The organism is Janthinobacterium sp. GW822-FHT07A03 (assembly GCF_058798815.1).
Window position 1 is genome coordinate 660,294 of the sequence record NZ_JBXAKW010000002.1, and the last position, 57,671, is coordinate 717,964.

General features: G+C 64.3%; 45 protein-coding genes (1 of these 45 only partly in view). 22 read left to right on the forward strand and 23 right to left on the reverse strand.

Annotated features, from left to right (window positions below; genetic code table 11):
- The coding region (locus tag AC1RJW_RS09090) for a CcdC protein domain-containing protein (RefSeq protein ID WP_493044631.1) at positions 1 to 531 on the reverse strand (531 nt) is incomplete at its 3' end.
- 189 nt (positions 532 to 720) lie between these two features.
- On the opposite strand from AC1RJW_RS09090, the gene AC1RJW_RS09095 reads away from it, so the two are divergent.
- The 3 genes from AC1RJW_RS09095 to AC1RJW_RS09105 are packed head-to-tail and all read left to right on the forward strand — an operon-like array spanning position 721 to position 3,689.
- Positions 721 to 3,216 carry an alpha/beta hydrolase family protein gene (locus AC1RJW_RS09095; protein WP_493044632.1) on the forward strand — a complete coding sequence of 832 codons (2,496 nt, stop codon included), beginning with the start codon at positions 721 to 723 and terminating at the stop codon, positions 3,214 to 3,216.
- Between the two features lie 56 nt (positions 3,217 to 3,272).
- Positions 3,273 to 3,425, forward strand: a complete 153-nt coding sequence (locus tag AC1RJW_RS09100; RefSeq protein WP_162995534.1) for a hypothetical protein — start codon at positions 3,273 to 3,275, stop codon at positions 3,423 to 3,425.
- A 24-nt stretch (positions 3,426 to 3,449) separates the two neighbouring features.
- Entirely contained in the window at positions 3,450 to 3,689 is a 240-nt protein-coding gene (locus tag AC1RJW_RS09105) for a hypothetical protein (RefSeq protein WP_034753464.1), read from the forward strand.
- A gap of 177 nt (positions 3,690 to 3,866) precedes the next feature.
- On the opposite strand, the gene AC1RJW_RS09110 is transcribed toward AC1RJW_RS09105, so the two are convergent.
- Both AC1RJW_RS09110 and AC1RJW_RS09115 read right to left on the reverse strand, forming a co-directional pair.
- Entirely contained in the window at positions 3,867 to 8,294 is a 4,428-nt protein-coding gene (locus tag AC1RJW_RS09110; RefSeq protein WP_493044633.1) for a translocation/assembly module TamB domain-containing protein, read from the reverse strand.
- Positions 8,294 to 10,201 (reverse strand): autotransporter assembly complex protein TamA, encoded by a 1,908-nt coding sequence (locus AC1RJW_RS09115; RefSeq protein WP_493044634.1) that lies wholly within the window; start codon positions 10,199 to 10,201, stop codon positions 8,294 to 8,296. The genes AC1RJW_RS09110 and AC1RJW_RS09115 overlap by 1 nt, the downstream gene beginning before the upstream one ends.
- A 223-nt stretch (positions 10,202 to 10,424) precedes the next feature.
- Here AC1RJW_RS09115 and queC point away from each other — a divergent pair, with 223 nt between their 5' ends.
- Both queC and AC1RJW_RS09125 read left to right on the forward strand, forming a co-directional pair.
- Complete coding sequence (gene queC / locus AC1RJW_RS09120) at positions 10,425 to 11,150, forward strand: 7-cyano-7-deazaguanine synthase QueC (RefSeq protein WP_492404128.1); 726 nt, start codon at positions 10,425 to 10,427, stop codon at positions 11,148 to 11,150.
- Between the two features lie 78 nt (positions 11,151 to 11,228).
- On the forward strand, positions 11,229 to 12,134 hold the full coding sequence (locus AC1RJW_RS09125) for a sterol desaturase family protein (protein ID WP_493044635.1): 906 nt from the start codon (positions 11,229 to 11,231) through the stop codon (positions 12,132 to 12,134).
- Here AC1RJW_RS09125 and AC1RJW_RS09130 read toward each other — a convergent pair.
- Positions 12,118 to 12,801: a helix-turn-helix domain-containing protein gene (locus AC1RJW_RS09130; protein ID WP_493044636.1), complete on the reverse strand. Its 684-nt coding sequence runs from the start codon at positions 12,799 to 12,801 to the stop codon at positions 12,118 to 12,120. The genes AC1RJW_RS09125 and AC1RJW_RS09130 overlap by 17 nt on opposite strands.
- 260 nt (positions 12,802 to 13,061) lie before the next feature.
- Here AC1RJW_RS09130 and AC1RJW_RS09135 point away from each other — a divergent pair, with 260 nt between their 5' ends.
- On the forward strand, positions 13,062 to 16,100 hold the full coding sequence (locus tag AC1RJW_RS09135; RefSeq protein WP_493044637.1) for a sensor domain-containing diguanylate cyclase: 3,039 nt from the start codon (positions 13,062 to 13,064) through the stop codon (positions 16,098 to 16,100).
- On the opposite strand, the gene AC1RJW_RS09140 is transcribed toward AC1RJW_RS09135, so the two are convergent.
- Positions 16,101 to 16,475, reverse strand: a complete 375-nt coding sequence (locus AC1RJW_RS09140) for a hypothetical protein (RefSeq protein ID WP_493044638.1) — start codon at positions 16,473 to 16,475, stop codon at positions 16,101 to 16,103.
- 211 nt (positions 16,476 to 16,686) lie between these two features.
- On the opposite strand from AC1RJW_RS09140, the gene AC1RJW_RS09145 reads away from it, so the two are divergent.
- On the forward strand, positions 16,687 to 16,923 hold the full coding sequence (locus AC1RJW_RS09145) for a hypothetical protein (protein WP_139842471.1): 237 nt from the start codon (positions 16,687 to 16,689) through the stop codon (positions 16,921 to 16,923).
- A 78-nt stretch (positions 16,924 to 17,001) separates the two neighbouring features.
- On the opposite strand, the gene AC1RJW_RS09150 is transcribed toward AC1RJW_RS09145, so the two are convergent.
- Complete coding sequence (locus tag AC1RJW_RS09150; RefSeq protein WP_493044639.1) at positions 17,002 to 17,640, reverse strand: Npun_F0296 family exosortase-dependent surface protein; 639 nt, start codon at positions 17,638 to 17,640, stop codon at positions 17,002 to 17,004.
- A gap of 364 nt (positions 17,641 to 18,004) precedes the next feature.
- Between AC1RJW_RS09150 and AC1RJW_RS09155 the strand changes: the two genes are divergently transcribed.
- Positions 18,005 to 18,514: a hypothetical protein gene (locus AC1RJW_RS09155; RefSeq protein ID WP_070217754.1), complete on the forward strand. Its 510-nt coding sequence runs from the start codon at positions 18,005 to 18,007 to the stop codon at positions 18,512 to 18,514.
- Between the two features lie 32 nt (positions 18,515 to 18,546).
- Here the strand turns inward: AC1RJW_RS09155 and AC1RJW_RS09160 are convergent, their stop codons facing one another.
- The 5 genes from AC1RJW_RS09160 to AC1RJW_RS09180 form a co-directional block, all read right to left on the reverse strand.
- Positions 18,547 to 21,729 (reverse strand): efflux RND transporter permease subunit, encoded by a 3,183-nt coding sequence (locus AC1RJW_RS09160; protein WP_493044640.1) that lies wholly within the window; start codon positions 21,727 to 21,729, stop codon positions 18,547 to 18,549.
- 25 nt (positions 21,730 to 21,754) lie between these two features.
- Positions 21,755 to 22,960, reverse strand: coding sequence for an efflux RND transporter periplasmic adaptor subunit (locus AC1RJW_RS09165; protein WP_493044641.1), 1,206 nt, complete (start codon positions 22,958 to 22,960; stop codon positions 21,755 to 21,757).
- Positions 22,961 to 22,972: 12 nt separating this feature from the next.
- Positions 22,973 to 24,205 (reverse strand): TolC family protein, encoded by a 1,233-nt coding sequence (locus AC1RJW_RS09170; protein ID WP_493044642.1) that lies wholly within the window; start codon positions 24,203 to 24,205, stop codon positions 22,973 to 22,975.
- Between the two features lie 105 nt (positions 24,206 to 24,310).
- On the reverse strand, positions 24,311 to 24,679 hold the full coding sequence (czcI, locus tag AC1RJW_RS09175) for a cation efflux protein, CzcI family (RefSeq protein ID WP_493044643.1): 369 nt from the start codon (positions 24,677 to 24,679) through the stop codon (positions 24,311 to 24,313).
- A gap of 29 nt (positions 24,680 to 24,708) precedes the next feature.
- Positions 24,709 to 26,256, reverse strand: coding sequence for a C13 family peptidase (locus AC1RJW_RS09180; RefSeq protein ID WP_493044644.1), 1,548 nt, complete (start codon positions 26,254 to 26,256; stop codon positions 24,709 to 24,711).
- A gap of 185 nt (positions 26,257 to 26,441) precedes the next feature.
- Here AC1RJW_RS09180 and AC1RJW_RS09185 point away from each other — a divergent pair, with 185 nt between their 5' ends.
- A complete protein-coding gene (locus AC1RJW_RS09185; protein WP_493044645.1) occupies positions 26,442 to 28,385 on the forward strand; it encodes a GAF domain-containing sensor histidine kinase in 1,944 nt (647 codons plus the stop codon).
- A 242-nt stretch (positions 28,386 to 28,627) separates the two neighbouring features.
- On the opposite strand, the gene AC1RJW_RS09190 is transcribed toward AC1RJW_RS09185, so the two are convergent.
- Positions 28,628 to 30,133 (reverse strand): DUF3369 domain-containing protein, encoded by a 1,506-nt coding sequence (locus tag AC1RJW_RS09190; protein ID WP_493044646.1) that lies wholly within the window; start codon positions 30,131 to 30,133, stop codon positions 28,628 to 28,630.
- Between the two features lie 434 nt (positions 30,134 to 30,567).
- Between AC1RJW_RS09190 and AC1RJW_RS09195 the strand changes: the two genes are divergently transcribed.
- A complete protein-coding gene (locus tag AC1RJW_RS09195) occupies positions 30,568 to 31,071 on the forward strand; it encodes a DUF3016 domain-containing protein (protein WP_493044647.1) in 504 nt (167 codons plus the stop codon).
- A gap of 192 nt (positions 31,072 to 31,263) precedes the next feature.
- Entirely contained in the window at positions 31,264 to 31,806 is a 543-nt protein-coding gene (locus AC1RJW_RS09200) for a DUF3016 domain-containing protein (protein WP_493044648.1), read from the forward strand.
- On the opposite strand, the gene AC1RJW_RS09205 is transcribed toward AC1RJW_RS09200, so the two are convergent.
- From AC1RJW_RS09205 to AC1RJW_RS09215, 3 genes are all read right to left on the reverse strand, one after another.
- Positions 31,807 to 32,592 (reverse strand): substrate-binding periplasmic protein, encoded by a 786-nt coding sequence (locus AC1RJW_RS09205; protein ID WP_493044649.1) that lies wholly within the window; start codon positions 32,590 to 32,592, stop codon positions 31,807 to 31,809.
- Between the two features lie 74 nt (positions 32,593 to 32,666).
- Positions 32,667 to 33,110 (reverse strand): thioesterase family protein, encoded by a 444-nt coding sequence (locus tag AC1RJW_RS09210; protein WP_034753479.1) that lies wholly within the window; start codon positions 33,108 to 33,110, stop codon positions 32,667 to 32,669.
- Positions 33,111 to 33,254: 144 nt separating this feature from the next.
- Positions 33,255 to 34,718 (reverse strand): PQQ-dependent sugar dehydrogenase, encoded by a 1,464-nt coding sequence (locus AC1RJW_RS09215; RefSeq protein WP_493044650.1) that lies wholly within the window; start codon positions 34,716 to 34,718, stop codon positions 33,255 to 33,257.
- Between the two features lie 277 nt (positions 34,719 to 34,995).
- Here AC1RJW_RS09215 and AC1RJW_RS09220 point away from each other — a divergent pair, with 277 nt between their 5' ends.
- Complete coding sequence (locus AC1RJW_RS09220; RefSeq protein ID WP_493044651.1) at positions 34,996 to 36,102, forward strand: S-(hydroxymethyl)glutathione dehydrogenase/class III alcohol dehydrogenase; 1,107 nt, start codon at positions 34,996 to 34,998, stop codon at positions 36,100 to 36,102.
- A 116-nt stretch (positions 36,103 to 36,218) separates the two neighbouring features.
- Complete coding sequence (locus AC1RJW_RS09225; protein WP_493044652.1) at positions 36,219 to 36,452, forward strand: hypothetical protein; 234 nt, start codon at positions 36,219 to 36,221, stop codon at positions 36,450 to 36,452.
- Positions 36,453 to 36,464: 12 nt separating this feature from the next.
- Here the strand turns inward: AC1RJW_RS09225 and AC1RJW_RS09230 are convergent, their stop codons facing one another.
- Positions 36,465 to 37,469 (reverse strand): GlxA family transcriptional regulator, encoded by a 1,005-nt coding sequence (locus tag AC1RJW_RS09230; protein ID WP_493044653.1) that lies wholly within the window; start codon positions 37,467 to 37,469, stop codon positions 36,465 to 36,467.
- A gap of 115 nt (positions 37,470 to 37,584) precedes the next feature.
- On the opposite strand from AC1RJW_RS09230, the gene AC1RJW_RS09235 reads away from it, so the two are divergent.
- The 3 genes from AC1RJW_RS09235 (at position 37,585) to AC1RJW_RS09245 (ending at position 41,843) form a co-directional block, all read left to right on the forward strand.
- Positions 37,585 to 40,497, forward strand: a complete 2,913-nt coding sequence (locus tag AC1RJW_RS09235; protein ID WP_493044655.1) for a DUF6701 domain-containing protein — start codon at positions 37,585 to 37,587, stop codon at positions 40,495 to 40,497.
- Between the two features lie 90 nt (positions 40,498 to 40,587).
- On the forward strand, positions 40,588 to 41,286 hold the full coding sequence (locus AC1RJW_RS09240) for a dienelactone hydrolase family protein (RefSeq protein ID WP_493044657.1): 699 nt from the start codon (positions 40,588 to 40,590) through the stop codon (positions 41,284 to 41,286).
- Positions 41,287 to 41,426: 140 nt separating this feature from the next.
- Positions 41,427 to 41,843, forward strand: a complete 417-nt coding sequence (locus AC1RJW_RS09245) for an SRPBCC family protein (RefSeq protein WP_326458387.1) — start codon at positions 41,427 to 41,429, stop codon at positions 41,841 to 41,843.
- Between the two features lie 149 nt (positions 41,844 to 41,992).
- On the opposite strand, the gene AC1RJW_RS09250 is transcribed toward AC1RJW_RS09245, so the two are convergent.
- Positions 41,993 to 43,609 carry a M28 family peptidase gene (locus AC1RJW_RS09250; protein WP_493044658.1) on the reverse strand — a complete coding sequence of 539 codons (1,617 nt, stop codon included), beginning with the start codon at positions 43,607 to 43,609 and terminating at the stop codon, positions 41,993 to 41,995.
- Positions 43,610 to 43,744: 135 nt separating this feature from the next.
- Here AC1RJW_RS09250 and AC1RJW_RS09255 point away from each other — a divergent pair, with 135 nt between their 5' ends.
- From AC1RJW_RS09255 to AC1RJW_RS09265, 3 genes are all read left to right on the forward strand, one after another.
- The gene (locus AC1RJW_RS09255) at positions 43,745 to 44,626 is read left to right on the forward strand and encodes an alpha/beta fold hydrolase (protein WP_493044659.1); all 882 of its coding nucleotides are present in this window, start codon (positions 43,745 to 43,747) and stop codon (positions 44,624 to 44,626) included.
- Between the two features lie 200 nt (positions 44,627 to 44,826).
- Positions 44,827 to 46,962: a DEAD/DEAH box helicase gene (locus AC1RJW_RS09260; protein WP_493044660.1), complete on the forward strand. Its 2,136-nt coding sequence runs from the start codon at positions 44,827 to 44,829 to the stop codon at positions 46,960 to 46,962.
- A gap of 442 nt (positions 46,963 to 47,404) precedes the next feature.
- Positions 47,405 to 49,060 carry a methyl-accepting chemotaxis protein gene (locus AC1RJW_RS09265; protein WP_493044661.1) on the forward strand — a complete coding sequence of 552 codons (1,656 nt, stop codon included), beginning with the start codon at positions 47,405 to 47,407 and terminating at the stop codon, positions 49,058 to 49,060.
- Between the two features lie 34 nt (positions 49,061 to 49,094).
- On the opposite strand, the gene AC1RJW_RS09270 is transcribed toward AC1RJW_RS09265, so the two are convergent.
- Genes AC1RJW_RS09270 through AC1RJW_RS09290 form a run of 5 tightly spaced genes read right to left on the reverse strand, consistent with a single transcriptional unit; the run spans position 49,095 to position 52,546 of the window.
- Positions 49,095 to 49,403, reverse strand: coding sequence for a hypothetical protein (locus AC1RJW_RS09270; RefSeq protein ID WP_493044662.1), 309 nt, complete (start codon positions 49,401 to 49,403; stop codon positions 49,095 to 49,097).
- The gene (locus AC1RJW_RS09275) at positions 49,400 to 50,200 is read right to left on the reverse strand and encodes a hypothetical protein (RefSeq protein ID WP_493044663.1); all 801 of its coding nucleotides are present in this window, start codon (positions 50,198 to 50,200) and stop codon (positions 49,400 to 49,402) included. The genes AC1RJW_RS09270 and AC1RJW_RS09275 overlap by 4 nt, the downstream gene beginning before the upstream one ends.
- A 49-nt stretch (positions 50,201 to 50,249) precedes the next feature.
- The gene (locus AC1RJW_RS09280) at positions 50,250 to 50,609 is read right to left on the reverse strand and encodes a nucleotide pyrophosphohydrolase (protein WP_493044664.1); all 360 of its coding nucleotides are present in this window, start codon (positions 50,607 to 50,609) and stop codon (positions 50,250 to 50,252) included.
- A complete protein-coding gene (locus tag AC1RJW_RS09285) occupies positions 50,606 to 51,067 on the reverse strand; it encodes a GNAT family N-acetyltransferase (protein ID WP_493044665.1) in 462 nt (153 codons plus the stop codon). Before AC1RJW_RS09285 ends, AC1RJW_RS09280 begins: the two co-directional genes overlap by 4 nt.
- A 36-nt stretch (positions 51,068 to 51,103) precedes the next feature.
- On the reverse strand, positions 51,104 to 52,546 hold the full coding sequence (locus AC1RJW_RS09290) for a cytochrome P450 (protein WP_493044666.1): 1,443 nt from the start codon (positions 52,544 to 52,546) through the stop codon (positions 51,104 to 51,106).
- Between the two features lie 113 nt (positions 52,547 to 52,659).
- Here AC1RJW_RS09290 and AC1RJW_RS09295 point away from each other — a divergent pair, with 113 nt between their 5' ends.
- The gene (locus AC1RJW_RS09295) at positions 52,660 to 53,517 is read left to right on the forward strand and encodes a helix-turn-helix domain-containing protein (protein ID WP_493044667.1); all 858 of its coding nucleotides are present in this window, start codon (positions 52,660 to 52,662) and stop codon (positions 53,515 to 53,517) included.
- 10 nt (positions 53,518 to 53,527) lie between these two features.
- Here AC1RJW_RS09295 and ilvB read toward each other — a convergent pair whose 3' ends face one another.
- Positions 53,528 to 55,273, reverse strand: coding sequence for a biosynthetic-type acetolactate synthase large subunit (ilvB, locus tag AC1RJW_RS09300; RefSeq protein WP_493044668.1), 1,746 nt, complete (start codon positions 55,271 to 55,273; stop codon positions 53,528 to 53,530).
- Between the two features lie 99 nt (positions 55,274 to 55,372).
- Here ilvB and AC1RJW_RS09305 point away from each other — a divergent pair, with 99 nt between their 5' ends.
- On the forward strand, positions 55,373 to 55,834 hold the full coding sequence (locus AC1RJW_RS09305) for an Lrp/AsnC family transcriptional regulator (RefSeq protein WP_070217690.1): 462 nt from the start codon (positions 55,373 to 55,375) through the stop codon (positions 55,832 to 55,834).
- A gap of 105 nt (positions 55,835 to 55,939) precedes the next feature.
- Positions 55,940 to 57,671, forward strand: partial view of a TonB-dependent receptor gene (locus tag AC1RJW_RS09310; RefSeq protein WP_493044669.1) — the 5' portion only. Its footprint extends 758 nt past the window's final position; only the first 1,732 of its 2,490 coding nucleotides appear in the window; its start codon is at positions 55,940 to 55,942; the stop codon falls past the right edge of the window.

Sequence of the window (57,671 nt, forward strand, 5' to 3'; positions counted from 1 at the left end):
TTCTTCTTTTTTTTCTTTTGTTTTTTGGGGTTTTTTTTTCCCCTGCCCCCCCCCCACCAGGCCCCACGCATACACGGCGTAGTAGCCGATGACGAGGCCGTAGGCGGCCATGGTCAGCGGGCTCTGGCCGAACGGCGGCGGCGGCACGGGCACGTCCAGGCGCGTGTTCAGGTAGATTTCCATGCCGCGGTACAGCAAGCGGGCGATGAACAGCATCGTGATGGCCAGGCCCAGATAGCGGTGCTGGGTAAAAAAGAAATCCTTGCCGACTTGCTCGAAGCGCGTCAGCTTCAAGCCCAGCACACCCAGCCAGCCGCCGGCCAGCGCGGCCGCGCCAAGGCTGGACAGCGGCAGCAGCTCGAATTTCGTCGTCGTCGCCAGGAACAGCAGCAGCGCGGGAAAGGCGATCGCCACGCTCCAGTGCCGCCACAGCTGCGACTTCTGGCGCGCCACCAGTTTCTTCAGGCGCGAATAGATGCGCCAGACCAGCAGCGGGACCAGGAACAGCAGGGCGAGGGTAGTGGTTTCCATGTAGGCAATCGGGTGCGGGTAAAACAGCGATTGTAAGCCAGATGGGGGCGGGCGGCGATGCTTGTCAAACAGCAAAAGTTGCTGGTTGACATTTACTTGGCATGAACGCACTATGCCCTGTCACAAAGCGCCGCCATGAGCGGTGCGGTGCGCTCGCTGCCTGTCATCACCTTCATACACTGGAGTTCCATGTCTACTCGTTTGCCTTTGCTGCCCCTCACTGTCGGCCTGATGGCCTCGTCTTCCCTTGCCATGGCGCAAGATGGCGCTTATCAAGCCCCGCCAGCGCCCCTGCAAGCCATCGTCGATGCGCCGCGCGCGCCGACCCTGAGCCTGAGCCCGAAACGCAACCTGGCCGCCGTGCTGCCCACGCCATCCTTGCCCAGCATCAGCGAAGTGGCGCAGCCGGAACTGAAGCTGGCGGGCTTGCGCATCAATCCGCGCACGTATTCGGCCAGCCGCTTCAGTTTCCACACGGGTCTGGGCTTGCTCGACATCGATACGCAGAAGGAAATCAAGGTCAGCGGCTTGCCCGCGGCGCCCCGCATCGCCGACCTGGCCTGGTCGCCCGACCAGCGCTACCTGGCGTTTACGCACGTCGCCTTTGCCGATCCCGCCAGGGGCGTGAAGGAGTCGGGCGTGGAACTGTGGCTGCTCGACGTGCAGACGAAAGCGGCGCGCAAGCTGTCCAGCACCCCCCTGTCGGCCGTGTATGGCCGCGGCTTTTCCTGGATGCCAGACAGCAAGACCTTGCTGGTGCAGCTGAAACCGGCCAAGCTGGGCGCGGCGCCCGTGCAGAGCGGCATCCCGACGGGCCCGTCCATCCAGGACAGCGTGCCGGGCGGCGGCGTCAAGCAATTGCGCACCTATCCCGATTTGCTGAAAAACGAACAGGATGCGCAGCTGTTCGAACACTACATCACCGTGCAGCTGGCCTTGCTGGACGTGGCGGGCAAGCAGCGCCTGGTCGGCCAGCCGGGCCAGTTCTCGCGCGTGTCGGCCTCGCCCGATGGCAAGCACCTGCTGACGACCAGCCTCGTGCGTCCATACTCCTACATCGTGCCGGCGCACGACTTCGGCCACAAGATCGACGTGCGCGACCTGAATGGCAAGGTGGAACACGCGGTGGCGGCCCTGCCGCTGGAAGAAGGCTTGCCGCCGGGCAATGATGCCGTGTCCGCCGGCGTGCGCTCCGTCAGCTGGCGCGTCGATGCGCCCGCCACCCTGGTGTGGGCCGAAGCGCAGGACGGCGGCGATCCGGCCAAGGCGGCCGAAATCCGCGACATCGTCTACACGCAGGCGGCGCCGTTTACCAACAAACCGGCCGTGCTGGCCAGGCTCGGTTCGCGCTACGCGGGCGTGGCCTGGGGCCGCGGCGACCTGGCCCTGCTCAGCGAAGCGTGGTACAAGACGCGCGCCGTCAAGCAGTGGCGCATTGCGCCAGATCAACCCGCCACCCCGGCCGACCTCGTGTACGCGGGATCGTTCGAGGACCGCTACAACGATCCGGGCCAGCCCGTCATGCGCGCGGACGCGGCCGGCTTGCCGCGTTTGCTCATCGCTGCTGACGGCTCCATCCTGCTCGACGGCCAGGGCGCATCGAAGGATGGCGACCGGCCATTCATCGACCGCCTGAACCTGGCGACGAAACAGAAGGAGCGTCTGTTCCAGAGCGCCGCGCCCTACTATGAAAACGTGGTGGCCGTGCTGGACGAGGAGGGCAGCCGTCTGCTGTCGACGCGCGAATCGCCGACCGAGCAGCCGAATTATTACGTGCGCAACCTGAAACAGCAGGGCGCGGCGCAGCTGACGGCCCTCACGCATTTTCCCCATCCGCTGCCGCAACTGAAGGACGTGCAGAAAGAGCTGATCCGCTACAAGCGCGCCGACGGCGTGGACTTGACGGCGACATTGATGCTGCCGCCGAACTATGACGTCAAGCGCGACGGCCCGCTGCCGACCCTGATGTGGGCGTATCCGCAGGAATTCAAGACGGCCAGCGCCGCCAGCCAGACCAAGGGCTCGCCGTACAAATTCAATGCCGTCAGCTACTGGGGCCCGGCCGCCTTCCTGTCCATGGGCTACGCCGTGCTCGACAATCCATCGTTCCCCATCGTCGGCAATGGCGAGCAGGAGCCGAACGACACCTATCTGCCGCAGCTGGCGGCCGATGCCGAGGCGGCCGTCGAGGAAGTGGTCAAGCGGGGCGTGTCGGACCGCAACCGCATCGCCATCGGCGGCCACTCGTATGGCGCCTTCATGACGGGCAACCTGCTGGCGCACACGCGGCTGTTCCGCGCCGGCATCGCCCGCAGCGGCGCCTACAACCGCACCCTGACGCCATTCGGCTTCCAGGCGGAAGAGCGCCCGTTCTGGCAGGCGCCGGCCGTCTACCAGACCATGTCGCCGTTTAATTACGCGGACAAGATCAAGGATGCGCTGCTGATGATCCATGGCGAGCAGGACAACAACTCGGGTACTTTCCCCATCCAGAGCGAGCGCATGTTCCAGGCCGTCAAGGGGCTGGGCGGCACGGCGCGCCTGGTGATGCTGCCGAACGAGAGCCATGGCTACCGCGCGCGCGAATCGATCATGCAGATGCTGTATGAAAGCAACAACTGGCTGGAGAAATATGTGAAGAACGCGGCGCCGCCAGCCGCCGACGTCAAGCCGGCAGGCAAATAAGGGCAGCGGCGCGCATCTCGTGGTATGGTCTTCCTTTGTCTGCAGGGAGGCCAGCCATGACCGTCATCCACGCCCACCGCGCGCCCGACCCGGCGCCCGTCGATGAACCCATGCCGGCGCCGGAGCCGCAAGAAGCGCCCGGGCGCCACCCGGGGCCCGTGCACCCGGTGCCGCAGGACGATCCCGTGCCGCACCCGCATCCCAGTTAATCTCCTCAAGAAAGGCTGTTTTAGATGGCAATTGTCAAGGAAGTCTACACACGCAAAGTCAGCGGAGAATCGTTCGACTATGAACTCGATTACACCCAGGGCGCGGACGTGGCCTGGATTGCGCGCGTGTATCACGACGGCGTGCTGAAAGGCTCGCCGCACGGCGCGCTGACGGCCAACGTGCTGTCCGGCCCCGCGCTGGAGCAATACCTGCGCGCGTATGTCGAAGGCATGATCGAGCGGGGGCTCGACGTGGCCGAGTAAGATCGCCTTTGCGGCAGATCAAGGAAAAGGGCGCCGAGGCGCCCTTTGTTGTTTCTGATAGTGTTGTCGGATTACGCGGCTGCGCCGCTAATCCGACCTACGCGTATGCACATGGGCCGTAGGTCGGATTAGCGAGGCAACGCCACGCGTAATCCGACAACATTGTTGGCCGCCAATCTAATCAAATGCCCAGGTGTACAACACATCCAGCGCATTGTTCGTGCCGGTCTGGAATTGCAGGGTGATGCGGCGGTTCAGTTTATAACGCAGCTTGACCAGGCTCGTCGCCGTGCTCGTGCCTTGCTCGAACGTCAGGTAGGCGCGCGACGACAGCCGCTTGCCGACGGTGACGACCGTGCTTTCCAGCCCTTGCGCCTGCGACAGGCCCACTTCGTCCAGGCCCAGCGAATTGGCCAGCTTGCCCTGCAAGCCGCCGCCGGAGCCGCCGAAGAGGGCGCCTGCGGCCGTCGTCAGCAGGGCCATTTCATCGCCGGCCGCCGTTTCCGCGCCGTGGCCCAGGATCAGCCAGGCCAGCTTGTCGCTGTCCGACACACTGGGCGTGGACACCAGCTTGGCCGTCGGCGCCTGCGCCGTGCCGCGCACTTCCACGCCCGCTTCCACGTTCGTTTCCGACAGCGCCTCGCCTTCCGGCCGCTTGCGCACGGCCAGGATGTTCAGCGACGGGTTGTCGTAGGCGCCCGTGAAGGCGATCAGGCCCCGCTCGATCGACAGTTTCTGCCCGTAGGCCGCGTATTGACCTGTGACAACCTTGATGCTGCCCGTCACGCGCGGCGCGGCGCGGTTGATGACTCTGGCGCGCACATTGCCGGCCAGATCCGCGTCGAGCCCCATGCCGCGCAGGTGGAAAGCGTTGCCCAGGTCAAACTCGAGGTCGATATTCAGGGGCAGCGAAGGCGCTTCCTTGCTGCCCTTGACTTCCTTGCCCAGCACCACCACGTCGCTGCTTTGCGTGGGCGTATCCTGCGGCGCCAGTTCGATCAGCGCGCGGTTGGCCTTGAACTTGCCTTCGAAGCTGAAGCGCTTGTCGTTGCGCACCAGGGTGCTGTTGCCGGACAGCACCAAAGTGCGGTCCGGACGCGACAGCGCCTGCAGGCGGTCGGCCATCAGCTTCAGTTCCAGGCTCGCTTCGCCATTTGCAAAGCGCACCCAGCCATCTGCCTGCACCTTGCCGTCGCCGCCGTCAAAGCTCAAACGCTGCAATTGCAGCTGATCGCCGGCCAGCTTGGCTTGCAGCACGCCATTGCGCAATTTCAAGCCCTGGTCGGCCCAGTTCACCAGCAGCTTGCTGCCGTTGATGTCGCCATTCAATTGCGGCGCGCCGATGGTGCCGCTGCCGGACAGGGCCACCTTCAAGGCGCCGCCCAGCTCCAGGCCCGGCTGGCCCGTCAGCGGCGCCAGCCAGGCCAGCGAATCGATATTCGTGGTGCCCGTCAGGGAGAGGGCGCTGTCGTTGCTGATGCGCCCGCTCAACATTTGCACGGTGGCATTGATATCGCTCTGGCCCGCGCGCGCGCCATCGAGTTTCACGGCCAGGCGCAGCTGCTGGTTGGCGACATCCACGCGGGCATCGAAGGTGCGCAAGCCCAGCGCCAGCGGCTGTTCCACACCCACCGTCACGTCGCCTTTTTCGCGGTAGATGTGCAGCATGCCCGCCAGCGAGGGATCTTTCTGTTTCGCCGTCGGCACCTGCATGTCGAGCGACCATTGCGCGCCCAGGGTCAGGTCGCTGCGCGCATTGGCTTGCAGCGAGGGAATGACCTGCGCCAGATAGGTCAGGGCCACGCCGGCCGCCTGGCCGGAACTGGTCCAGCGGGGGCCGTTCTTGACCAGGTTTTGCATGGTGATGCTGCCTGCCGGCAATTTGATGACGGTGTTGCCCACGCTGATCTGTTCCGGCTGGCCCAGGCCCGCCACGCCGCTGCCGGCCGGTCCCGCCACTTTCACGGGCACGGGCGCTTGCAGCACGAGCGCGTAGCGGCCCTTGTTTTGCAGGCTGTCGATGCTGCCCGTCCAGGCGGCGCCGCTCTGGCTGCCGCGGATTTGCACTGTGGCATCGAAATCGTCATTGCGCGCCGTCAAACTCACCGTATGGCTGCCGCGCGTGCCCGTCGTGCCCAGGCGGGCGCTGGCCAGCTTGAAGGTGGGCGTGCTGTAGCCCGTGATCTCCAGGCTGCTGACCATGGGGTCGAGCGCGCCCTGGCCGGCACCCACGCTGGCGCTGCCTTTCACGGCTTTCAATTGCTGGTCGCCAAAGAAGGTCAGATCCTTGCCATCGAGCGTCAGTTGCGCGGCGGGCGCGTCCATCTTGCCCGAGACGGAACCGGCCGCATGCAGCACGCCGGCAAACTTGGGACCCAGGGTCGACAGTTGCGGCGCATCGAGCTTCCACGTCAGCTGGTCCGTGGCGCCGCCCAGCGCGCCCTTGGCCAGCAGGCTGTTCGGCCCCAGGCGCAATTCCGTATCCACGCTGTCGATGCGTTTCGCGTTGGCCGACAGCTTGGCATAGCCGGCCAGCGGCGCGTTTTGCAAAGTCGATTCGCGCAGGGCCAGGTTGAGGGCCACTTGCCAGTCGCTCGTCAAGCGTCCGCTGCCGTTGAAATCCGCATTGACGTTGCCGTTGGGCAGTGATGCGCCAAACGCGGCCGGGTTGATCTTTTGCAAGGAACCCGTCATTTTCAATTCCGCCTGCTGCTTCGGACCCGTCAAGCCCACTTCGCCGCTGGCGTGGATGGCGCTGTCGGGTGCGGGGCGCTTGCCGCTGGTGAGGCCCAGCCCTTTCGCGTCGGCCACAAAGCTCGTGCGCGGCTGCTGCATCGTGCCCTGCACCACGCCGCTGGCCAGCACCGTGCCCAGCAAGTCGCCCTGCAGGGCGGACAGCTGGCGCGCATCGACGTTCCAGTTCAGCTTTTCGCCGGCGCCGCCAAAGTTGCCCTTGGCCGTCACGTTATTCTTGCCCAGCGCCAACTGCACGTCGATGCCGCTGAAATGGGCCGCATCGGCCGTCAGCTTGCCCTTGCCGGACAGGGGCTGGTCGAGCAGCTTGCTGGGGCGCACGGTAAAGTCCGCATTCGCCAGCCACTTGGGGGCCACGTGGCCATTGGCGCGCACGTCGAGGTTCAGGTCGGCCACGGGGAAGGCGCCGAAGTCGGCGGGATTGAGGCGGCTGGTGCTGGCCACGGCCTTGAACGGTTGCTCATCCTTCAGGCTGATCTGGCCCGTCGTGTTGACGCTGCTCTTGCCTGCCTGCAAGGTTGCCTTGCGCAATTGCACCAGGGAATCGGCCAGCGTGGCTTCCACGTCCAGGCGCAGTTTCGCTTCGCCGAGCTTGGCGCGCAGGGTTTGCGTCTTGCCGTCGCTGTCGAGCACGATGTCACCGACGATCTTGGTGCTGTTGATGCTGCTGTAGATGTGCTGCAAGTCGATCTTGTCCGTGTGCAAGGTCAATTGCGCATTGCCGATGGGACCATCGACGGCGTCGCGGTTGAGCTTGCCGCCACCCGTGAACTTGCCCGCGTTGCCGAAATCGATGATGGCCGACTCCAAAGTCGTGGCCGTCAGGGTGCCGCCCAGGCGCGCCTCGAACTGGCGCAGCGGCAGCTTTTGCTGGTCGATGGGGCCAGGCGTGGCGTGGTTGAGGATGGCCAGCTTGCCCGACACGGTTTGCTTCGTCGGCCGGGTATCGATGGCGGCATCGAGTTCCAGGCTCAGGTCCGCCTGCGGCAGGGTAGCGTCGAACTTGCCCGGATTGATGTTGCGGCCACGGATGCTGGCCGAGTGCAGGATGATGACGGGGTCGAACGGCGCCAGCGCCAGCTGGGCGTCGGCCGTGGCCGCGCCCGCGCTGCCCTTGGCCGTGACGTTCAGCACGTTCAGGTCGCCGCCCAGCTGCAGCGCCAGGGCGGCTGGTTTTTCGCCGGCGGCAGGGTTGATCTGCGTCAAGCCCGCCTTGCCGCTGAGCTTGAACGGCTGCGTGGCGGCGATGGTCGCGCTGGCCGTGGCCTGGCCGAACGGCGTGACGGCCGAGGCGTCTTCCAGCTGCCATTGCGACTTGTCGCCCGACAAGGTGAAATGGATCTTTTCAAATACCGTGTTGCCGCCCGCGCTGACGAGGGTCACCTTGTCCAGGCGCGCGTCGGCAATGCCGATCTTGAACGGCGAGGCCAGGCTGGCGGGCATGGTCGACGGTTCCTCGGACGGCGCCGTGCTTTCCACGGCCAGGCTGGCCACGTGCAGTTCGCTGATGGCGATGCCTTCCGAGAAGAACTGGAATGGCGACCAGTTGATGTCGATGTTGTCGGCCGTGATGTGCTGCGTCTTGCTACGGTAGCTGACGTGGCCCAGGTGCATGCGGTTGTACAGCGAGCCGGACACGCCCGACACCGCGATGTCGCCGCCGCTGGCGCTGGCCACTTTTTGCACCAGCATCTGCAAGGTCGATTCGCGGCCCAGGAACCAGAAGGCGCCGCCCAGCAGCACGGCCAGGCTGGCGACGGTGATCGCCACATAGCGGGGCCAGCGGCGGCCCTTTTTCGCCGGCGGTGGCGGCGCGGCGCCGTTGGGGGACTCGGTAGAAATATCGGACATCAGAAAGTGAATCCCAGAGAAAAGTGCAAACGGTAGGCGTGGACGGCGTGGCCATACGCCACGTCGACATTGATGGGGCCGACGGGGCTCTTGTAGCGCCCGCCCAGGCCATAGCCCGATTTCGGCGTCATGGCCGCTTTCACCGTGTCGGCCGCGTTGCCGGCGTCATAGAAGGCGGCAATCGCCCATTTCGGCTTGAACCAGTACTGGTATTCGGCGCTGCCGGTGAGCATGTAGCGCCCGCCGATGGTGGCGTCGCCTTCCTTCACGCCCAGTTCCTGGTAGCCATAGCCGCGCACCGACTGGTCGCCGCCCGCGCGGAACAGGTAGACGGCCGGCACGCCGCGTTTTTCCTTCGAGCCCAGCGCGCCCATTTCGCCGCGCACGATCAGCTCGCCTTTTTCACCGAGCGGACGGTAATACACGGCCTTGCCGGCCACGCGCACGAAGCGCTCGTCCGTCAGCACGGGCAGCAGGGCGCCGCCCACCTGGGCATTGATGACATAGCCCTTGGTGGGGAACAGCAGGCTGTCGAGGCTGCGCTTGGTGATGGCATAGGTCAGCGGCAAGCTCTTGCTGCGCGTCTGTTCCAGGCCCACCACCGTCTTGTCTTCGCTGAGGAACTCGAACGTCAGGCTGCGCTCGAGGTTGGTGCCGCCCCAGTTGCGCTTGGCCGAGATGGTGGTGACGGCCGTGATTTCGTTGGAAATGTCGCTGCGCTCGAACGAGGCGCCCGCGCTGTCGTTGTAGCCGCGTTCGGTTGTCGGAAAGTAGAAATTGGCGTGCGCCGCCTGTTTCTTCGTTTCCATGGTGAGCGCGCTCTTGAAGCGCGTGCCCCATACGTTCAGGTTGTCATAGTTGAGCTGGGCGCGATTCCCCGTATTCGTACTGAAACCGAGACCGGCGCTGACGTTCTGCTGCTTGTTTTCCGTCACGCGCACCACCAGCGGCAGCTGCGGCGCGGGGCCGCGGTTGGCGGGCCTGGCTTCTGGCGCGGCGCCGGCGGCATTGGCTTGCTGGCTTTCCTGGCCTGCCTCGATCTGCTCGTTGAGGATGCTGCTCATGTCGGCACTGACTTCCACGCTGGCAAAGTAGCCCGTGTCCTGCAGGCGCGCCTGGAACGATTGCAGCGCCGATTCGCTGTAATAGTCGCCCGGACGGATCTTGTCGAGGTTGCGGATGATGCTGGCATCGTAGCGCTTCAAGCCTTCGATGCGCAGCTCGCCGAAGCGCAGCTCGGGGCCGCTGTCGAGCACCACCAGCAGCGAGACCTTGTGCGTTTCCGGATCGACCACGGCTTGCGTATCGACCAGCTGGGCGCGCGGGTAGCGCGTCTGCACCACCTCGCGCAGCAGGGCGCGCTTGGCGGACTCCCATTCCGCCTGGCGAAACACGCTGCCCGTCTTCAGGGCCCAGCTGCGTTTCAGGGCTTCCGTATCGTAGGGTTCGGAAGCGGCCAGCGGCGGCGTGGGATCGAAGCCGCGCAATTCCAGCTCGACCTTGTCGATGGTCACCGGCTGGCCCGGGTCGACGTCGACGATGACGACGGGTTTGGCGCCCGTCGTATCGACGCGCACCGTGACGACGGGCGTGTAGTAGCCGGCCGTGGCGATGAGGTTTTTGGCTTGTTCGGGCGTATCGCGCACGAGGCGCTGCAATTGCTCGCGGTCCATGCGCGGGTTGCCGCGGAAGCGTTCCAGGTCCAGGTTTTTTTCCAGCAACTCATCGAGGTCGCCGGGCGCATTGACCTTGACCTCGTACTGCAGCGGGGCGGGCGCCGCTTCCGTGGCGGGGCTGTCCGCAACGGCGTCTTGCGTGCGTTCCTGCGTACCCTCCTGCGCGCCGGCGTGGGCGATGGGAAACAGCGAGATGACACTGCCGGCGGCCGCCAGTGTCAGTTGACCCATTGCTTTTGTCACTACTTGTGCCAAAATTCGTGGTCGTATCGCCTTGCCGGCAGCCGTATGCCGTATGGGTCGTGCAGAAAACATGGTGCTCCAGATGAGTAAATGCTGACTGCATGTTACCGGAATAGGTAAACTGATGGCGGACGAATAAGTATTTTTTGCACTGGGAATCCTGTTTTCCCGCGCACAATTGGAACAGAATCAAACTGAAAAGAAAGAAATTATGCTAGCAACGGACTCCGCACTGGTGCTCTTTAGCGGTGGACAAGATTCCACCACCTGCCTGGCCTGGGCTCTCAAGCACTATAGCCGCGTGGAAACCATCGGCTTTGACTATGGACAGCGCCATGCGATCGAGCTGACCGTGCGTCCTGGCGTGCTCGAGCAGATGCGCCGGCAGTCGCCCGAGTGGGACAGCCGCCTGGGCCAGGACCACATGATCGATTTGTCCCTGATCTCCGCCATTTCCGATACGGCCATGACGCAGAACGTCGAGATCGTCATGCAGGAAAACGGCTTGCCGAACACCTTCGTGCCTGGACGCAATTTGCTGTTCATGACGGTGGCCGCCACCGTGGCCTACCGCCGCGGCTTGACGGTGCTGGTGGGGGGCATGTGCGAGACGGATTTCTCCGGCTACCCGGATTGCCGCGACGACACGATGAAGGCGCTGCAAGTGGCCCTGAACCTGGGCATGAATACGCGATTGAAGCTGGAAACGCCGCTGATGTGGCTGGACAAGGCGCAAAGCTGGGACCTGGCGGAAGACCTGGGCGGCCAGCCGCTGGTCGACCTGATCCGCAGCGGTACGCACACCTGCTACCTGGGTGAGCGTGGCGAATTGCACGACTGGGGCTATGGCTGCGGCACTTGCCCCGCCTGCGCCCTGCGCGCGAACGGCTACCAGCAATACGCGGCGAGGAAGGCGGCGAAACCGGCCCTGAAATAAGCAGTTTGCGCCGTTTCTTCAAGCGGCGCGGCAGGGGGGGCGGCCATGCTGTGGCTTTTGCCACAGGAGAACCTTGCCATGACATTCCTCTTTGCCGCGCTGTACGGCCCCGTCTTCTGGGGCGGCTTCATCGGTGCCGCCAGTTGCCTGATTGCGGTGTGCCACTACTCTCTCTGGGTCTTGCCGCCCTTGCTGCTGCTGGCCCTGCTCACGTCCTTTCTTGCGGAACGTTATCTTCCCTACGATGGCGCGTGGAACCACGCGCACGGCGACGGCTGGCGCGACCTCGTGCACGCGCTCGTCAACGAGGCGCTGTACCTGTTGGGCCTGGCTGTTTTCCCCCTGCTGGCGGGGCACCTGGCGCTGGGCACAATCTGGCCGGGCCAGTTGCCGTTCGGGGCGCAGCTGCTGCTGGCCATCCTCATCGCCGACTGCGGCATTACTCTGGTGCATTACCTGAGCCACCATTATTACTTTCTGTGGAAACTGCATGCCGTGCACCACAGCGTGCGGCGCCTGTACGGATTCAATGGCTGGATGAAACACCCCTTGCACCTGCTGCTGGAAGCGGCGGGCGGTATGCTGCCCTTGTTGCTGCTGGGCATACCGGAGCCCGTCATGGCCGTGCTGGCGTTTGCCGTGGCAATCCAGCTGTTGCTGCAGCACGCGAATGTCGACATGCGCATGGGGCCGCTGCGCCACGTATTTGCCTGGGCGCCGATGCACCGTTTTCATCACATGAAATACGGCACGGCCGGCGACGTGAATTTCGGCCTGTTCTTTACCTGCTGGGACCGCCTGCTGGGCACCTGTTTCGACGCACCGGGCTACCGCATGCGGGGCGAGGACCTGGGCATCGGCAGCCGGCCCGATTACCCTGTCGCATATGGGGCGCAGTTGCTGGAACCGTTCTGCGCGGAAGAGGGCGTGCGCGCGCCTGAGCTGCCGGCTGGCTTGAAGCATGCGCTCAATCGAGCAGCGTGACCTTGAGCTGGCGCAAGCTGCGGTCGGCGCGTACGCCGAACAGGCTGCGCATGGTGCGCGAAAAATGCGCGGCATCGGCAAAGCCGGCGCCGTGGGCCGCGTCCGTCAAGGTACTGCCGAGCAAGATGAAACGGATCGCCAGGCGCAGGCGGCGCCACAGCACCAGCCGGCGCACGGGCAGGCCCAGCTGGGCGCTGAACAGACGTTCCAGCTGGCTCAGCGACAAATGCGCGGCCCCGGCCACGGCCGCCGCGCTGACCTTGCCCGATAGCAGCGCATCGACCTGCTCCAGCGCGCGCCGCAAGCGGGGATCGGGCAAGGGCTCGCGCGGCTGGGCCTGCAATGCGGCGGCGACATGCTCCAGCGTGGGCGCGCCAGCCTGGGCGGCGGCCGCCAGCAAGGCTGCGCCGCCCAGGCGCTGCGGCTCCGCATAGATGGTCAGCATGGGCGCCGGCGCGGCCACGATGGCGTGCGGGCGCAGGCTATCGACCAGCAAGTGCCGCGCCGTGTGGACGATGCCGTCGAGCTCGGCCGTGAAGGGCGCGCCCGTGCTCAGCATCAGCTGGTGCGCATAATGGGCGTGCCTGTCCGTGGCGCCCGCTGCGCCATGCAGGATGGCAAAGTCCGGCGCCAGCCATAGCGTTCCCTGCCAGCTGTCTTGCTGCAAATGCGGCTCCCTGGTGATGGATGACGGGGCGATCATAGCAGCGGGCGGGAGATTGTTTTCATGGCATCGAATTTTCCTGGAGTACATATCATTGCAACGATGAAATATGTGCTCTTTTTAATACAATATTCAGCATTGCAAGGGCGCCCGCTGTAACGTACTATCATTCTCATCGACTACCGATGGTAATCGTGCAGCCCGCTGCCAGCCATGTTGCTGGCCGTGTCGCGGTTTGATGTCGTTCTGCCTGTCAGCCTGCCATGCCTACACGCGCGTCTTCGTCGTGGTTTGCCCGGCCAGTGTCGCACTGGGCGGGGCCGCGCGCGCTGGCCGCGCTGGTGCTGGCGCTGTGCCTGGGACTGACGTATGGCGCCTGGCGTAATGCCCACGACGCCAGCGAACAGCAGGTGCAGGCCGATTTCGATTTCCGCGTGCGCGAACTGGTGAACAACATCGCCGGCCGCATGCAGACCTACATCCAGGTGCTGCACGGGGTGCAGGGACTGTATGCCAGTTCGCAGGAAGTCACGCGCAGCGAATTCCATGCCTATCTTGCGGTGCAGCAAGTCGACCGCCACTTTCCCGGCATCCACGGCATCGGTTACCTGCCGCTGTTGCCCGGCGCCGCCCTGGCGCGGCACGAGGCCAGCGTGCGCGCGGAGGGCTATCCCGGCTATGCCGTGCGTCCGCAGGGCCAGCGGGCCTGGCACGCGCCCATCACCTATCTGGAACCTTTGAGCGAGAGCAACCTGCTGGCCTTCGGTTATGACATCTGGTCCGAACCCGTGCGCCGCGCCGCGCTCGAGCAGGCGCGCGACACGGGCCTGGCCGCCATGACGGGCAAGATCCACCTGGTGCAGGATGGCGGCAGCGCCCAGGCGCATGGCTTCCTGGTCGTGCTGCCCGTGTACGACAATGGCTTGCCGCATGCCAGCGTGGAGCAGCGGCGCGCCGCCTTGCGCGCCTGGGTCTTTGCGCCGTTCCGCATGGGCGACCTGATGGCGGGCGTGGGCGGCGAGGGGGCGCGCCTGCTGGACCTGGAAATCTATGACGGCGCGCAACTGACCGAGGCGGCCCTGATGTATGACAGCCTGCCGGGCACCTTGTCGTCTGCCGCCTCGGACAGCCTGGTGTCGCTGCAGGCGATCACCATCGCCGGGCGCGCCTGGACCTTGCGCGTGCGCGCCATGCCGGGCTTCGATGGCGAGCTGCTGGCGCGGCCGCGCGTGGTGGCCTGGACCGGCTTGCTGGCCAGCATCGTGCTGGCGCTGGCGGCCTGGCTGCTGGCGGCGGGCCGCGCCCGTGCCCAGGCGGCGCTGGCGCGCTCGAGCGAGTTGACTGGCCAGCTGGAGCAGGGGCAGGCGAGCGTGCTGGCGATGGCCGAGGCGGCGCAGCGCAGCCAGGCCATGCTGCGCAGCATCCTCGATTCGACCATCGACGGCATTCTGGTCGACAACATCAACGGCCGCATCTTCACCTCGAACCGGCGCTTCCGCGACCTGTGGCAAGTGCCCGATGCGCTCGACTGGCAAGCCGATGGCGCGGCGCTGGTGCGCCATGTGGAAAGCCAGCTGGAGCAGGCGGCGCCTTTCCTCGGGGCACGCGCCCACGCGCCGCACGGCCACCGCGAGCGGCGCGACGTGCTGCACCTGCGCGATGGACGGGTGGTCGAGCAATATGTGCGCAGCATGCAGTTGGGCAATGAGCAGGCGCGCTTGTGGACGTTCCGCGATATCAGCGAGCGCAGCCAGATGGAGCGGCGCGAGCATACTCGGCGGCAAGTGCTGGAAATGCTGGCCACGGGCGCGCCGCTGGAGCGGGTGCTGGAAAGCGTGGTGCTCAGCGTGCAAGCGGACCATCCGGCCATGCTGTGCAGCATCTTGCTGCTCGATGAAAGCCGCCACCGCCTGGTGCTGGGCGCGGCGCCGAGCTTGCCCGCGTTCTTCAACCTGTCCAGCCATGGGCATGACCTCGACACCCTGCAGGGCGTGCATGGCATCGCCGCGCAAGCCGTGCGCGACGGCCAGCGCGTGATCGTCGGCGACCTGCATGCCGAGGCGCAGGAAACGATGGAACTGGCGTGCCGGGCCCAGCTGCAATCGTGCTGGGCCGAGCCCGTGCGTGGCGGCTCGGGCAAGCTGCTGGGCGTGCTGATGGCGTATCACCGCCAGCCCACCTTGCCGGGCGCGGCGCATCTGGCGCGGCTGAGCGAGGCGGCGCACCTGGCCGGCATGGCCATCGAGCAGGCGCAGGTGGCGCTGGCCCTGCGCGCCGGCGAAGCGCGCTTCCGCAGCCTGTACGACCATGCGCCCGTTGCCCTGTGGGAACAGGACTGGTCGGCCGTGCGCGCCGCGCTCGATGCTCTCGAGGAAGCGGGCGTGCGCGACCTCGGCGCCCATTTCCAGGCCAATCCGGACGCGCTGCAGCGGCTGGCGGGGCTGGTGCGCATCATCGATGCGAACGGCGCGGCGCTGGCGCAGGTGCGCGCCAACGAGGACGACCAGCGCCGCGGCGCGCTGAGCCTGGCACAGAATTTCGATGACAGCGCCTTGCCCCGTTTCGGCGATGCGCTGCTGGCGCTGGCTGGCGGCGCCCACCTGTACGAGTGCGAAAGCAGCTTTGTGCGTCTCGACGGCGCGGCGCGGCAAAATGAATTGAGCCTGCTGGTGATGCCCGGCCATGCGGACAGCCTGGACTTTGTCATGGTGTCCTCGCTCGATATCACCGAGCGCAAGCGCATGAACGCGGAACTGCTGCAGCTGGCCACCACGGATTTCCTGACCGGCTTGCCGAACCGGCGCCACTTCATGGCGTCGCTGGAAAACGAGCATGCCCGCTTGCAGCGCGAACTGGCCAGCTGCGCCAGCGTGCTGATGCTCGATATCGATCACTTCAAGCGCGTCAACGACGAGTATGGCCACGCCGTGGGCGATGCCGTGCTGCGTCATCTGGGCGCGCTGATGTGCCAGGCGCTGCGCAAGGTCGACGTGCCGGGCCGCGTGGGCGGCGAGGAATTCGCCATCTTGTTGCCGGGCACGGATTTGCCGGCGGCGGCCGTGTTTGCCGAACGGCTGCGCCGGCGCGTGGCGGAAAGTTCGCTGACCATCGATGGCGGCATAGTGCTCACCATCACGGTGAGCATCGGCATGGCCGCCATGGCCGGCACGGATGCCGATTGCGACGCCGTGCTGGCGCGCGCCGACGAGGCGCTGTACCGGGCCAAGCGGGGCGGGCGCAACCGCATCGAACAGAATGACGGCGGCAGCGACGGCGTGCTCAGCAAGTTCATGGCGCAGTGATTACAGGCTGTGCTGACGCGCTTGCGCCTGCTTGCGGTTGCGGCTGACGATCAGCCAGACGATGGCGACGGGAATCAAGAGCGGCAGCAGCACGGGCGTGCTCAGCGCCAGTGCCAACACCACGCACAGGGCCACGACGGCGATCAGCACCACGCCCACGCCGGCCAGCACCACGCCCGTGACGACGGCGGCGCACACCAGCGCAATGGCGGCGATCAGCAAGCCGCCGCCGGCAAACACCAGGCCGAACAGCGACTCCAGCGGACCGTCGATTTCGTCGCCGTTGAACTGCATGTGCATGTCGCTGCCGCCGATCTTGTCGAGGAACAGGCAGGCGAGCATGACGATGAGGACGAAGGTGAGCAGTTTTTTCATGGTAAGCCTCAGTGTGTGGGAGATCGGGGATTGCATGGTCACACTGTAGGGGCGCACCCCGCTTGCCGCCAGCGGCGTGCGACAGGCCGTCATTTTCACGGTATGGAAGGCGCTGGAGGGCAGAAAACGCTGATCTGGAACAAGATTTCTTTTCTTGTAATGTGCGCAAGCCGTCCTATACTGAACACCTCAGTCTCGCAAGGAGGGCAACATGCTTTTGTTTGCAGATACCGGGGATCAATCGCTATCCCTTTCCCACCATCGAACCACGCGCCAGCGTAGCGCCCCGCAGTCCTGCGCCGAGCCCGTCGGCGCGCCATCGGCAATCCCGCCGATCATCATCACCCCGTTCAATTACCACGCGCCGCTGCCGGCCATCGACCCGCGCTGGGTACCGCCCGGTCCGCCGCTGACCTGGCCGAACCGGCCCGCCATGTCCATGTGCTGATGCCTGGCCATTGAAAGAAATGGCCAGTCTGCTAGTGAAAAGCCCGCGGTGCGGGCTTGTGCGGGTGCATGCCTGGAATCAGGATTGCTTGCGGCGCAGCATGAAACCCAGCAAGCCCAGGCCGGCCAGCAGCATGGCATAGGTTTCCGGTTCGGGAACGGCTGCGATGAAGGCGTGGTTGTCGCTTTCAAACGCATCCTGGCCTGTCGAGTGAAAGGCGATCGAGGTAAATTTTGTCCCTGCGCCCGCCCACGCGTTCACATACAGGCCGACCGATTGATCGCCATTGGCGCTGATATTGCCCAGCGTGGCGATTTGCGACCCCGTCAAGGTGACCGTGCTCTGATCTCCCATGGTGAAGACGACGCTGTTATACGTATCTGGCGAACCCATGTAGAAACCAAAATAGCTGAGGCCGCCACCGAAGGTAGCGACGCCAGGGGTGATCTGGCCATTCGTCACGCCGACGGAATAGAAGGGCGTCAGATCGTTCGGCGGCTGGGCGGCGTAGCCTGGATGATTGCTGGTAAAGACGCTACCCGTGTAATTGCCGGGCACTAGTCCATTATTGAAATTGATGGTGGTGGCGCCCGCGACCGACGTGACCAGGCCCTCGCCTGCCAGTACCGTACCGCCGGTAGTAAAGGTGGGAACTGCGCTGGCGCTGCCTGCGGCGACGGCGAGCGTCGCGCAGGCCAGAGTGGACAAGATTTTCATGTTGATTCCCTCGAATGTATGGGTGTGCACGGCGATGTGTATCAGGAACGACGAAAGTGCCCGGCGTGGCGAGGCAATGCGGCGTGCGGAGACGAGGGACGGCGCATGATGAAAGAATTTCTTGAGGCCAAGCATTACTACGTGCAATATTTAAATATAAAAAACACAATTCAGATTGCAAAATAATAATAGGTTTACTTGAGAAATATCAAAGCTCGATTGCTAGAGGAAAGCTACTACATTGATAGCTTGTCTTATTGCCGGGATCGACTATGGCGGGCTGCGCCTTACCTTGCGGCAAGGCGGCACGGGTGGGCGTTTTCGACTATCATGCTAGCCCCGACCTTCCATCACGAGCACCGCCATGAGTACCGATTTCCCCGATTTTTCCGACGAATCCGCCGAGCAGGACAATGACGCCCCGATCCAGGAGCCGCGCCTGTGGGTAGGCAATGGTTGGACGGCGCGCGTGATCAAGAATGAGGAAGATGAAGGCTGGGCCGTGGCCATGATCAAGGATGGCGAACCGGAGCCGGCCCTCGTGGGCCCGTGGACCATGGGCCGCGACAAGAAAAATCCGAAGCCGCTCGACGTCAACGCCTTCAATACCCTGGTGAAGACGGCGTCCGAGGTGCTGCGCCGCCACGAGCAGCAACTGCATGCGCAATTGCACAAGAACCTGTTCGTCGCCACCGACGAAGGGCAGATCAAGGTGATGTTCGACATCGTGCCCGACGAAGACCACCCGTACGCGGAACTGAGCGCCTACGACGCCGACGGCGAACAGATCGCCAAGGTGCGCACCTCGGCCGCCTTCAAGTTCAATGCGACATCCGCGGCGAACTGGATCGAAGGCGGCTACCGCCGGCCATGATAGGCCGATTGCGGTAGCGCGCGTTCCTGTCTCTATTTACTCAGCTGTACTGCCGCGCCTTCGGGCGCGGCTTGCATTTCCGCCTCGTCTTCCCTGCGGTACGCCAGCCGGTACAGCAGCGGCAGCACCAGCAGGGTCAGGGCCGTCGACGATAAAATGCCGCCGATCACCACGGTGGCCAGCGGACGCTGCACTTCGGCGCCCGTGCCCGTGGCGATGGCCATCGGCACGAAGCCCAGCGACGCCACCAGCGCCGTCATCAAGACGGGCCGCAGGCGCGTGATGGCTCCCTCGCGTATCGCATCCTGCAAGGGCATGCCCTGTTCGCGCAGCTGGCGGATGTAGGCGATCATCACCAGGCCGTTCAGCACGGCCACGCCGGACAGGGCGATGAAACCCACGGCCGCCGAAATCGACATGGGTATGTCGCGCAGCCACAGGGCGACGATGCCGCCCGTCAAGGCGAACGGGATGCCGCTGAAGACCAATAAGCCATCCTTCACGTTGCCGAACATGGCGAACAGCAACACGAAGACGAGCGCCAACGCCACGGGCACCACCAGTTCCAGGCGTTTCGTGGCCGACTGCAGCTGCTCGAACTGGCCGCCCCAGCTGGTCCAGTAGCCGGCCGGGATGGCCACCTGCGCTTGCAACTGCTGGGTGGCATCGGCAACAAACGAGCCGATATCGCGCCCGCGCACGTTGGCGCTGATGACGATGCGGCGCTTGCCGTCTTCGCGGCTGATCTGGTTCGGCCCCGGCGCCACCTGCAGGCTGGCCACTTCACCGAGCGGGATGAAGCGGGCACGGCCTTCCGCCGCCTCGCCCAGGGGCAGGGCGATGGGCAGGCGTTTGAGTTGCTCCAGGTCGCTGCGCAGGCTGTCGGGCAGGCGCACGACGATGTCGAAGCGGCGGTCGCCCTGGAACAGGGTGCCCGCCTCTTGCCCGCCGATGGCCGTGGCGATCGCCGACTGCACGTCGGCAATATTGAGGCCATAGCGCGCCGTCTGCTCGCGGTCGATCTGCACCGTCAGCATGGGCAGCCCCGTGGTCTGCTCGACTTTTACCTCTGTTGCGCCCGGAATCTTGCCCAGCACGCCGGCAATCTTCGCCGCCGTGCTGTCGAGCACGCCCATATCGTCGCCGAACAGTTTCACGGCCACGTCGCTGCGCACGCCGGAAATCAGTTCATTGAAGCGCAGCTGGATCGGTTGCGAAAACTCGTAATTGTTGCCCGGCAAGCTGGTGGCCGTCGCTTCGATTTCCGCCAGCAATTGCTCGCGCGACTTCTTCGGTTCCGGCCACTCGCTGCGGGGCTTGAGCATGATATAGCCGTCGGAAATATTCGGCGGCATGGGGTCAGAGGCGATCTCGGCCGTACCCGTGCGGGCGAACACGCGCGCGATTTCCTTGTGGTTTGCCATCAGCTTGCTTTCCAGCTGCTGCTGCATGGCCAGCGATTGCGTGAGGCTGGTGCCGGGGATGCGCAAGGCCTGGATGGCGATGTCGCCCTCGTTCAGGCTGGGCACGAACTCGCTGCCCATGCGCGTAGCCAGCAAGCCCGACAGCACGACGGCTACCGCCGCACCCGTCAGCACGACGGGCGTGTTGCGCATCACCTTGTCCAGCAGCGGCGCATACCAGCGCTTGGCCGCGCGCATGATGGCGTTTTCCTTCTCCGCCACCTTGTCGCCGATAAACAGCGCCACGGCGGCCGGAATGAAGGTGATCGACAGCAGCATGGCGCCCAGCAGGGCAATCACCACCGTCAGGGCCATTGGCGTAAACATGCGGCCCTCCACACCCGTCAGCGCGAAGATGGGCAGGTACACGACCATGATGATCAGCTGACCATACAGCAAGGGGCGGCGCGCTTCTTGCGATGCCGCAAACACTTCATGAAAACGGTCCTGCAAGGTCAGCGGCCGTCCCAGCTTCTGCTGCGCATGGGCCAGGCGGCGCACGCAGTTTTCCACGATCACCACGGCGCCATCGATGATGATGCCGAAATCGAGCGCCCCCAGGCTCATCAGGTTGGCGCTCACATGGTATTGCACCATGCCCGTAAACGTGAACAGCATGGCCAGCGGTATCACCATGGCCGTGATGACGGCCGCGCGGATATTGCCGAGGAACAAAAACAAAATGGCGATCACCAGGACGGCGCCTTCCAGCAGGTTTTTCTTCACCGTATTGATGGCCTTGTCGACGAGTACCGTGCGGTCATACACGGTGACGGCGTGCACGCCTTTCGGCAGGCTGCGGTTGATTTCGATCATCTTCTTGTCGACGGCTTGCGAGACGGCGCGGCTGTTCTGCCCGATCAGCATGAAGACGGTGCCGAGCACTACTTCGCGGCCGTTTTCCGTGGCCGCGCCCGTGCGCAGCTCGCGCCCCAGCACCACGTCGGCCACGTCGCGGATGCGGATGGCCACGCCCTGCACATTGGCGACGACGATGTTGCCGATGTCGTCCTTCGATGCCACCTGGCCCGGCGCGCGTATCAGCAGCTGCTCGCCCTGTTTTTCGATGTAGCCGGCGCCCACGTTGCTGTTGTTGCGCTCGAGCGCCGTCACCACGTCCTGCAGGCTGATGCCGTAGGCGGCCAGTTTTTCCGGGTAGGGCGCTACCTGGTATTGCTTGGCGTAACCGCCGATGGCATTGATTTCCGTCACGCCCGTGACATTGCGCAACTGCGGCTTGATGATCCAGTCCTGGATCTCGCGCAAGTCCGTCGGCGTGTAGGGCGTGCCGTCCGGCTTTTTCGCGCCCTCCTGCGTTTCCACCGTCCACAGGTAGATTTCACCGAGGCCCGTGGAGACGGGCCCCATCTTGGGCGTGATGCCGGCCGGCAAGCTTTCCTTGGCTTCCTGCAAGCGCTCGTTGATCATCTGGCGGGCAAAATAGATGTCCGTGCCATCCTTGAAGATCACGGTCACTTGCGACAGGCCATAGCGCGACAGCGAGCGCGTCTGTTCCAGATTCGGCAAGCCGGCCATGGCCGTCTCGATGGGGAAGGTGACCCTCTGCTCGGTTTCCAGCGGCGAATAGCCGGCGGACTGGGTATTGATTTGCACCTGCACGTTGGTGATGTCGGGCACGGCGTCGATGGGCAGCTTTTGATAGCTGTAGATGCCCAGGCCAGCCATGGCGGCCACGGCCAGCATCACCAGCCAGCGCTGCTCGATGGCGAAGCGGATCAAGCGTTCAAACATGATGGTTTCCTTAGCTTTGACGTGATCAATGTTCGTGGCCGGCGGAGTCCTTGCCCAGCTCGGACTTCAGGACAAAACTGCCTTGCGCCGCGTACGGCGTGCCGGCGGCCAGGCCCTGCTTGATGTGCGTCAAGCTGCCATCGCTGCGCCCCAGCACCACGGGCGTGGCCTGGTAGCTGTCCTTGATCTGCACGAAGACGACGGGCTTGTCTTCCACCGTCTGGATGGCCGTGCTCTGCACGGTGACGGGCGCGTCCGCTTCGCCGGACACCACTTCCACGCTGACGAACAGCCCCGGGCGCCAGGCCATGTCGGGATTCTGCAAGCTGATGCGTGCCTTGGCCGTGCGCGTCTGCTCGCCCAGCAGCGCGCCCACGTAGGTGATCGTGCCTTGCGCGCTGGCATCAAAAGCACTGGCTTTGACTTCCGCCTTGCCTCCCATGCGCACGGTGGCCAGGTCCTTCGCCGGCACGGCGATTTCCGCCCACACGGTCGACAGGTCGGAAATGACGAAGATGTTCGCGTCTTCCTTGACGGCTTCGCCCAGGGTGATGTGTTTTTCCAGCACCATGCCGTCGAACGGCGCGCGGATCTCGTAGCGGTTCAGCGGCCCCTTGGCAGCGCCGCTGGCGCCCAGCGCGCTGAGTTTTTGCTGCGCGTTCTGCACGGCGATTTCCGCCTCGCGCCACGCCTGCTGGGCCTGTAGGTAATCCTGTTCGGCCGAAATCTTCTCGCGCCACAGTTTTTCTTCACGCTCATACGTGGAGCGGGCCAGCGACAAGCGCCGCTGCGCCGACAGCAGTTCGCTGCGCTGTTCCGACAGTTCCGTGCTGGCGATGACGGCCAGTACCTGCCCCTTTTTCACCAGCTGGCCCAGGTCCGCCTGTACGGCTTCCACCACGCCGGCCAGGCGGGGCACGACGTGGGCCGTGCGGTCTTCATTGAAACGGATTTCGCCGGGCAGGGCGACCGTCGTCTTGATGCGGCCGGGCGCGGCCGTGGCGATGACGACGCCGGCCGCCTTGCCTTGCGCAGCCGTCAATTCCAGTCGGCCTTCCACCTCCTCGTGGCCGTGTTCGTCTTTCTTTTCAGCGTGGGCTTCCGCCTTGGCGGCGGTGGGCGGCGCGGTCCTGGAATTGCCCGTGCCCAGGATAAGGGTGGCCAGCACGATGCCGGCGGCCGCGATGGAGGCGATGGCGATCGCCTGCTTTTTGTTGAGTGTGATGTTCATGGAGGGTATTCCTTACAGGGGAGCTGGTGTGCCCAGCAGGCGCTCGATCTCGGCGGCGGCGTGCTGCGCTTCCGTCAGCGCGCGCAGGTATTGGTTTTTGGCTTGCAGCAAGGTGCGCTGGGCATCGAGCACGTCGAGGAAGGCGAACTTGCCGAACTCAAAGCCCTTGCTGGCCGCGTCGTAGGCGCTTTGTGCGCCAGGCAAGATGTCCTGGCGCAAGCTTTCCACGTCGAGCCGGGCCGTGGCCAGCCGTTCGCTGGCGGCGGCGACAGCCGTTTGCACGGCGATGCGGGCGGCGGCCAGCTCGTCGCTGGCCTTGTCGCTGCGGCGCAAAGCGTCGAGCTTGTTGCCCGCATTGCGGTCGAACAAAGGCAGCGGCAGGGCCAGGCCGATGATGGCCTGGTTGCGGCCCAGTTCTTCCGAGCGCTTCATGCCGATGCTCACCGTGACGTCGGGCGTGGCGCGCCGCTGTTCCACGTCCAGCATGGCTTGCCGCTGCGCCAGCGCGCTGCGCGCCTGGCGCACGGCCGGCGCCTGCTCCAGGCGCGCCGCCAGTTCGCTGCCTGGCGGCAACGGCGGCAAGCTTTCCAGGCGGCCTTCGGCCAGGGTAAAGCGGGGTGTGGCGTTGCCCCACAGGGCGGCCAGGCGCTTGCGGGCGCTGGCCAGCGTGCTGCGCGCCAGGTTCAGTTCCAGCCGCACGCTCGCTTCGGCGACCCTGGCGCGGGTTTCCTCGACAGGGGACGCCTTGCCGGCCGTCACCCGGCGCGCCGTGATGTCGCTGGCGCGCGCGGCCAGGGCCTGCGCGCTGTCGGCCAGGCGCAAGCCTTCCTGCGCCGCCAGCACGTCGACAAAGGCGGACGTGACGGCGGCGCGCGTGTCGGCTTGCTGTAGCGCAAGGCCCGCGTGCGCCATGTCTTCGCCGCGCTGCGCGACGGCGGCGCGCGCACCGCGTTTGCCGCCCAGCTCGATCAACTGATTGAGTTGCACGGTGGTGCTGCGCGTGGCGCGCCGCGTGTCTTCCAGCACGGTTTGCAGTTCCGGGTTGGGCAGGGCGCGCGCCTGCTGCAGGGCGCCGCCCTGCGCCGCCAGTTCATGGCGGGCGGCCGACAGGGGCGCGTTGCCGCCTTCGGCCAGGGCCAGCGCGGCGGGCAGGGTCAGCGGACCGGCGGGTTCTTCAGGTGTTTGCGCGTGCGCAAAGTTGCCGGCCAGCAGGCCAGCGGAAAGTAACAAGATGATTTGGTACATCGAATTCTCCAGGGAATGGAAAAAGAATTCGACGGGACGCGCAGGCTGGCGCCTGCTTTAGTCAGGCCCGCTTATTGCGATCAGTGAAAGAAGCGTCCCGTCGGCCTAGATGGCCGACGACCAGTCAGGGCGCTTGGGAGCGTCCGGGATGTGGGAAGCGTAAAAGAAGGGGGACGTGTCCGCGTTGACGGACGCCATGTCGCCGATGGGCAGGCTGGAGCCGGCCGGCAGCCACGCATGGCCGATGCCATGGCAGACGTTGCAATCGCTGTGCGGCTGGCCCTTGGATTGCTTTTCGGCTACTTTTTTATCTGCGACAGGTTTTTTGTCCGCATCGGCCTTGTGCTGATGGCTGTGGTGGCCCAGGTGCTGCGCCGCCTTGCCTTCCTCGTGCAGGCAATACGCGCTCGCCGCGGCCCAGGACATCTGGAGCGGAAGCACGAACAGCAGCAAAATGAGGAAGAATTTACGCATGGTGACGGCTATTGTACAGAAAGTAGCGCTTAGCGTGGCTGGGCGCGCCACGCCTTCAGTTGCGCGGCGATGGCCTTGCCCTGGAATAGCTGCGGCTCGGAATGCTCTTCCGCCTCCATGCCGCCTTCGAGGAAATCGGCCGCCTCGCGCGCCTGCACCAGTACCTTCGCCTTGTCGAACGCCTCGGCAAAGCCTGCGCTCTTGGGCAAGGCTTCCTTGAAATACGCTTCGCTGAAGTAAGTAAAATCGTTCTGGTCGTCGCAGCCGAACGAGGTGCGGTCGCTGCGCGCGGCCGTGATGATGAGGGTGTTGTCATCTTTCAATGGTGCAATGAAGCCGCCCGCATAGCAGGCCGAGATCACGATGACCTTCCAGCGGATGCCGCTGTGCTTGAGCATGCCCGCCAGCTCCTGCGCGGGCAGGCTGTGCAAATCCATGCCGTTTTGCGCCAGCGCCAGTTCGTGCTCGGGCGAGCCGTGGCTGGTGAGGAATAAAAACAGGATGTCGTTGGCCTTGTCCATCTTCGCGCCCAGGGCGTCGAGGCTGGCGGCGATGCTGGTGCGCGTGGCCATCGGCTGCTGCGCCACCGTGTTGCGGCTATTGACGAGCATCAAGGAGCGGCCCACGGTGCCGTAATCGCGGTCGAACTGGCGCTGCACGAAGGCCGTTTCGCGGTGAAACACCTCCTGCGCACCGTCGCCGGCCACGCCCAGCAGATAGAGATTGATCTTTTTCGCCCCGTCGCGCGGCGCGATGCGGGCCAGGGCGCCGTCGAGCAGGGTGCGCTGGTTGTACAGGGCCAGCTCGATATTGTCGCGCGTGAGCTTGTCTGCGGCCGGGTCGTCCAGCTGGCCTTCCGTCCAGTTGCCGCTGTCTTCGCGCCGGCCGTCCGGCTGCGCCACGGCGTAGCGCAGCACGCCCTTGCCGTCGAACTGGCCATTCTTGAAGCCGCCCCGGTACTCGTCGCCGTCGGCCGTGCGCAGCACGCCTTCGCCCTCGAATTTCCAGTCCTTCAGCTCGCCTTCGTAGTGGATGCCGTCGCTGGTGGTGACCTTCGCCTTGCCCTGCACCTGGCCCTGGACGAATTCGCCTTCGAAGACGGTGCCGTCCGTGTCGGTCAGCTTGCCGGCGCCGTGCGGGCGCCAGTGCTTGAACTGTCCCTCGAAGGTGGCGCCATCGGCGCCCTGGAAGCGGCCTTGTCCCTCGAAGCTGCCCTTGGCGAAGCTGCCCGCATAGATTTCGCCCTTGGGCGAGGTGTAGCGGCCGATGCCGTCGAAGGCGCCCTGGCGGAAGGCGCCCGTGTATTCGACGCCGGAAGCCTGGCGCAGCTTGCCCTGGCCGGAAAACACGCCGCGCGCGAAGCCTCCTTCATAAAACGCGCCGCTCGCGTATTCGAGCCGCCCCTGGCCGTGCATCTTGCCCGCGACGAGGGGGCCGAAATAGCGTCCGCCATCGGCCGTTTCCGCCGCCGGCGCCTTGGCTGGCGCGGCGCACAGCGGCGGCATGCCCAGCGCGGCAAAGGCCAGCAGGCCGGCGAGGGTGTAGGGGCGAAGCGAGGCGCGTAGCGTGGCAGTCATGAGGACGGTCTGGTCTGTAGGAAGGGGCCTAGTCTGCCACTGTATTGCCAGCGTGGCAAATGCGCGCGTGGCGTGTGTTGCTCTGCCTCAAGGCAAGATTCTGCGTTTTATGCCGTGCCAAGGCTGGGCTGAACTGATAATATTGATTTTCAGAACATATACTTGCACAAGGTACATAGTCACCCATGGAAAGCCGCCTCAGCCGCCTGGAAGCCGTTCAAACCGTGTTGCTGGAAATCGGGCAGCGCTCGAGCACCTGCAGCGATATCAGCGAATTCCTGCAGGCGGTGCATGCGGCGCTGGGGCGCATCATGTATGCGGCGAACTTTTACGTGGCGCTCAGCGACCACGACGACGGCCTCGTGCGTTTCCCGTATTTTGTCGACGAATTCGACGCCGCGCCCGATCCGGACGAGGGCGTGCGCCTGGCCAGCGCCGCGCAGTCGCCCACGGCGTGGGTCATCGTCAACCGCAAGCAGCTGGTGATGACGGCCGACGACGACGCCATGCGCGCCATCGGCGGCGGTGCCTGGGGCGGCGGCACGGCGGCCGAGCACTGGATAGGCTGTCCGCTGCTGGACCAGCAGCATCAGGTGCTGGGCGCCATCGTCATCCAGAGCTACGACGCGCAGCACCGCTTCAGCCTGGAAGACCAGGCGCTGTTCGCGCTGATCGCCACGCACGTGTCGAGCGCCCTGCAAGGCATGCAAAGCATGGACCGGCTGGAAAAGGCGGTGCAGGAGCGCACGGCCCTGCTGGCGCACGAGGTGGCCGAGCGGCGGCGCGCGGAAAACCTGCAGCATGCGCTGTATGAAATCGCCAACCTGTCGGCGCAGGCGGCCGACGCGACGACCCTGTATGCGCGCCTGCACGCCATCATCAGCGAACTGGTGACGGCAAAGAATTTCCTCATCGCCCTGTACCACCCGGACAACAAGGACATCACGATCCCGTATTTCGTCGACGAGAAGGATGCGCAGGCGCCCGTGAAACGTTTCCATTACGGCATCGGCATGAGTTCCTACGTGCTGGCGCGCCGCCAGGCGTGCCTGCTCGATGCCAGCAGCTATGCGGCGCTGGTGGCCAGCGGCGAGATGGACGAGCCGCTGGGCAATACCAGCATCGCCAGCTGGATGGGCGCGCCCATGCTGCTGGGCGAGCGCAAATATGGCGTGATCATCGTGCAAAGCTACGACGAATCCGTCGTGTATGGCCAGGCGGAACTGGACGTGCTGGCCTTCATGGCCAGCCACGTGGCCGTGGCGATGGCCCGCATCCAGGCCGACAGCGCCATGCGCCAGGCCAAGGAAGCGCTGGAAGAGCAGAATGCGGCCCTGAACAGCGCCCTGAGCGCCTTGCAGGAAGCGCAGTCGGAACTGGTGCGCCAGGAAAAGCTGGCATCCCTGGGCCGGCTGGTGGCGGGCGTGGCGCATGAAATCAATACGCCGCTGGGCATCTGCGTCACGGCCACCAGCCACCTGGTGCAGGAATTGAAACTCACGCGCGAAGACCTGGAAGGCGGCCAGCTCGATGAAGATGGCTTGCGGCAATTTTTCGACATCATCGACCAGACCCTGCGCATCATGACGACGAACACCCAGCGCGCCGCGGCGCTGGTGCGCAGCTTCAAGCAGGTGGCCGTCGACCAGTCCTCGGACGAGCTGCGCAGCTTTAACTTGCGCAAATACCTCGATGAAATATTGCTTTCATTGCAACCAAAGCTGAAGGGCAAGCCGGTCAGGGTGGAGATCGACTGCCCGCACGAGGTGCAGCTGCGCAGCTATCCGGGCGCCGTCTCGCAGATCGTCACGAACATGGTGGTCAATTCACTCGTGCACGGCTTTGCCGAAGGCGAGCCGGGCAAGATCAAGATCAGCGTGCGGACGGCTGGCGAGATGCTGGAACTCGATTACAGCGACGACGGCATGGGCATGGACAGCGCTACCCTGGGCCAGCTGTTCGATCCCTTCTTCACGACCAAGCGGGGCTCGGGCGGCAGCGGCCTCGGGGCGCATATCCTGTACAACCTGGTGACGGGGCCGCTGGGCGGGACGGTGAAGGTAGTCAGTGCGCCGGGGATGGGCTTGCACTACAAGATCCGCTTCCCACTGGAACCTAAGAGCACCTGAGAAAACGTCCATGGCTGCGTTGCTTGGTCTTGCCGTGCTATTCGCACTGTCTGCGACCGCGCGCCTTGCCCTGAACGTTTTTCAGGCGCTCTTGCGTCGCGGGTTCGCAGAATGAAAACGACGGCCGTGAATATCAGCCGCGTAGGTCGGATTAGGCCTGAAGGGCCGTAATCCGACGCCACCACAAGCCACGTCAACGATGTTGTCGGATTACGCGCGAGCGCTAATCCGACCTACGCCGTTTAATCAGGGAAGCGTTGATTCAGCGCAAGCGCTTCATCGAGATTCGCAATCAGCAACTCCACATACTGCGGGTCCAGGTGGCTGCCGCTCACTTCGCGCAGGTAGCTGACCACGCGTTCCAGGGGCCAGGCGTCCTTGTAGCAGCGTTTGTGCATCAGCGCGTCGAAGACGTCGGCGACGGCGGCGATGCGCGCGTATTTGTGGATGTTTTCGCCCACCAGCCCTTGCGGGTAGCCGCTGCCGTCGAATTTTTCATGGTGCTGGTGGGCGATCACGGCTGCCGCCTTCAAGAGCGGGCGCTGCGAGCCGTCCAGGATGGACATGCCCACCGTCGGATGCTGCTTCATGATTTCCCATTCGGCTGCGTCGAGCTTGCCGGGTTTCAGCAGCACGGCGTCGGGCGTGGAAATCTTGCCGATGTCGTGCATGGGCGCCGCGTGGCGCAGCACCATGGTTTCCTCTTCCGACATGCCGGAGGCCTGCGCCAGCAGCTGGCACACTTCGGCCATGCGGCGCACGTGGTTGCCCCCTTCGTGCGAGCGCGATTCGACCACGTCGCCCAGGCGCAGGATCAGCTCGGCCTGGGTATCGGTGATTTCCTGCGTCAGCAGGATGTTGTCGAAGGCGATCGCCACGCCCGAGCAGAACACTTCCAGCAATTGCGCATCGAGGTCGGAAATTTCTTCCACGCCCTTGAGCACCAGCAAGGACGCCTTGCCGCTGCTGTTGGGAAAATAGCCGACATAGGTGTCGCCATGCAGGCGCGAGATTTTATTGCTCTTGGCATGGTCCAGCTGCGACAGCAGGGACGGGCTGAGGATGCCGTCGTCCGTGTCGCCGATCTGCGCGAGGATTTCATAGTCCTGCTCGCCCGTGATGGCGCTGGCGCCGCGCAGGCGCAGCAGCATGCTCGTTTCCAGGCGCAGCAGGGCGACGACTTGCTGCAGCAGGCCGCTGGCGAAGTCGCGCAGGTTGCGCTGCTTGAAAATGTGCGCCGAGGCGGCGATGACGCGCTCGAGGCCTTCGCGGTAATGCAGCTGGGCCTGGCGCGCCTCTTCCACCTTCATGATGTCGCGGTAGGCGCGCAGGGCGGCAAAGGTGGTGGTAAACAGCTTGGTGCGGTCGAGCTCGGTTTTTTCCTTGTAGTCGTTGATGTCGTAGTTGACGATCACCCGCTCTTCCGGCGCCTGTCCCGGCTGCCCCGTGCGCAGCACGATGCGCGTAAACTGGTTGCCCAGGTCTTCGCGCATCCAGCGCGCCACTTCCAGGCCGCTGTCTTCGCGTTCCATCACCACGTCCAGGAAGACCAGCGCGATGCCGTCTTCGCGCGCCAGCACCTGCTTGGCCTCGGCGCCGCTGTACGCATGCACGAAGCTCAGGGCGCGGCCCTCGAGGCGGAAACGGCTCAGTGTCAGTTTGGTGATGTCATGGATGTCGGGTTCATCATCGACGAGCAGGACTTTCCAGGGAGGTAACTTGGGCGATGCTGAAGACAAAAATGACATAAGGGCGAGTTCCGCTAAAAGGCATAACTGACGCAATGCTGAGACGCCCGCGCCAGGAATTCCTGTGCGCCACTACCGGCGTTGCGCGTTTTTCGGGCGCATTTTGTCGATTGTAGACCGACCGCTAAGTATTAACAATAAGCAAGAACAATTGACTAAAATCATGCAACACTCGTGCCAAAAAAGCACTTTAAATCCATGCTGTCCACACTATCTATACTTTATCGCTTAGGCAACTATATTTTCAAGACAATACTTTGTTTTAATTAATATTGCCAATGAATCTGCAAAAAAAGACGGCGTCTTTCCTTCCCGGCGGAAAATCAGAAAAGTAACAAGGTATGAATTCCGCGTCAGAATGGACTGGAGCGCGCTATATTGGACAGGCATAAGAAGTGGCTCCATGCCACTCATATTTCCTGAAAGGGTACATCATGCAAAAGCAAACGACGCGCGCCCTGATCGCCGGTCTGGCCTTGCTGGCCAGCAGCGCGGCCTGGGCAGGAACTGAAGTGCAGTTCAGCAAACCGGATCAATTCACGGACGTCCCGTTCAACCCGCAGGACCGCGACGACGTATTGAAGGAATTGAGCCGGCATTTCGAGAAACTGGGCGCCTCGCTGCCGCCCGGGCAAACCTTGAAAATCGACGTGACGGACGTGGACCTGGCGGGACGTGAAAATCCATCGCTGCGGGCCGGCCAGGATATCCGCGTCATGAATGGCCGGGTCGACTGGCCGCGCATGCGCCTGCACTATGTGCTGGAACAGGACGGCAAGGTCATCAGCAGCGGCAATGCGGCCCTGTCCGACATGTCCTACCTGACCCGCATCAATCCTTACTTCAGCAATGAAAAGTTGCGCTATGAAAAGTTGATGATCGATGACTGGTATGCCGATACCTTCGGCGTCAAGCCGAAGCGCCACGCGCGCAAGTAAGCGGCACGGGCTATCGCGCGGTTTGCCGCCGCGCGTGCCGCCGCACTTGCCGCCGCGCGTGCCGCCGCACTTGCCGCCGCGCGCAACGTATTGCGCTCCGGAAATTTTCACTTCGGGCTATAGTCAGGCAGGGCAGGCAGAGGCCGGCATGGCAGCTGCCGCCTGGCCGTGAACTTTCTGAAAGGAAGGCATATGCGTATTTCCAGGATGACGAAAACTTGGCTAGCCGCCCTGGCGCTGGCCGCGGGCAGCAGCGCCTGGGCCGGTGTCCAGGTAACGTTCGACAAACCCGACGACTATTCCGATGTGCCGTTCAGCTCGCGCGACCGGGAGCAGGTGCTGGCGGGCCTGGCGGATCACTTCAGCTGGCTGGGCAAGAGCTTGCCCCGCGGTCAGGAACTCCGGATCGCGATCACCGATGTCGATCTGGCGGGACGCGAAGACCCGGCGCGCCGCGGCGCCTTCGATGTGCGCGTGATGACGGGCCGTGCTGACTGGCCCCGCCTGCGCTTGCGCTATACGCTCGAGCAACATGGCAAAGTCATTGCCAGCGGCAACGCTTATCTGTCGGATATGTCTTATTTGCAACATATCAATCGTTATTCCAGCAACGATGCCTTGCGCTATGAAAAGCGCATGATCGACGAGTGGTTCAAGAATACCTTCGGCATCAAGCCGCAGGGCCGCAGCAGTCCCGTCATGACCTTGCAGCCGCGCGATGTGCAGCGCAGGTAATCAGCGCAGATAAGCCTCTTCGATGCGCGCCAGTTGGCCGTTTTGCCGCATGACAAGCAGGGCGGCATTCATCTTCTCGATGAAATCGGCCTTGTAGGCGGGCGTATTGCGCGCGCTGTAGGCGATGTAGGTGGCTTCGGACGACAGTTCCAGCACTTCGCGCAATTGAAAGCCGTAGCCGGCCAGTTCGCCTTGCAGCTGGCGCGCCGTGTGGCGTGCCGCGCCACGGTCGCTGGCGTAGCAATCGATGCGCCGCAGGGCCAGTTTCTTCAGGTTCGCTTCATTGCCCTTGGCCGCTTCCAGGCGCAGCAACCCTTGGCGCGCGGGCAGCATCAACTTTTCCGACAGCAGAAAACCCGTGTTGACGCCGATGGTCAGGCCGGCAAAGTCGCTCGGGAAGTGCGTGCGCGGCGTGCGCATGACGGCATCATGGCAAAACAGGACCACCGATTCGCGGTGCAGCATGGCCGAATACGGCTGCACGTATGGCCGTTCCGTCTTGCGTCCGGGCGGGAACAGGCCGAAGACCTGGCCTTTTTCCAGCGCGTCGAGCCCCCGTTTCCAGGGGCGCGGCTGCAGTTCCAGCCGGTACTCGGGCATCCGGCTGGCCGCCTGGCGCAGGATGTCGATGTACATGCCCTTGAAGGCGCCGTTTTCCACATAGCTGTACGGCGCATAGTCATCGTCGCCGTACAGGATGACGGTTTGCGGCGCGGCCAGGACGGGCGGCAACATGCCCAGCAGCGCCAGGGCCAGGCACAGTCTTGCCGTTATTGCTGATTGCATGCCGCTCCAGGCTTAATGTCTTCCTGATAAGCATACAGCATGGCGGCATGAGGACCCGTTTAATCGAGCCTTGCTCAATCGATCCAGTTTACCTGTGGAAACTTGCTGCCGAACTCTTCCGGCATGGGCACGACCTGGCTGCGCTTGTAGTTGAAGAAGACAAAGCCGGACTTGGCCATCGCGATCAGGGTGTTGTCGCGCGGGCGCGTGATGCGGAAGGTGATGTCGCCGCCATATTTATTGAAATCCATGACGCCCACTTCGAACAGCAGCTGGTCGCGCGCATGGGCTTCGGCGCGGTAGGTGGTGGCCAGGTCGGTGACGATGATGCCGGTGCCGTCCGCTTCGATGTCGCGCACGCCGTATTCGAACAGGAAGCGGGCGCGCGCCTCGGAAATCATGGAAATCATGGAATCGTTGCCGAGATGGTTGCCGGCGTTGATGTCCGTCGTGCGTACCGTCAGTTGCGAGGAATAGCAGTACTGGTCTTCAGGAAATTCAAGTTTCAAACGGGCCATGGTGTTCTCTTGGGCTGGTGCGCAGGGCGCGGCGGAAAAAACCCATTCTAGCCGGTTCCCCGCGCCCCGTCGAAAAACGGCCCCAGCCGCGTGCGTGGCTGCGCATCACTGGCGCACGCTTATTTACGTACCTTAGTTGCGCACTTATTTTCGTACAATCCGGTACACCTTGCCCGTGCCGCTCAGCATGTATAGCTCGTTTTGCGCATCCTGGCCGAACGACAGGATGTTGCCCACGTTGGTGATGCCCCAGTCTGTTACGGCGGACGCTGCACCGTTGCTGTAGCTGAAACTTTTCAGCCAGCCGCTGCAGTAGTCCGAATACAGGTATTGTCCCGCCAGTTCCGGCAAGGCCGTGCCCCGGTACACATAGCCGCCTGTGATCGAGCAGCCGCCGGCCGTATCGTGGCCGTATTCGATGGCGGGCAGCACCAGGCCCGCCTGGTTGCAGCTGGCACTGTTGTAGCAATGCGCTCCTTCCATGATGTTCCAGCCATAGTTGTTGCCCGCCTGGCCCACGGGACGCACGTCGACTTCCTCCCAGTTGGCCTGGCCCACGTCGGCGATGTACAGCAGCTGAGCCGGCACGTCGAAGGCGTAGCGCCAGGGGTTGCGCAAGCCGTAGGCCCAGATTTCGGCGCGCCCGCTTGCCGTGCCGGCAAACGGGTTGCCGGGCGGAATGGCGTACGGCTGGGCTACCGTGCTGGCGTTGACGTCCAGGCGCAGCAGCTTGCCCAGCAGCACATTCGTGTTTTGCGCATTGCCGGGCGGGTCGCCGCCACTGCCGCCGTCGCCCGTGCCCGCATACAGATAGCCATCCGACCCAAAGCTGAGCAGGCCGCCATAGTGGTTGCTGAACGTGGGATGCGGTATCGTAAGGATGGTCAGTGCGGACAGGGGATCGGCCACGTTGGCGTTGCCGGCCGACACTTGCCGGCGCTCGATGACGATATCGCCGGCCAGGTTGGTGTAGTAGATGAAAAAATAGCCATTGCTGGCGTACTGCGGATGGAAGGCCATCGACAGCAAGCCCCGTTCGCCGCTGGTGGTGGTGAGCGTGCTGATGTCGAGGAAGGGCGTGGCCAGCAGGTTGCCGTTCTGCACCGCGCGGATGCGGCCGGGGCGCTCAAGAATGAAAAGGCGGCTGTCGCCGGGCGGCGCCGTGAGGAAGATGGGGGCATCCAGTCCGCTGGCCACTTCCTGCAGGCGCAGGGCCAGCGGCGCGGCCGCCGCATACAGGACGCTGGCGCTGGCCGTGGCGCCCGCAGTGACTTGCACCTGCTGCGTGACGGGTGTGGGCGCCAGGGTTCCCGTGCCCTGCGCCACGCTGGCGGCATTGATGGCGTAGGCGCCGGGCGCCAGGCTGGTGAGCGTGGTGGTGGCCGTCAGCGTCTTGCTGTACGCCGCAGGCCCCGTGACCGTGACGGCACCTGCCACCCCGGCCGGCAAGCCGCCGATGCTGACCGTCAGGCTGCCCGTGGTCGCGCCGGGCATCGGGTGGTGATAGCCGCCGCCGCAGGCGGCAAGCAGGGCCAGGCAGCATGCCAGCAGCAGGGCCAGCCAGGACGGGGGCAAGCGGAAAGGGAATCGGGAAGAGAGATGGCGCATGTCAGTCTCCTGCGGGAATGACGCAACGGCTGCTCGACAAATAATGGGCTTGTGCCAAGAATGCGCGTCTTGGTGCCGGCAAGATTGAGCTGGCGCAAACGGACGTCGCACTGGCACCAGCATATGCCCGCGCCTGCCTTGTTTCCGTGCGCTGCTGCACGGTACGGCGCCTTCGGACAAATGCGCCGCGTTTTCAGACAAGCGCGGGGCCGCTTGCGCCGCCCCGCCCGCCAGCGCCCGATAATGGCGCATCTGAAACCGAGCAGGAAGACATCCCATGAAAACCAAAGCCGCGATTGCCTGGAAGGCGGGCGCTCCGCTGACCATCGAAGAAGTCGACCTGGCCGGCCCGCGCGCCGGCGAAGTGCTGGTCGAACTCAAAGCCACGGGCATTTGCCATACCGATTACTACACCTTGTCCGGCGCCGATCCGGAAGGCATCTTCCCTGCCATTCTCGGCCATGAAGGCGCCGGCGTCGTCGTCGACGTGGGCCCGGGCGTGACGACCCTGAAAAAGGACGACCACGTCATTCCGCTGTACACGCCGGAATGTCGCCAGTGCAAGTTCTGCCTGTCGCAAAAGACGAATTTGTGCCAGGCCATCCGCTCGACGCAGGGCCGCGGCCTGATGCCGGACGCGACCAGCCGCTTCTCGCTGAACGGCCAGCCGCTGTTCCATTACATGGGCACGTCCACCTTTTCCAATTACATCGTCGTGCCGGAAATCGCGCTCGCAAAAATCCGCGAAGACGCGCCGTTCGACAAGGTCTGCTACATCGGCTGCGGCGTGACGACGGGCGTGGGCGCCGTGTTGTTCTCCGCCAAGGTGGAAGCGGGCGCCAACGTGGCCGTGTTCGGGCTGGGCGGCATCGGCCTGAACGTGATCCAGGCAGCGAAAATGGTCGGCGCCGACAAGATCATCGGCATCGACATCAACCCGGCGCGCCAGGCCATCGCGCGCAAGTTCGGCATGACGCATTTTATCAATCCGAACGAGGTGGAAAACGTCGTCGACGCCATCGTGCAGCTGACGGACGGCGGCGCCGATTATTCGTTCGAATGCGTGGGCAACACCAACTTGATGCGCCAGGCGCTCGAGTGCACGCACAAGGGCTGGGGCAAGTCCTTCATCATCGGCGTGGCGGCGGCCGGCCAGGAAATTTCCACCCGTCCGTTCCAACTGGTGACGGGACGCGAATGGCGCGGTTCGGCTTTCGGCGGCGCGCGCGGCCGCACGGACGTGCCGAAGATCGTCGACTGGTACATGGAAGGCAAGCTCAATATCGACGATTTGATCACACACAGGCTGAAGCTTGATGAGATCAATCAAGGTTTCGACCTGATGAAGAGCGGCGAATCGATCCGTTCCGTCGTGTTGTACTAATCTTATCGGATGTACTCATTGCGCAACACTTGACGGACGGGGCAGGGCGGCAGGCTGTACTTCGCTGCCTGCCCCTGCTAGTGTGAAGACATCATGTCTTGCTTTGGGAGCCGTTCATGTTTGCCACTGCCTATCTCGCGACCTTGCGCCGCATGTTGCCCGTCTTCCTGGGCGCGGCCCTGTCTTCCCTGCTGGCCTTGTGGTGGAGCAATGCCGCCATCCTCGCCACGCCCGCCATCTGGCTGGCGCTGCTGGCCACGTATCTGCTGTGCGCACTGCTGTTTACGCCGCTGGCCCGGCAGAGCCGTCAACTGGCCACGCGCCACGTGCGTCACGGCAAGCTGCGCTGATTTTTCACCCAGCTAGCGCGCCGTGCTGGAAAAGCGTTCGCGGTAGTCGCGCGGCGTGATGGCGAGTTTCTTTTGAAACAGGCGCCGCAGCCTGTCCTCGCTATGCAGACCCGCCTGCACGGCCACCTGTTTTAAGGAAGACACATTGTCTTCCAGCAAACGGCGCGCCACTTCGAAGCGGGCCGTGTCAATGAATTCCGTGGGGCTGGTGCCCGTTTCGCGCTGGAAGACGCGCGTAAAATTGCGCTCGCTCATGGCCAGCCTGGCCGCCAGCAGCGGCACCGTGAGCTCTTCGGCAAGATGTTCCATGATCCAGCCCTGCAACTGGCGGATGGTCGGATGCGTCGTCATCTGGCTCGACAGGTGCACGGAAAACTGCGACTGGCCGCCGGGCCGCTTCAGGTACACGACCAGGTCGCGCGCCACTTCCAGCGCGATATCGCGGCTGAAATCGTCTTCCACCAGGGCCAGCGCCAGATCGATGCCGGCCGTCACGCCCGCCGACGTCCAGAATTTCCCTTCCCGCACGAAAATCGCATCCGCATTGACCTGTATCAAGGGATAGCGCTGGCGCAGGCTGTCCACGGCGCTCCAGTGCGTGGCCGCGCTCTTGCCGTCGAGCACGCCGGCCTCGGCCAGGAAGAAGCAGCCCGTGCACAGGGCCGCCAGGGTAGCGATGCGGGGCGCCGCCTCGGCCACCCAGGCGGCCAGGGCGGGGATGTCCTGCAAGACTTGCTCGACGTGGTGGCAACCGACGATGACGGCCAGGTCGGGCAGGCGGCTGGCATCGAGCGCCTTGCTCGCGTGCAGCGACATCAGGGTGTCCGACTCGACGGGGCCGATGGCCGTCGAGGCGATGCGCACGTCGTAACCGCCGGGCAGATTGCGCAGGCGCAAATGGGTGTTGGCGTAGTCAAACACTTTCATGGCGCCGATGGCTTCGAGCGCCTTGAAGCCGGGATAGACGATGATGTCGACGGTGCGCAGGGGGAATTCTTGGAGGCTTTGCTTGATCATGCGATATGCGCGAGGGTGACAAATACTGCCATAATGCAACAACAGCGAGGGCGTAGATTAGCATGGAATAAGCCACGCGCCCGCTGGTTTCCCATTCATCAGATTCCTGGATATCGTGCGTTTACTTCCCTTTTTTGCCACCCTGACACTATTGTTGTACTCAACTATTGCCCAGGCTGCCACGCTCAACTTCAATGGCGGCGCCGTCAGCGGCTGCGGCCTGAGCACGGATGGCTTGCAATACACGTGCGCCTCGCTGGCGCTGGGCTCTACCGACGTCATCATCATCGGCAGCGCGTATGGCGTGACGGTCAACAGTTCGCTGGCGATGAGCTATAACCAGGGCTTGACGATGAGCGGCAATGCCGCGCTGACGGTCAAGGGCAATCTCGATATCAAGGACATCAAACCGTCCAATCTGAAGGTGACGGGCGGCAGCCTGAGCGCCGAAGGCGGCACTTTCCTCATGGGCGCGCAGGAACAGGCCGTCACGGCGAACATCTCCGCCAGCACCATCAAGATGGGCTCGAACAACGTCACGGTGACGGGCAAGATCAGCGCCAAGGGCCCGGTGGAAATCGCCTCGGGGTCGGTCATCAACGGGCCGATCAGCGGCACCGTCGTCAATATCCTGGCTGCCAGTACCCGCATCCAGGGCGATATCACGGCCAGCGTGTCGCTGACCATCGGTTCCGGCAGCCAGGTGACGGGCGACCTGAAATCGCCGACGATCGACCTGAAGGCGTCCGGCCTGCTCGTCACCGGCGACGTGGAGGCGAGCAATTCCTTGTCGATCGCCTCCGGCAATGGCATCAAGGGCAATGTGGATGCCGGCGAGGTCACCCTCGACTCGTCCAACGCCTACATCACGGGCAACGCCAAGGTCGACCACATTACCCTGGGCTGGCAGGGCCGGGTGCAGCAAACCATCACCTGCAAGGCCTATACGCCATCGAATCCGTGCAGCTGCGTGACGAACAACAGCGGCTGGGCCTTCAATGAACCGATGGGGCCGAAATGCGGCCCGGCCATCCCGACCGGTCCCCACCACTTCCAGATCGACCATCCGGGCAATGCGCTGACGTGCGCGCCGCAGACGGTGACGGTGACGGCGTGCGCGGATGCAGCCTGCAGCGCCAGGTACACGGGCGGCGCGAACGTCACCGTCAGCCCCGGCGGCGTTGCCACGCCGATAGACAGCAGCGGCGTGGCGACGGCCAGCGTGCGCCAGTACACCGTCGGCACGGCCACCCTGAGCCTGACCAGCGTGCCCGGCGCCACGGACGCGCTGGTGTGCAAGCGCAGCTCGGACAACAGCAATAGCTGCAACATGGCATTCGCGGCGACGGGCTTGACGCTCACGCCCGTCAACCATATCTCGGGCACGCAGCCGTCGTTTGGCATCAGCGCCGTGCAGGCCAGCGGAGACCAGCAAGCCTGCGTGCCCCTGTTTGCGAATAAAAACAAGGACGTGACGCTCGCTTGCGGCTACAGCAATCCCGCCAGCGGCACTTTGCCCGTCTTTGTCAAAGGCACGGGTGGTTTCATCGCCCTGGCGGCGAACAACAGCAGTGCTTGCAGTGCCTTGGGGAAGAGCGTCAACCTGGCGTTCGATGACAAGGGCGTCGCCAAGGTCACCATGTCCTACGCGGATGTGGGAAAAGTGAATTTGAAAGCGACCTATACGGGGTCAAGCGCCAGCGGCGACACTGGCTTGAGCATGACGGGCAGCGCCGATGTCATCGTCGTGCCGGACGCGTTCAGCGTCGTTGCCATCGCGAACCCCCAGCGCGCAGGCGCGCCAGTGACGGTCAGCATGAGCGCGCTCAATAGCGCGGGCGCCGTGACGCCGAACTTCGGCAATGAAAAGCCGTCAGAAACTGCGCTGTCTACGCTGGCCAGCCTGGTAAAGCCGACGACGATCGAGATTAGCAAACCAGCCAAGCCGGACATTCAGGGTGGCGTGGTCTTCAAGAATGGCAGCGTTGCCAGCAGTGACTTGAGCTGGCCGGAAGTGGGAACGATCACCATCGCCTTCAAATTGGCCAATCCCAAGGGCTACCTGGAGGCCAACACTGCCGTGCCGACCTTGCCCAAGCCCTCACGCGTGAGCGAGGAGGTGCAGTTCATCCCGCACCACTTCATCACGGAGTTGATCAAGACCGGAGCTGCCGACAGCATCGCCACGCCGTGCGCCGCGCCGCTTACCTGCGCCGACGATGGGGAAAAAGGCCGCTACGCCTACTCGGGGCAGGCGATAGGCGTGCGGGTGACGGCGCGCGCGCTTGGGGAGACGACGACCCAAAATTATGACGAGCTCAATCCGAGCGTCCTGGCGCCCGTGCTGCTCGACGGCTGGGATGCGGCCACGGGCACGATTTCCTTTCCACCGAGCACTTCTGATGACAGCAGCCGGCTCACCGACGGCAAGAAGGCGCAAGCCACCATCACCGGCGTGGCGCCCGCGACATTCACCCTGGGCGTTGCCTCGCCCATGGTTGCCTACCGTTTTCCGGGCAAGGCAGGCGCGCCGGTGGCGCCCACCGGCGTGCGCTTGCGCGCCAGCAGCACGTATCCCGGCGGCATCGTCGTCAGCTCGACCTCCGCATTGATACAGAACGAGGCGCGGCTGACCGTGCTGTCGGGGCAATGGCAGGTTGCCCACGGTTATGGTTCCGAGTTGTTGCCCGTCAAGCTGGCCGTGCAAGTCCAGTATTGGAATGGCACGAAATGGGTGACGAATTTGCTCGACAGCATCAGCGCATTCAACAAGTCGGACGTGGTGCTGGCCAACTGCAAGAAACCGCTGGACTGCGCTGCACTGGCCGTGGATGACCGGACCTATACCGTCGCGCAAGGCGTGTTGCCGCAGTTCAATCGATTGACTGTGCTGGCGCCCGGAACCGGCAAGTCTGGCCGCGTGGACGTTTCCGTGGGCAATCATCCCTACCTGGGCAGCACGGTCGGCGTCGTCGTCTTTGGCATCCTCAGATCGGGCCCCGTGATTTACCTGCGCGAGATGTATTGAGGCAGGGCAAAAGCGGGCGCACGCAGGCAGCGTGAAAAACCAGTAACATGCCTGGCTGTGGCATTCCCCCAACCTCAGACTGGAGTTTCTATGAGCACAACTTCGCAGTGGATCGATATCGCCGGCCCGGACGGCAGCTTCCAGGCTTACCTGGCCGTGCCGCATGTGGGCAAGGGCCCCGCCATCGTCCTGTTGCAGGAAATTTTCGGCGTCAACGAGCACATCCGCGCCGTGGCCGACCAGTACGCAGCCGACGGCTACGTGGTGCTGGTGCCGGACCTGTTCTGGCGCGCCGGCGCGCACATCGAGCTGGGCTATGATGCGGACGGCTGGAAGCGCGCCGTCGAACTGATGCAGGCGACCGATAACGAGCATGCCTTGAGCGATATCAAGGCCACCGTCGCGGTCCTGCGCGCCCGTCCGGAAGTGACGGGCAAGCTGGCTTCGGTCGGCTATTGCTTCGGCGGCAGGCTATCGTTCCAGACGGCTGCGGCCGGCCTGGTCGACGCCGCCATCGCCTATTACGGCGGCGGCATCCAGAACAAGCTGGACCTGGCCGACAAGATCCAGGTGCCGCTGCTCATGCATTTCGGCGGCCAGGACAGCCATATTCCGCCGGAAGCCGTGCAAAAGATCGCCGAACGCTTCGAAGACCGGCAAGACGTGGAAATCCATATCTACCCGGGCGCCGAGCACGGTTTCAACTGCACCCACCGCGACAGCTACCAGCAGCGCGCCGCGGCCCACGCGCATGGCAATTCCCTGATTTTCTTGGCGGAAAATCTGTAAGACCGCCGCCTCAGGCTGGCCAGTTGTCATGGTTTGCTCAGCAGCAAAGCCGCATGGGCGCTAAAATAGCGGCTGTGCCGGGCAACTCCGGCCGGCCGGGCGCGGCGCCCGGCAAACCTGGATGAGGAACCGAATTAAAGATGGCCCAAGTAATTGTTTCTGTAACATTGGCGGCAAGCGCCGAACGCGTGTGGGATTTTATCGGCGGCTTCCAGTCGCTGGCTGAATGGTCGAGCTCCATCAAGACCAGCCTGTCCGAACACGGCGGCCGCGTGCGCCGCCTGAAAACCACGGACGGCGCCATCATCGCCGAACGCCTGCAAAGCTACAGCGAAGCGGACAAGAGCTACAGCTACACCATCGTCTCTGGCCCGATCCCCGTCAAGAACTACCGTTCCACCCTGCGCGTCACGGGCGAACCGGGCGGCGCTTCCTGCGTGGCGGAATGGTCGAGCGAGTTCGATGCGGCCGAAGGCGTGGAAGAGGTCATGGTGGGCGCGTTCCAGCACCTGTATGAAACGGCATTTGTCGACCTGAAACGCATCATGGCGATTTAGCGCGCCTGCCAAAAAGTCCATGGCATTGTTGCGTTGCCTAGCCGTACATGCGTACTGTCTTCGGCAACACGCCTAGCCCTGAACATTTTGTCCAGCGCGCATAAAAAAAACACCGGCCGAGGCCGGTGTTTTTTTTATGTGTGGAAGTTTTAGCGTTTCACCTTGCCAAACGCCTCGCCCTTGTTCCACACCGGCAAATTCTTGTCGTTCGCCACTTCGTAGCCCAGGTTCAAGGTGAACTGCGCCTGCTGCACCATGCCCGACAAGTCCCACGACGGGTGGTACTCATCCGTTACCTGATGGTAATCCTTTTTAAAGGCGACCAGGCGTTCGCTGGACGCCTTCGGCTCCTTGACGAAGTCGAACGAGCCGTCGCCGGAAAACACGGCCGAGCCCACGTTGAAGGCCGGCACGCCCGCCTTGGCGAAGGCAAAATGGTCGGCCCGGTAAAACGCGCCGGACAGGTCGGGGATCGTTGGCGCCAGGCGCAGGCCCATGCGCTTGGCCACCTTGGCGGCGCTCGCATACAGGCTGCTGCGCTCGGCGCCGGCCACGCCGATGTCGTGCGTCTTGCCGACGAAGTTCATGCTGTCGAGGTTCAGGTCGGCGGCGGTTTTCGCCAGCGGCCACAGGGGCTTGCGCGTATAGGCGGTGCTGCCCAGCATGCCAGTTTCCTCGCCGGCCGGCCACAGGAAGATCTGCGTGCGGCGCGCCGGCTGTTTCACGGCCACCTGTGCCATGGCCAGCAGGGCCGCCGCGCCCGAGGCGTTGTCGATGGCGCCGTTGTAGATGTGGTCGCTCTGTCCTGAGCGGGCGCTGCCTTCGTCATCCTTGCCCAGGTGGTCCCAGTGGGCCGAGTAAATGACGGCTTCGTCCTTCAGCTTCGGGTCCGTGCCCGGCACGATGCCGGCCACGTTGAATTGCTCGATGCTGCGGATCTGGCTGTTCAATGCCACCTTGACCGTCGCGTTCAGGGCCACGGGGCGGAAGTCGCGCGTTTCGGCCTGCGCGCGCAAGGCGTCCAGGTCTTGCCCGCCCGCCTGGAACAGGGCGCGCGCCGCGTCTTCCTGCAGCCAGCCTTCCATCGCATTGCCCGTGCCGGCCAGGTTGAAGCGCTCGTGGCCGAAGCCGTTGGCGGGCACCGACCATGGGTAAGAAGCGGACTCGGTCGTGTGGATCAGCAGCACGCCGGCGGCACCCTGGCGCAGCGCTTCCTCGTACTTGTAGACCCAGCGGCCGTAATACGTGAGGGACTTGCCGGCAAAGCGGTTCGGTTCGGCGGCGGTCGGCTGCGGGTCGTTGACCATCATGATGACGAGCTTGCCCTTCAGATCGGCGCCTTTGAAATCGTCCCAGTTTTCTTCGGGGGCGCGGATGCCGTAGCCGGCAAACACGACGGGCGCGTCGAATGCCACTGTCTGCTGGCCATTGGAAGCGCCAAAGACGATGTCCTTGCCGAAGGCGGGAGCAAGCGTCTTGCCGCCCGCGCTGAACGTCACCGTGCTCGATGGCAAGGCCTTGCTGCCGACGATGGTCAGCGCCTGGCGGTAGCTGCCATCCTGCAACGGTTGCAGGCCGGCTACGGCCGCCTGCGTTTCCAGGTAGCGCACGGCCAGGTCGCCGCCGCGCTGGCCCGTGCCGCGTCCTTCCAGCAAGTCGTCGGCCAGGAAGGACAGGTGGGCGCGCAAAGGCGCTTCGGCAACGAGCGGTTGGGCGAGGGCAGCCGTGCTGAACAGGCTGGCGGCGAGGACGAAAGGAAAGCGCATGACAACTCCAAAAGTGAATACGGGAAAGCAAAGCAGCGACAATCTTACTCTACCGCAATGCTCTGGCGTAGCGCGCGGCGCGCGCAAGCCGATTGCGGCCACAATGGCCGCTGGTCCACCGACAAGGAGCGTTCCATGACTAGCCCTGACTTGCATTCAAGCAATACCCTGCGTACCGCTGACGGTACCTTGATTTATTACAAGGACTGGGGCAGCGGCCCGCCCGTCGTCTTCAGCCACGGCTGGCCCCTGTCATCCGACGCCTGGGAAGACCAGATGTTTTATCTGGCCGCGCACGGCTACCGCGTCATCGCGCACGACCGGCGCGGCCATGGCCGTTCCAGCCAGCCCTTCGGCGGCAACGACATGGATACCTATGCCGACGACCTGGCCGCGCTGATCACGGCGCTGGACCTGACGGGCGCCACCCTGGTGGGCCACTCGACGGGCGGCGGCGAAGTGGCGCGCTACATCGGCCGCCACGGCACGCAGCGCCTGGTGGGCGCCGTGCTGGTGGGCGCCGTGCCGCCGCTGATGCTGCAGACGGCCGACAACCCGCTGGGCCTGCCGCTCTCCGTTTTTGATGCCATCCGCGCGGGCGTGCAGGCCGACCGCAGCCAATTCTTCCGCGACTTGAGCGAGGCCTTCTATGGCTACAACCGGCCCGATGCGAAGCCGTCGCAGGGCGTGGGCGAGCATTTCTGGCTGCAGGGCATGCAGGCGGGCATGCCGGCGTCCTATTTGTGCATCAAGCAATTTTCCGAAACGGATTTCACCAGCGACCTGGCCAAATTCGACGTGCCGACCCTGGTGATCCATGGCGACGACGACCAGATCGTGCCCATCGCCGCCTCGGCGCGGCGCACGGCTGAGCTCATCATCGGCAGCAAATTGCTCGTGTACGCGGGCGCGCCGCACGGCCTGGCGACGACGCACAAGGACCGCCTGAACGAGGACTTGCTGGAGTTCTTGCGCCACTCGGTCGATGCGGCAAGCAATATCGGGGCGCATCTGTAAAATAGCCGAATCTATTGCAAAACGCATAATATTGCTTGGTTTTTGCACCAATTGCGTGCGGATCGCCGATTTTTCTGCGTTTTAGAATGCAAAAAATGGCGTTCTGCCGCCTCGTTCCACCCGGTAAGGTCCAGTAAAGAGTAAACTAGCAGATACACTCTTTCGCATTGGGCGATTCGAGCGAACTTGTGAGTGATTTCATGTCTGATACACCAATTTCCTTATTTTCCGACCTTAACCTGAGCGAGCCGCTGATTCGCGCGCTCAAGGATGTCGGTTACGAAACACCGTCGCCTATCCAGGCGGCCACGATTCCATTATTGCTCGCCAACCGCGACGTGCTGGGCCAGGCGCAAACGGGCACGGGTAAGACCGCCGCCTTCGCCTTGCCGATCCTGTCGCGCATCGATCTGAAACAAAGCTCACCCCAAGCCCTGGTCCTGGCACCGACGCGCGAACTGGCCATCCAGGTCGCCGAAGCGTTCCAGGTGTACGCCGCCCACATTCCCGGCTTCCACGTGCTGCCGATCTACGGCGGCCAAAGCTACGGCCCGCAGCTGTCGGCCCTGCGCCGCGGCGTGCACGTCATCGTCGGCACCCCGGGCCGCGTCATCGATCACCTGGACAAGGGTTCGCTCGACCTGTCCAAGCTGAAAACCCTGGTGCTGGACGAAGCCGATGAAATGCTGCGCATGGGCTTTATCGACGACGTCGAACGTATCTTGAAAGAAACCCCGGAAGGCCATCAAACGGCCCTGTTCTCGGCCACCATGCCTTCCGTCATCAAGCGCATCGCCACCACCTACCTGGTGAACCCGGCCGAAGTGACGGTCGCCGCCAAGACGGGCACGGCCGACAACATCCGCCAGCGCTACTGGCTCGTGTCGGGCATGCACAAGCTCGACGCGCTGACGCGCATCCTGGAAGCGGAAGCGTTTGACGGCATGATCATCTTCGCCCGCACCAAGCTGGGCACGGAAGAGCTGGCCAGCAAGCTGCAAGCCCGCGGCTTCTCGGCCGCCGCCATCAATGGCGACATCCAGCAAGCCCAGCGCGAGCGCACGATCCAGCAGTTGAAAGACGGCAAGATCGACATTTTGGTCGCAACCGACGTGGCCGCCCGCGGCCTGGACGTCGAGCGCATCAGCCACGTCGTCAACTACGACGTGCCGCACGATCCGGAAAGCTATACCCACCGCATCGGCCGCACGGGCCGCGCCGGCCGCAGCGGCGAAGCGATCCTGTTCATCACCCCGCGTGAAAAGAACTTGCTGAAAGCTATCGAACGCTCGACCCGCCAGCCGATCGGCATGCTGGAACTGCCAACGATCCAGGCCGTCAACGACGTGCGCATCGCCAAGTTCAAGGAACAGATCAGCGAAACCCTGGCTTTGGGCGAACTGGAGCAGTTCCAGTCGCTGATCGAGGATTTCGAACGCGAACAGAACATTCCCGCCATCGAAATCGCCGCCGCCCTGGCGAAGATGGCGCGTGGCAATGTGCCGTTGTTGCTGGACAAGAACAAGGCGCGCGAGCAAGCCACGTGGCAAGACGACCGTCCTGTGCGCCAGGACCGTTTTGAGCGCAACGACCGTCCGGAACGGGGCGACCGCTTCGAGCGCAGCGACCGTGGCGAACGCCCGGCCTTCCCGAAAAAGGAACGCATCCAGCGTCCAGCCGACGCCGGCATGCAGACTTTCCGTATTGAGGTAGGTCATCAACATGGCGTAAAACCGGGCAATATCGTGGGCGCCATCGCCAACGAAGCGGGCATCGATTCGAAAAACATCGGCCGCATCGAAATCTATGACGACTACAGCGTCCTGGACTTGCCAGACAGCATGCCGAAAGAATTGCTGGACCAGCTGAAAACCGTGTGGGTCGCGGGCCAGCAGCTGCGCATCAGCCGCGACGGCGACGCGCCGGACCTGGCGCCGCCAGCCGCGCCGCGCAAGCCGTTCGCCGCCAAGTCCGCGCCAGCGGATGCGGGCGAGGCAGCACCTGCGCCGCGCGCGCCGAAGAAGGAACGTCCACGCCCGGGCGTGACGGCTTACCGCATCGAAGTGGGCCGTGAGCACGCCGTGACGCCAAGCAACATCGTCGGCGCCATCGCCAACGAAGCGAACCTGGAAGCCAAGCATATCGGCCGCATCGATATCTTTGACAACTACAGTGTGCTGGACTTGCCGGAAGGCATGCCGCCGGAAATCCTCGACCACCTGAAATCGGTCGTGGTGTCGGGCCAGAAACTGCGCATCAGCCTCGATGACGGCACGACGGAGCGCAAGCCTGCGCCACCGCGTCCGAAATCGCCGCCGCGCAAGACCTACAAGTAATCGGTCCCCACAGGCGCCTCTCCGGCGCCTGTGTCGCGGATTGGAGACAGTTCCCCCACTGGCGCGTTCGCGCCAGTTTTTATTTTCCCTCAAGAAATGATTGTGATTGCCGCATTATGCTTGCCGGCAGGCCCCGCCATGGGCCGGCGCTTATTGCGGCGCTTGCGCATTTTTTTTATCGGCGCAAGCACCGTCTTTATTGCCTGCCGCATCGATACATAATTTTTTATTAATTATTGTATCTGCGCGCAATTTAAATTTTGTATTTCAATAAAATCAATCAAGTTGAGTCAAAGTAAATTCTAAAACATAAATGAATTGATTTTTATTAAATTGTTTGACCAGTGTCACTGTCGCCGAGGCGATATATCATGGGTGCTTGATGTGGTATATTGTTTTTATGTTTTTGTTATGCTAGTTGAAAAAAAATAGAGGAGCGACGATGCGGGTCAATACGCCTATCACGCAAAATGAATACGTATTAAATGAAGGCATGACGATTGTTTCCACCACGGATTTACAGGGAAACATCAATTACGCCAATCAGTATTTCATTGAGGTCAGCGGTTTTTCAGAAATAGAACTGCTGGGTGCGCCACAGAATATCCTTCGGCATCCCGATATGCCGGCCGAAGCGTTTGCCGACCTGTGGGACACCATCAAGACGGGCATGCCGTGGACCGGCATGGTCAAGAACCGCTGCAAGAATGGCGATTTTTATTGGGTCTTCGCCAATATCACGCCCGTCATCGAAAACGGCCGCCCGATCGGCTATATGTCCGTGCGCACCAAGCCCACGCGCGAGCAGATCAACGAAGCGGCGGCCCTGTATAAAAGTTTCAAGGACGGCAATAGCGCCAACCTGGCGATCCGCAATGGCCGCGTCGTGCGCCAGGGCTGGGCCGCCAAGCTGGCCGAGTGGCGCAAGCTGACCCTGTCGCAAGACCTGGCCCTGCATTGCATCGTCTTTGGCGTGGTGCTGGCCATCCTCGGCTGCGCCGTGTGGAATATCGACGGCGACACGAGCACGGCCACGCGCAGCTGGCTCAGCGGCGCTGCCGCCGCCGCCGTGGCGCTGATGCTGTATTTCTGGGCCCATCTGCACAATTCCCTCGTCGCGCCGCTGGGCGACGCCATCACGGTGGCGCGCAAGATGGCCGGCGGCGACTTGACGGGCGTCATCGACAAGGTGCGCGACGATGACATGGGTCAATTGATGGCGGCCTTGCGCCAGACCAACATCAACTTGCACAGCATCATCGGCGACGTGCGCGCCAACTTCGAGGATATCCGCATCACCACGGCGGAAATTGCCACGGGGAATATGGACTTGTCCAGCCGCACGGAGTCGCAGGCCTCCAGCCTGGAACAGACGGCGGCCAGCATGGAAGAGCTGACGTCCACCGTGCAAAACAGCGCAGACCACGTGGCCACGGCCAACGACCTGGCGGCGCAGGCCTCCACCGTCGCGGCCAAGGGCGGCACCATTGTCAGCGAAGTGGTCACCACGATGGACGAGATCAGCACCTCGTCGCGCAAGATTCTCGACATCATCGGCCTGATCGACGGCATCGCCTTCCAGACGAACATCCTCGCCTTGAACGCAGCGGTGGAAGCGGCGCGCGCGGGCGAGCACGGCCGCGGCTTTGCCGTCGTGGCGGGCGAAGTACGCAGCCTGGCGCAGCGCTCGGCCACCGCGGCGAAAGAGGTCAAGAATCTGATCGACCATTCGATCGCCACCGTGAATGCGGGCAGCGTGCTGACCAGCAATGCGGGCGCCACCATGACGGAAGTGATCGCCTCGGTAGCCCGCGTGACGGAAGTGATGGACGAGATTTCCTCGACCACGCGCGAGCAGAACCAGGGCATCGGCCAGGTCAACCAGGCCGTCATCCACATGGATGGCATCACGCAGCAGAATGCGGCCCTGGTCGAGCAGGCCGCCGCCGCCGCCACTAGCCTGGCGCAACGCACGGAGAGCGTGGCCCAGTCGATCGGCATCTTCAAATTGAAGGCCTCGCCCAAGCGCAAGGCTGCCGGCGTGGGGCGTAGCGTGGGCGCTGGCGTCGCGTCGCGGGCCTTGCTGAAGGCACGCTAAGACGATCATCCCGCCAGCGCACCGTTGGCGGGATTTACTTCCGTACCCGATACACTTCCCCGCTGCGCACCTTCTGCACCACCCCATCCCCGCCAAACAAGATCACATATTCGCCCGGCGCGCCCGAGGCGGCCGGGTAGCTGTACATCCACACTTCCTTGCCGCTGTCGAAACGGATGGCCGTGCTGTCGCCCAGCGCGGCGCGCACCTGCTCGCGCGTGCTGCTGCCCACGTGCACCACCTGTTCCAGGGTGGCGTAAGGCACATTCTTGCTTGCCTGCAAGGCGCGCGTGCCGGAACAGGCGGCCAGCAATGCCAGCACGGGAAATACCAGCCACTTCATGGCGCCACCTCGTCCATATAGTCAAATTCCAGCAGGGTATCGTCGGGCCAGCTGGCATCCCACAGGGGCGCGTAATACGTGCGGTCAAGCAAGACCTGGCAATCGCAATAGGGCAGCGAGGCGGGCGTTTGCTCGCCGCCCGCATACAGCATGGTGAACGGCAGCTCCAGGCGGCGTTCGCCATGCACGAGGGTCACGCCGAACAGGGGCCGCTCCGTAAAGAACAGATAATTGCCGTCCGGCTGCGAGCAGACCTTGTCGGTGCTGTAGAGCATGCTGGACAGCCAGGCGATGATTTGCGGGTCGTTCGAGATCAGGCCGGAATCCATGCCGGCGCGGCATTCCAGGCGCAAGTCGCCCAGGCGCCGCGTGCCGGGCGGCAAGCCCGGCGTGATCACCTGCGCGCGCCAGCTCATGGTGGAAGCCCTGCGGTTGGCGAGCAGCACGGCGTCTTCGCGCGCCGCTTGCGCGTTGCGCACGGGGGCAAAGCTGTTGTCCTCGGCCAGCGGTAACGGGATGCTGACGGTGTCGCCGGCGATGCGCAGCTGCACGCCCGTCATGTCCACGCCGGGCTGGCGCGGCAGCAGACGAAAGCGCAGCACGGCCTGCGGCGCCAGCGCATGGTCGCGCTCGAAGCGGTCCACGCCCTGCAGCATCTTGCGATACGATTTATCGACGGGGTCGCGCGTGGCGTCCACTTTCACTTGCGGCACGGGCGCGGTTTGCGCCAGCGCAACAGCGCTGGAGAGTAGACCAGCGAGCAAGCCAGCAAGCAGCAGGGAGAGAGGAATGCGCATGTCCTTATGCTACGCTTTTTTACGCAGCAGTCACGCACGGGTGGGTATATCAGTACTCGCTATATTTGCGCGCGTCGCCACGTACCTGCTGCGCCGGGTATTTCTGCGCGTTCAGTGCCATCTTTTCCAGCACGGCCGCGTGCAGGTCGACGCCGCTCTTGTCGGCCAGGCGCACCAAATACATCAGCACGTCGGCCAGCTCGTGGCGGATGCCCGTGCGTTTCGCCTCGTCCAGTTCGCTATCTGCCCCCGTGGGCAGCCACTGGTAGTGCTCGGCCAGTTCCGCCACTTCCACGGACAGGGCCATGGCCAGGTTTTTCGGCGTGTGGAACTGGTCCCAGTCGCGCTCGTCGGCAAAGGCGCGCAGGCGCGCGCGGATGTCGAGCAAGCTGTCGGCGGGCGCGCTCATGCGGCCGCCTGCAGCGGTTTTTCCATGAAGACACTGAATGGATCGTCGGGATAGCCGCCGTACGGCCCGCGCCGCTGGTAGCCGTGGCGCGCGTACAGGGCGATGGCTTCCGGCTGGTGGATGCCCGTCTCCAGGGTCAGCAAGCGGCAGCCGCGCGCCAGCGCCTGTTCTTCCAGCAGGGCCAGCAGGCGCTTGGCCAGGCCCAGGCCGCGGCTGTCCGGGTGCACATACATGCGCTTGACCTCGCCGAAATCGGGCGTGACGACGATGGCGCCGCAGGCCCGCGCCGTGCCCGCCGCATCGCGGGCGACGGCAAACAGCAGGGTGTCCGGCGGCAACGATGCCAGGTCCAGCGAGTAGACGCACTCGGCCGGATACAGCGTTTGTTGATATGCATCAAGCTCGGCGATCAGGGTTTGCACATCCGCTTGCTGCGGCGATTCCAGGTGAATTTGCATGGGGGAAAGCACGTTGACTGAGATTCCCCCATGGTATCACTGCGGCCGCGCCAGGCGCATGGTCAGGCCGATGGGCGACATCACAAACCCCATCAGTTCCTGCGCTGCACCGCCATCGGGCGTGTCGACGCCGGCGATGTCGAAGCTGCCCAGCAGCATGGCCATGGCGATCTTGATTTCCAACAAGGCCAGGTAGCGGCCCGGACACGTGCGCAAGCCGGCGCCGAAGGGCATCGAAGCGCGCTTGTTGTTGGCCTCGCCGCTGTCGGCCAGCCAGCGTTCGGGCTGGAAGGCCTGCGGGTCGGGAAAGTGCGCCTCGGACACGGTGTCGTGGCGCATCACGCACCAGACGAGGGTGCCGGCCGGCACGGCAATATCGCCGATGACCGTGTCGCGCAGCGCCTCGACGGGCAGGAAGGGCGCCACCGGTTTCAAGCGCATGGCTTCGCTGGCGCAGGCGCCCAGGTAATCGAGGCTATCCATCTGCTCGATCGTGAAATGGGCCGCGTCGGGCGCCAGGCGCCGCACTTCCTCGCGCGCCCGCGCCAGGCATGCCGGATGGCGTTGCAGCAAGTAAATTATCCAGGACACCGTGTTGGCCGTCGTATCCTCGCCCGCCAGCAGCATGGTCAGCACATTGCCGGCCACGTTGCGGTCCGTCACGCCGCTGTCTTCCAGGTCGGCGGCGGCGATCATGGCTTCGAGCAGGTTGGGCGGTCGCGCGCGGCGCGCCGGGTCGTGCGCCATGCGCGCGCGCGCCTGCTGCACCAGGCCGGCAACGGCGGCGGAGAGGGCCGCCACGTCGCGGTCCAGGCGGCGGTCGATGGGCAGCTTGAAGTAGCGCCAGTACGGGAACATGGACAGGCTGCGCCGCGCCACGGCGGGCAGGATGTCGTCCATGTGGCGCTGGATCACGTCTTCGCCCGATTCGAGCGTGTTGACTTCCGTGCCGAAGGCCAGGCCGGCGATGATGTCGACCGTGTAGCGTTTCAGGTCGCCATCGAGGTCGATCGCCTGGCCTTGCGTGGCGGCAATATGCCAGCGCCGCTGCAGGCGCTGCGCCACCGTCACCAGCGCGGGGAAATAGGCCTTGATGGCACCGGGCGCCATGCCGGCCATCACCATGCGGCGCTGGTTGCGCCACTCCGTGCCTTCGGCCAGGAACAGGCCGGGAATGCCGCCCATTTCCTCGGACACGACGGAGCTGCTCAGGGGACGGCGAAAGCCGTCGGGCCGGTCGCGCAGCACGGCGCCGACGGCCTCGCTGTCGGCCACCACCAGCACCAGAGTGCGGCCGAACCAGGCGCGCATGAAGGGGCCGTAGCGCTGCACCCACTGTTCCACGTCGCGGTGGATGCGCGTGAGCTTGAGCTGCAGGCTGTTGCCGACGATGGGCAGGGCGAAGGGCCCCGGCAGGTGGCGGATCTGGCGCATGGGCGTGGCGACGGCGGGGGCGGCAGCATGGTCGAGCGGGGGCATGGCGGACTCCTGGTGGATGGCGACAATGACATCACTGTAGCGCGCTTGCGCGCCCGCGTCTTGAACGAATACGACATCGTGCGGCGCCCGGCTTTGCCGGTACAATCGTCGCCATGCCTGCCGCCCATCTGCCCCTGACCCGTTTGATCGCACCGCGCGCCGCGCTCGCTTCCTGCGTGCGCGCCATGCTCGTGCGCGACACCACGGGCTGCGCGCCCCTGCCGCCGGCCCAGCGCCTGAACCGCTTTCCCGCCGCGCCCATGTGCAGCATCGTCTGGACCGTCGCCGGCCACGTGGAAGCGGCCGCGCCGGGCCTGTCGCTGCCGGACGTGCGCATGCCGCCCGCGCTGTTCGGCGGCCCCCGTTCGTATCCGCTGGTCAGCTACAATCCCGGCCCCGTGCATTCGTTCATCGTGATGTTTTATCCGGCCGCCCTGCATGCGCTGACGGGCATCTCGATGGATGCCTTGCTGGACCAGTTCCGCCCCCTGGGCGCGCTGTTCGATGCCGACTGGCTGGCCCTGTCCGACGCCGTGCTGGCAGCGCCGGACGACGAGGCCCGCGTCAGGCTGGTGGAGGATTTTCTGGCGCCGCGCTGGCAGCTGGCGCGCAAGAGCGGCGACCATCCGGCCGGCGCCATCCAGGACTGGGTGCGCCGGCTGGGCGTGCAGGCCGCATCGACGGGCCTGGCCAGCAGCGCGCGCAACATCGAGCGCCGCATCAAGGCCTGGGCCGGCCAGCCCATGCGCACCTTGCGCCGCATGCGCCGCGCGGAGCAGCTGTTCCTCGACGAGCGCGGCGCCATCCTGCAGGGCACGGCGTCATGGTCCGACGTCGCCGCCAGCGGCGGTTACGCCGACCAGGCGCATTTCTGCCGCGAGACGCGCGAAATCACAGGGCTGAGCCCCACCGAGCTGGCGCGCGCCATGCGCGACGATGAAAGCTACTGGATATACAGAGTGTGGAGTTGAACCGGATTTGTTACCCGGTGTAGACCACGCCTTTGCGCAAGGTCACTTCATGGTGCCCCGCGCCGGGCGCCATCATGGGGAAGCAGTTTTCCGCGCCGTGCACGCGCACGTCGAGGAAGTACGGGCCTTCGGACGCCAGGCAGTCGGCCAATGCAGCGTCGAGTTCCTCGCGCCGGCTGACCGTGTGCGCCTGCCAGCCGAACGCGCGCGCCAGGGCGACGAAGTCGGGCAGCGCTTCCGTGTAGCTGTGGCTGTAGCGCCCGCCGTGTATCAGTTCCTGCCACTGGCGCACCATGCCCATGTAGCCATTGTTCGACAGCACCACTTTCACGGGCAGGCGGTGCTGCACGGCCGTGGCCAGTTCCTGGATATTCATCAGGATCGAGGCGTCGCCGCTCACGCACACCACGCAGGCATCCGGGTGGGCGATCTGCGCGCCGATGGCGGCCGGCAAGCCATAACCCATGGTGCCGGCGCCGCCCGACGTCAGCCAGCGGCGCGGCTGCTCGAAACGCAGATGCTGCGCCGCCCACATCTGGTGCTGGCCCACGTCGGTGGAAACGATGGCGTCGCCGCCATCCATGCTGTCGAGCGCCGCCTGCAGCCGCCGCATCAGCGCCTGCGGCGCGATGACGCCGGGCGTGTCGTCGAACGCCAGGCTGTCTTGTGCGCGCCAGCCGTCGATGCGCTGCCACCACGGCTGGCGGTCCGCCAGCAATCGCCCGCGCAGCTGCGCCAGCAGGGCCGCGAGCACGGGCGCGCAATCGCCGCGCAGGGCCACGTCGGCGCGCACCACCTTGCCGATCGACGCCGGGTCGATATCGACGTGGATGACCTTTGCGCCAGGACAAAAGGCATCGAGACGTCCCGTCACCCGGTCGTCGAAGCGGGCGCCGACGCAAACGATCAGATCCGCATGGTGCATGGCCAGGTTCGCTTCCAGGGTGCCGTGCATGCCCAGCATGCCGAGGAAGGCCGGATGCGAGGCGGGAAAGGCGCCCAGGCCCAGCAGGGTTAATGTACAGGGCGCGGCCGCCAGTTTCACCAGCTGGCCAAAGGCGGCGCAGGCGGCGGGACCGGAGTTGACGAGGCCGCCGCCGCCATAGAACACGGGCTGGCGCGCGGAGGAGATCAGGCTGGCGGCCCGTTCGAGATCGGAAGCTGCCGGCATCGGCACCGGGGCCGGCGTGGCAGGGGCCTGCACCGTCGTTTCCTGCACCGGCGCCAGTTGCAGATCCTTGGGGAAATCGACCAGCACGGGGCCGGGCCGGCCCTGCGTGGCTTGCGCGTATGCTTCGCGCACGACGGCCGCCGTTTCGTCGGCCGTGCGGATTTGCCGGTTCCACTTGGTGACGGGGCGCGAAATGCCCAGCGCGTCGCATTCCTGGAAGGCGCTGGTACCGATGCTGGTGGTGGCCACCTGGCCGCTGATGCAGATGACGGGGATCGAATCGCACAGGGCGTCGAGCAAGCCCGTGGTGGTATTGCTCATGCCGGGGCCGGACGTGACGAAGACGACGCCGGGCCGGCCCGTGCTGCGCGCATAGCCTTCGGCCGCGTGCACGGCCGCCTGTTCGTGGCGCACCAGCACGTGGCGCAGCCGGGGCTGGGCGTGCAGCGCGTCGTACAGGGGCAGCACGGCGCCGCCCGGATAGCCGAAGACGGTGTCGACGCCCAGCGCCAGCAGGGTGTCGATCAGGGTGCTGGCGCCGTTATGGGAGGCGCGCGCGAGGAGGGGAGAGGGATCGGGTTTCATGGCCTTATTTTCTGCCTGATGCGGCAGAAAAGGCTGCTGGTTTTCTCGTATAAAATGCATACTTCAGCAAAATTTGCTGTGAAATAAGGATATGACAGAATGAAACTGGACAAATTCGACCTCGCCATCCTGACGGCCCTGCAGCAGGATGCCCGCATCAGCCTGCACGACCTGAGCGCCAAGGTGGGCCTGACCTCGTCGCCATGCTGGGCGCGCATCAAGCGCATGGAAGACGATGGCGTCATCGAGGGTTATACGGTGAACGTCAATGCGGCCAAGGTGGGGCTGGCCGACACCGTCATCGTGCAAGTCACCCTGGACGACCATTCCGACCAGGCCCTGTTCGAATTCGGCCACGCGCTGGCCATGATCCCGGAAGTGCTGGAAGCGTTTCTTGTGTCCGGCGACTACGATTACTACCTGCGCATTGCGGTGAGCGACACGCGCGACTACGAACGCCTGCTGCGCGAGCGCCTGTATAAAATTCCCGGCATCCGCCATAGCAAATCGAGCTTTGTGTTGCGCCAGCTTAAGCAGAGCTACCTGCCCTTGCAACGCTGACTTTGTTACCTCTTCCCCGCACGGCGGGAGTTTTTCCCTAGCCCCTCCCCCGGTGGCTGTCCGATACTGGGCAGTAATAAAAAACACGATAAATCGGGGAGATGCATGAGACTGACCTTATTCGCGGCCGCCGCCATGGCGCTGTGCCAGGCGCAAGCTGCCGACCTTGCCGACCCTGCCAGCCTGGAGGCGGCGTACGACTTGCCCACCGTCATCATCACGGGCAGCATGCCGCTGCCCACCGTGGAGCAGCCGCGCGATGCGCTCGCCGCGCCCGTGCAGACGGCCAGCGCGCAGCAGATCGCCGGCAGCGGCGCGCTCGACATTTCCGCCTTCCTGCGCCGCAACCTGGGCAGCGTGTATGTCAATGAAGTGCAGAACAATCCGTTCCAGCCCGACGTCAGCTACCGCGGCTATACGGCGTCGCCCCTGCTGGGCACGCCGCAAGGGCTGTCCGTCTACCTCGATGGCATGCGCCTGAACCAGCCGTTTGGCGACGTCGTCAGCTGGGACTTGATCCCGCGCATGGCGATCGCCTCGCTGACCCTGATGCCGGGCTCGAACCCCCTGTTCGGCCTGAACACCCTGGGCGGCGCGCTGGCCCTGCAGACCAAGGATGGTCTTAGCAATCCCGGCACGGCCGTGGAAGCGCGCCTGGGTTCGCACCAGCGGCGCGCCATCGAGTTCGAGCATGGCGGTAGCAATGCGCAGGGCTGGCACTGGTACGTGACGGGCAACCGCTTCAGGGAAGAAGGTTGGCGCGACGATTCGCCGTCCGACGTGCGTCAGCTGTTTGGCAAGCTGGGCTGGAGCGATGCGCGCACCGATATCGCCGTCACCGTGGCCCACGCGGACAATGCGCTGACGGGCAACGGCTTGCAGGAACAGCGCCTGCTGGCGCGCGATTACCGCAGCGTCTACACCAAGCCCGATTTGACGCAGAACAAATCCACTCTGTTGAACCTGACGGGCAAGCACCAGGCCGGCGCCGGCTTGCTCTTGTCCGGCAATGTGTACTACCGCAAGATCGACACGCACACGTTTAACGGCGACCTGAACGACGAGTCGCTCGATCAGTCCGTCTACCAGCCCGGCGCGGCCGAACGGGCGGCGCTGGCGGCGGCCGGCTACACGGGCTTTCCCGCCAGCGGGGCGAATGCGTCGAATACGCCGTTCCCGAAATGGCGCTGCATCGGCAACGTCTTGCTGAACGATGAACCGGCCGAAAAATGCAACGGCATGCTCAACCGCAGCCATACCGAGCAGGAAAACTATGGTCTTTCGGGGCAGTTCACGGCACCGGCCGACCTGGCCGGGCAGCGCCACAGCGTCACGGCCGGCGCCGCCTTCGATGCCAGCCACGCCACCTTCCGCCAGACCAGCCAGTTCGGCTACCTGAACCCGGACCGCAGCATCACGCCCGTCGACTTCTTTGCCGACGGCACGGAAATCGACGACGACGGCACGCCCGTCGACAACCGGGTCGACTTGAGCGGGCGCATGCGCACGTGGAGCGTGTATGCAAGCGACAGCATTGCGTTCAATCAAGCGTTGACCCTGACCATCTCCGGCCGCTACAACCGCAGCACCGTGCGCAACCGCGACGCCATCACGCCGGGCGGCGGCAGCGGCTCGCTCGATGGCGACCACCGTTTCAGCCGTTTCAATCCCGCCATCGGCCTGGCCTATGCGCCAGTGGCCGGCACCAGCGCCTATCTCGGCTACAACGAAGGCAGCCGCACGCCGACGGCCATCGAACTCGGCTGCGCCGACCCGGAAAACCCGTGCCGCCTGCCCAACGCCATGGCGGGCGACCCGCCCTTGAAACAGGTCGTCA

Bases quoted from the DNA above. Each gene is read 5' to 3' on its own strand.
- AC1RJW_RS09115 (WP_493044634.1), bottom strand. From the start codon at position 10,201: ATGGGTCAACTGACACTGGCGGCCGCCGGCAGTGTCATCTCGCTGTTT.
- AC1RJW_RS09135 (WP_493044637.1), top strand. From the start codon at position 13,062: ATGCCTACACGCGCGTCTTCGTCGTGGTTTGCCCGGCCAGTGTCGCAC.
- AC1RJW_RS09100 (WP_162995534.1), top strand. From the start codon at position 3,273: ATGACCGTCATCCACGCCCACCGCGCGCCCGACCCGGCGCCCGTCGAT.
- AC1RJW_RS09180 (WP_493044644.1), bottom strand. From the start codon at position 26,256: ATGACTGCCACGCTACGCGCCTCGCTTCGCCCCTACACCCTCGCCGGC.
- czcI (WP_493044643.1), bottom strand. From the start codon at position 24,679: ATGCGTAAATTCTTCCTCATTTTGCTGCTGTTCGTGCTTCCGCTCCAG.
- AC1RJW_RS09155 (WP_070217754.1), top strand. From the start codon at position 18,005: ATGAGTACCGATTTCCCCGATTTTTCCGACGAATCCGCCGAGCAGGAC.
- AC1RJW_RS09170 (WP_493044642.1), bottom strand. From the start codon at position 24,205: ATGTACCAAATCATCTTGTTACTTTCCGCTGGCCTGCTGGCCGGCAAC.
- AC1RJW_RS09190 (WP_493044646.1), bottom strand. From the start codon at position 30,133: ATGTCATTTTTGTCTTCAGCATCGCCCAAGTTACCTCCCTGGAAAGTC.
- AC1RJW_RS09220 (WP_493044651.1), top strand. From the start codon at position 34,996: ATGAAAACCAAAGCCGCGATTGCCTGGAAGGCGGGCGCTCCGCTGACC.
- AC1RJW_RS09265 (WP_493044661.1), top strand. From the start codon at position 47,405: ATGCGGGTCAATACGCCTATCACGCAAAATGAATACGTATTAAATGAA.
- AC1RJW_RS09225 (WP_493044652.1), top strand. From the start codon at position 36,219: ATGTTTGCCACTGCCTATCTCGCGACCTTGCGCCGCATGTTGCCCGTC.
- queC (WP_492404128.1), top strand. From the start codon at position 10,425: ATGCTAGCAACGGACTCCGCACTGGTGCTCTTTAGCGGTGGACAAGAT.
- AC1RJW_RS09245 (WP_326458387.1), top strand. From the start codon at position 41,427: ATGGCCCAAGTAATTGTTTCTGTAACATTGGCGGCAAGCGCCGAACGC.
- AC1RJW_RS09195 (WP_493044647.1), top strand. From the start codon at position 30,568: ATGCAAAAGCAAACGACGCGCGCCCTGATCGCCGGTCTGGCCTTGCTG.
- AC1RJW_RS09200 (WP_493044648.1), top strand. From the start codon at position 31,264: ATGCGTATTTCCAGGATGACGAAAACTTGGCTAGCCGCCCTGGCGCTG.
- AC1RJW_RS09230 (WP_493044653.1), bottom strand. From the start codon at position 37,469: ATGATCAAGCAAAGCCTCCAAGAATTCCCCCTGCGCACCGTCGACATC.
- AC1RJW_RS09185 (WP_493044645.1), top strand. From the start codon at position 26,442: ATGGAAAGCCGCCTCAGCCGCCTGGAAGCCGTTCAAACCGTGTTGCTG.
- AC1RJW_RS09125 (WP_493044635.1), top strand. From the start codon at position 11,229: ATGACATTCCTCTTTGCCGCGCTGTACGGCCCCGTCTTCTGGGGCGGC.
- AC1RJW_RS09260 (WP_493044660.1), top strand. From the start codon at position 44,827: ATGTCTGATACACCAATTTCCTTATTTTCCGACCTTAACCTGAGCGAG.
- AC1RJW_RS09240 (WP_493044657.1), top strand. From the start codon at position 40,588: ATGAGCACAACTTCGCAGTGGATCGATATCGCCGGCCCGGACGGCAGC.
- AC1RJW_RS09095 (WP_493044632.1), top strand. From the start codon at position 721: ATGTCTACTCGTTTGCCTTTGCTGCCCCTCACTGTCGGCCTGATGGCC.
- AC1RJW_RS09255 (WP_493044659.1), top strand. From the start codon at position 43,745: ATGACTAGCCCTGACTTGCATTCAAGCAATACCCTGCGTACCGCTGAC.
- ilvB (WP_493044668.1), bottom strand. From the start codon at position 55,273: ATGAAACCCGATCCCTCTCCCCTCCTCGCGCGCGCCTCCCATAACGGC.
- AC1RJW_RS09150 (WP_493044639.1), bottom strand. From the start codon at position 17,640: ATGAAAATCTTGTCCACTCTGGCCTGCGCGACGCTCGCCGTCGCCGCA.
- AC1RJW_RS09285 (WP_493044665.1), bottom strand. From the start codon at position 51,067: ATGCAAATTCACCTGGAATCGCCGCAGCAAGCGGATGTGCAAACCCTG.
- AC1RJW_RS09275 (WP_493044663.1), bottom strand. From the start codon at position 50,200: ATGCGCATTCCTCTCTCCCTGCTGCTTGCTGGCTTGCTCGCTGGTCTA.
- AC1RJW_RS09205 (WP_493044649.1), bottom strand. From the start codon at position 32,592: ATGCAATCAGCAATAACGGCAAGACTGTGCCTGGCCCTGGCGCTGCTG.
- AC1RJW_RS09305 (WP_070217690.1), top strand. From the start codon at position 55,373: ATGAAACTGGACAAATTCGACCTCGCCATCCTGACGGCCCTGCAGCAG.
- AC1RJW_RS09290 (WP_493044666.1), bottom strand. From the start codon at position 52,546: ATGCCCCCGCTCGACCATGCTGCCGCCCCCGCCGTCGCCACGCCCATG.
- AC1RJW_RS09215 (WP_493044650.1), bottom strand. From the start codon at position 34,718: ATGCGCCATCTCTCTTCCCGATTCCCTTTCCGCTTGCCCCCGTCCTGG.
- AC1RJW_RS09165 (WP_493044641.1), bottom strand. From the start codon at position 22,960: ATGAACATCACACTCAACAAAAAGCAGGCGATCGCCATCGCCTCCATC.
- AC1RJW_RS09270 (WP_493044662.1), bottom strand. From the start codon at position 49,403: ATGAAGTGGCTGGTATTTCCCGTGCTGGCATTGCTGGCCGCCTGTTCC.
- AC1RJW_RS09280 (WP_493044664.1), bottom strand. From the start codon at position 50,609: ATGAGCGCGCCCGCCGACAGCTTGCTCGACATCCGCGCGCGCCTGCGC.
- AC1RJW_RS09250 (WP_493044658.1), bottom strand. From the start codon at position 43,609: ATGCGCTTTCCTTTCGTCCTCGCCGCCAGCCTGTTCAGCACGGCTGCC.
- AC1RJW_RS09295 (WP_493044667.1), top strand. From the start codon at position 52,660: ATGCCTGCCGCCCATCTGCCCCTGACCCGTTTGATCGCACCGCGCGCC.
- AC1RJW_RS09210 (WP_034753479.1), bottom strand. From the start codon at position 33,110: ATGGCCCGTTTGAAACTTGAATTTCCTGAAGACCAGTACTGCTATTCC.
- AC1RJW_RS09160 (WP_493044640.1), bottom strand. From the start codon at position 21,729: ATGTTTGAACGCTTGATCCGCTTCGCCATCGAGCAGCGCTGGCTGGTG.
- AC1RJW_RS09140 (WP_493044638.1), bottom strand. From the start codon at position 16,475: ATGAAAAAACTGCTCACCTTCGTCCTCATCGTCATGCTCGCCTGCCTG.
- AC1RJW_RS09110 (WP_493044633.1), bottom strand. From the start codon at position 8,294: ATGTCCGATATTTCTACCGAGTCCCCCAACGGCGCCGCGCCGCCACCG.
- AC1RJW_RS09145 (WP_139842471.1), top strand. From the start codon at position 16,687: ATGCTTTTGTTTGCAGATACCGGGGATCAATCGCTATCCCTTTCCCAC.
- AC1RJW_RS09105 (WP_034753464.1), top strand. From the start codon at position 3,450: ATGGCAATTGTCAAGGAAGTCTACACACGCAAAGTCAGCGGAGAATCG.